Source organism: Argonema antarcticum A004/B2 (genome assembly GCF_023333585.1).
GTDB lineage: Bacteria > Cyanobacteriota > Cyanobacteriia > Cyanobacteriales > Aerosakkonemataceae > Argonema > Argonema antarcticum.
Window position 1 is genome coordinate 1 of the sequence record NZ_JAIQZN010000006.1, and the last position, 57671, is coordinate 57671.

Below are 57671 nucleotides of genomic sequence, written 5' to 3' on the forward strand. Positions count from 1 at the left end.
AAGTGTTAAAGCGTTATATTCAGGAGCAAGAAAAGCCGTGCTAGAAGCACGGGGTTTTAAACCCAAATTTTTGATAAAAAAGGGATCTCGACTTCTCTGCTGACACTACACTTAACGCTTTCGGTGATGACGATCGTAGGTTCCTGGTTGTTGGTACATACCATGTTCGCGCTTCACTATGCACATGGCTATTACCGCGACGATCGGGACACCGCCAGTGAAGGCAAGGCTGGAGGTCTAGATTTTCCCAGCGATAACGATCCAGATTATTGGGATTTTTTATATTTTTCTTTTGTGATTGGTATGACTGGCCAGGTTTCAGATGTTGCTACGACATCGCGATCGATGAGGCGTTTGGCGCTGTTACATGGAGTGTTATCTTTCTTTTTCAATACGGTTATTTTGGCAATGAGCATCAATATTATTGCTGGGTTGATTTGAGCGGTAAAATGTGGGATGAGGAAGGTGCGATCGGGCCTTCGATGTAATAATGTTAAGTAGGTGGGCGTAAATAAACTGAACAGCCAGAAACCCGGTAACTCCTGCGAAACCGGGTTTCTTGGGCGCAGCAGTTTTACGTTTAATTATACCCACCTACTTAGTAAATTCTGCAAAGGAGAATAGATAGCAATGATAACTTCTACAGTTGTACCCCAAATATCAGAAGTTTTTTCACTAGAAGACTGGATGCGAAATCCCCCTGAAGGTACAGAATGGGTGGATGGAAAATTGCTTGAAAAACATCCGATGGAATGGATGGATGAAAAACTGGTGGAGAAAAGTGGTATGACACTCAAGCATAGCCGGATTCAGTCTAGACTAGCTCGTTCCTGGGGAAATTACAAAGACTCCAGCGGACAAGGGGGAGAAGTTTATACAGAGGTTCCCTGTCGCACTAATAAGCAGGGTCGTTATCCTGATGTTGCTTATCTGACCCCAGAATTACTCGCTCAATTTGGCGAATCTGCTGTGCTTCCCCAGAGTTTCCCACTAATCGCTGAGATAGTTTCACCTACAGATTTTGCCGAAGAGGTAATTGCTAAAGCTCAAGAGTATTTACAATCTGGTTGCCAAGAAGTTTGGTTGGTATTTCCTGACAGTCGTTGGATTATTGCGATTACCCAAAATCAGCGACTTGTATTTATTTCTGGTGAGGTAGTTAGCACTCAGGTTGTTCTACAAGGTTTCAGTGTGGCGGTAGATGAGTTATTGGCTTGATGGAAAATGGTGGATAAAATTGGTTAAATATTATCAAAATACGGAAATAAAAACCGCTGATGAACGCAGATACTTATATCTGCGTTCATCAGCGGGAAAAAATTACTCCTCATCCGCATCGTGAGCAAATCGACGGAATAGGTAATCCAAGGCGTAGTTCCGCAAATTATAGTATTCTGGATCTTCCATAATTTGCGATCGATCGCGCGGACGAGGAAACGGAATTTGCATTACTTCCCCAATATTAGCAGCAGGGCCATTGGTCATCATCACCAACTTATCTGCCAAAAACAAAGCTTCATCAATATCGTGAGTGATCATCAAAACAGTACAACGGTGGTCCGTCCAAATTTTCAGCAATTCTTCCTGCAATTCTTCCTTCGTAATTGCATCCAAAGCGCCAAAAGGTTCGTCCAAAACTAACACTTTCGGACGAATTGCCAAAGCGCGGGCGATCGAAACCCGCTGTTTCATCCCGCCGGAAATTTGAGTGGGTTTTTTATCTGCTGCTTCCGTCAATCCTACCATTGCCAAATGTTCGCGAGTAATCGCTCTTTTTTCCGGTTCCGGTTTGTCGGGATAAACCGAATCAATCGCCAAATAAACATTTTCAAATGCGGTTAACCAAGGCAACAAAGCGTAGTTTTGAAATACCACCATTCTATCTGGCCCTGGTTCCCCGATGCGTTGCCCTTCCAGCCGCACTTCTCCGTCAGTAGGCGTGGCAAAACCAGAAACCATGTTCAGCAAAGTGGATTTCCCGCATCCAGAGTGACCGATCACGCAGATAAATTCGCCTTCATTCACCGTCAGGTTGACATCTTTTAATACGGTGTATGGCCCCTGTGCTGTGGGATAAACTTTCGATACGCCCTCGATTGTCAAAAATGCTTCGCGAGATTTCGATCGGGTAGTTTTCTTTTTCGTTTTTTCAGTGTAAGTCATTATAATTCCTGTTGAGAGATTGGTCATTGGTCATTGGTCATTGGTCATTAGTCATTGGTTATTAGTCATTGGTCATTGGTCATTGGTCATTGGTAAGCTAACGCGCATCTAACTTGAATAATCAGCAAGAGAGTGAAATTATTGTGGGGCGGGCTGTCGAGCCTGCCTCCTTTATAAAACTTAGATGAGCGACAGCTTATTATGCGATCGCTCTTTCTCGCTGCTAATTACCCATGACTAATGACTAATTAGGCAGCTTTTATCGTCCTGGAATCGAGGATAATTTCCGCCATCGTGAAATCGCGTTTAATCTTCAAATTGTTGAGATAGGAAATCGGATCTTCGGCATCGAAAGTGCTGCCATCAAAAAGTTGAATATTGCCGCGATTGTATTTCACATCCAGTACGCCCAATTCTCGCGCCGCCGTACTGAAAACACTTACCCGACAACCTCTTTCTAAAATTTCCAACCAATTTCTGGGGAAAGGAACGTCACCCCAACGTGCCATTTGTACGATATGCCAAAGATGTTCCGTGCGACTGGGGCGATTTGCGCCATCGCCAAAGAAAATATGATGGGCATATTCCCGCATCGGTCGATCTAAGTTACAGCTAGCAGATGCGGGATCTCCTAATTGGATATAAGAAATATCGGTACTTAGATATTCCCGACTTTCCAAAATTTGACGTATTTCTAAGGCGTTTTTCGGGTCAGCGCAATATTGTCCCGCTTCTAGCAATGCTTTCACCAAAGCGATGTGCGTGTTGGGATAAGCGTTCGCCCAATCTTCCCGCACGCCGAGAACTTTCCCCGGATGTCCCGGCCAAATTTCCAAGTCGGTGGCGACGGTAAAACCTACTCCTTCCATTGCGGCGCGGTAGTTCCAAGGTTCGCCGACGCAGAAACCGTCGATGCTTCCCGCTTGCAAATCTACGATCATTTGGGCGGGGGGAAGGTTTTGCAAGTTAACATCGCGATCGGGATCTATGCCACCAGCAGCTAACCAGTACCGCAATAGCAGGTTGTGCATGGAAGAGGGATGTACGATACCCATTCTGTGCTGGATGTTGGGAGATTTCAGCAGCATCTTTTTAAAGTCTGCCAAACTATATATCCCTTGGTCGTAAAAGCGTTTGCACAAAGAGATGGCGTTTCCGTTGCGTGTCATGGTGAGGGCTGATACCATTGACAGCGGTCGGTTATCCTTGTCGTGTCCGCCCAAAGTCATCCACAATGGCATCCCGGAGGGCATTTGGGCTGCATCTACGTAGCCGCCCGCGATGCCATCTACGATACCACGCCAACTGGTTTCGCGGACGAGGCTGACTTCATCTAAACCATGTTTTTTGAAGAAACCTTTTTCTTTGGCAATTGCAACTGGGGCGCAAGCGGTGAGGGGAACGAAGCCTATTTCTAGATTAACTTTTTCCAGGCCGTGACGAGCGATCGCAGCCGTCTTCCTAGCCCGAATTTTCTTGATCCGTTTTTGTTGGTTGAGGAAATAAATCATTTCCGATCGCAAACTATAGTAACTCGGATGGCTGACTACTTCCATCCGCTTGCGAGGACGGGGAATATCTACTTCCAGAATTTGACCGATTTTGGATTCTGGGCCATTGGTGAGCATCACGATGCGATCGGATAATAACACCGCTTCATCGACATCGTGCGTTACCATCACTCCCGTAACTTCATGTTCTTGGCAAATTTGCATTAATTTTTCTTGCAAATTGCCCCGTGTCAGCGCATCTAATGCACCAAACGGTTCATCTAATAGTAGCAATTTGGGACGAATTGCTAAAGCGCGTGCAATTGCCACCCGTTGTTTTTGACCCCCAGACAAACGATTTGGTTGTTTATCAGCATGAGGGCGCAAACCAACCATATCGATATGTTCTTCAACTATGCTCTTTTGTTCGCCTTTCGGCAAATAACCCAGCACTTCTTCTACCGCCAAAGCAATATTTTCCCGTACTGTTAACCAAGGCAATAGAGAATAGTTTTGAAACACCACCATTCTTTCTGGGCCAGGGCCATTAACTACTTCTCCTTCTAGCGATACCTCTCCATCCGTAGGCAAATCCAACCCGGCAATCATGTTTAATAGAGTGGATTTACCGCAACCGGAGTGACCGATTAAAGAAATAAACTCGCCTTTTTTAATTTCCAGGTCAATCCCTTTCAAGGCGACGTATTGACCGCCGCCGCTGAGATTAAAGACCTTCTCGATTTGGTCAACTGCAACAAATACGCTCATAGTAATTGGTAGTGGGTATTAGGTACGTAGTTGCGCTTCAGCGCTCTTTTATTCAGGTACGTAGTTGCGCTTCAGCGCTCTTAATTAGGTACAGCGCTTTAGCGCTAAAGCGCAACTACATACAAATTTCCTACTTCTTATCGTTCGGCACAATTCTTTCTTGCAAATATCCCATTGCTTTATCGAGAATCAAACCAACTGCACCGATATAAAACAGAGCCAAAATGATATCGCTGATGTAGTTATTTTGATAGGCATCCCAGATAAAGAAGCCAATGCCAACGATACCGGACATGATGATTTCCGCCGCAATAATTGCTAACCAAGCAAGACCGATCGCAATTCTCAATCCAGTGAAAATGTAAGGTAATGCAGAAGGCAACAAAATCTTGAAGAAAAACTTTTGATTCGACAGACGTAACACCCGGCGAACGTTAATGTAATCCTGTGGAATTTGCTGCACTCCCACTGCCGTATTAATCAAAATCGGCCAAATTGCCGTAATAAAAATCACGAACAATGCAGCGGGTTGGTTTTGTTGCAAAGCAGCCAAAGAAATCGGCACCCAAGCTAGCGGCGGAATCATTCGCAAGAATTGGAAAATGGGGTCTAAAGCTTTATTTAGCATGGCACTCGTGCCCACCAAAATGCCCAAGGCAATTCCGACAATTGCTGCTAGCGAATATCCGATAAATACCCGCTGCAAACTAGCCATCGTCTGCCAAAACAAACCTTTATTTGTACCGCCAAGATCGAAGAATGGATACATCAAATAAATGCGCGTCCGTTGTTCTGTCACCATTGAAGTCGGCCCTGGTATCTTGACAAGTCCGATACTAGAAGCTAGCTGCCAAACTACTAGAAAAATTACGACTGCTATCAGGGGCGGTAGGATATTTTGCGATTGTTTTTTCCACCAAGCACCAATTGCCGATTGCGAATTAGTGCTATTTCTTTTGCTAATATTTGCCGTCATTTTACCAATCTCCTTTTTATCGTGTAAGCTGTAATTAACAGTTCCCTAACTGTTATTAGTTTTAAGTCTTATGTCCTTACCAAATTCCATAGACATAAGACTTTTTACTAATGGCTAAACTTTCTTAATCTCCAGACTCTTTAAGTAAGCTTCTGGATTGGCGGGATCGAATTGTTTGCCATCAAAGAATTTTTCGATCCCTCTCGACGTGCTGCTGGGAATATCGGCAGCAGCAATACCTGCTTCTTTGGCAGCTTCCCGCCATAAATCTTCCCGGTTGACTTTATCGACAATTGCCTTAGCATTTGCCATCGTATCTGGTGGCAAAAAACCCCAGCGAACGCTTTCGGTAATGAACCACAAATCATGACTCTTGTAGGGATAGGAAACGTTGCCTAAGCTGTCTTTCCAATACAAAGTTCCCTGATTTTTGTCGTTAATATCTGGTTTAGAGTCTCCCATTTTGTAGAAACCTTTGTAAGGTTCTGCCAAAACATTTGGCGGCACGTTAAAGTAATTGGCGGTGGCCAGAATTTTGGTTAATTCTGGATGATTTTCGGTTTTATCGCACCACTCTTGTGCTGCCATCAATCCTTTTAATAAAGCTTTAGTTGCTTTGGGATGTTTGTCTACCCAGTCCCCTCTCATGGCAAAATATTCTTCTGGGTGGTCTTTCCAAATTTGGGCAGTTAATGCAGCCATAAAGCCGATATTATCTGCCACAATTCGATAAGGCCAAGGGTCGCCGGTACTGAAGGCATCCATCGACCCGGTTCTCATGTTGGCGACAGTTTGAGCAGCTGGTACGGCAATCAAGTTGACATCTTTATCTGGGTCGATTCCGGCAGCAGCAAACCAATAGCGAATCCAGAAATCTTGGTTAGCTTTGGGGAAAGTGTATGCGGCTTTGAAAGGCGTACCTGTTGATTTCAAACTGAGAATGTAATCTCTGGCTGATTTTAAATCTAAGCCGATATTTTTGCCTTGGTGCTTGTTGGAAACGGCGATACCGTTACCTTGGGTATTCAATTGCGCCAGCACGTACATGGGGATTTTTTGATTTCCCTTGGTAATGATGCCTTCCGATATCAAATGAGGCATAGGCATCTGCCACTGACCGCCATCAATACCACCACCTGCTGCACCAATTTCTACGTTATCCCGTGCGGAACCCCAGTTAGCTTGCTTGGAAACGTCTACATCAGTCATGCCGTATTTGGCAAAGAAGCCTTTTTCTTTGGCAATAATTAGCGGTGCTGCTTCCACAATGGGGATATATCCCAGTTTCGCCTTAGTGGTTTCTGGGGCATCCCCTGCACTTACATTCACTGCCGGAATGGCAGTAGGACTGGATTGGGTTTGCGTACCACCGGTGAGTTCGGGTGGGTTTCCCAAACATCCTTTTAGCAACACCGATCCTGCCGCAGATGCGCCAGCGGTGATCAAAAATTTGCGTCTAGAAACTCTGACTGAAAATTCAGACATAAAACCTCCTTACAGCTATTCCTATTCGCTGTTTATTATGCAAGTTAACTAGAGAACCGACATCCAAAATGGTGGTTCGCAGTGGTATTAATTTGTGAAAGCCAAATTGCCGTAAGCCTTTAAGCGTCAATACCAACCGGATGACGTGAGTTCGCCTGCGACAGAAACTTTCATCCTTGTGAAAACTTCTAGATTGGTTAGGGCGTTAGGGTGTCTCTAACCCACATAACCTGTCTGGAAATTTGCTTTAAACTAAGCTTACAGTCTTTAACTGGTTTTTGGATGCTTTAGTTTCATCAAATTTAAAATAAATTCTAAATCTTGTCTATAAGTAAATATTCTATTTTTATGATTTTTCAACGAACTCGACTAAGCTATAAGTTCTGATTTATCAATACTATTTGGTTAACTCTATAGAATGTTTATCAGGGCAGATAAAGTTATCTCTATAATAGTTATTATAATGACTCTATGAATCGGGAAAAAGAAAATATTTTTCAAAGCAGCTTGACAAAATAACCGAGGCAGGACATAGCAGGTGGGCTGAAGTGGTGAGCCTGCGATCGGGCCAATCTCGGCCTATAACTGTATATATTGAGTTGGCTGACAGATTTCTGGTGAGGATATTTGTTCGCTATTATTCAAATACGCTTTGACAGCACTAGCTAAAACCTTTGCTAAAAGTGGAGAAACCGCATTACCAATTTGATTGAATTGACTATTTTCAGAACCATAAAATTCAAACCAATCTGGGAAACTCTGAAGCCTAGCACCTTCACGAACTGTTAATCTTCTCCTACGTCCATCGGGTAAGCGTATCCGCAGCATATCGCCAGTTGCACCGCATAAATTACGACAGGTAACAGTTCTAGAAGGCGCATCTAAATGTAAATCTCTAGGTCTGATACATTTAGATGCCATTTCATATTTTTTCACATACTCATCCATGCTATGAGTAAGAAATTTTGAGTCGGATGCTGTAGAAAATGCAAGTTCTCCTAGCGCTTCTCCGGCAGTATAAGAGGAATTGAGATGGGTTTTTGGAGGCCACGTCCACCCGCCTTTATGTGCAACGCAAAAAAGGCGTTCTCTTTTCTGCGGAACACCATAATTGGCAGCATTTAAGACTTGCCATTCTACAATATAGCCGAGTGACTGCAAAGCTATAACAATCTCTTCAAGATACGGCTTGTTGCGGAAAAGCATTCCCCGCACATTTTCAAATAAAGCAAGTTTTGGATGATAGCGCTTCACAGCAGAAATAAAAATTGGAAAGCCGTCGCGACTATCTTTTAGTCCTAGTTGATGTCCACCTACACTAAAAGGTTGACATGGAGGGCCACCAATGATTGCTATTGCGCCGTCAACTAAATCAGATAAGGGTGTTAGATTTACTTGGTAACAGGAACTATGCAGATTGTAGCGATAAGTAGCGCAGGCATCTTCTAAGATTTCGTAGCCAACTGTTCTAAAACCGGCGGATTCAAAACCAAGTGCAAGTCCCCCGCAACCAGCAAATAGATCGATTACTAAAGGTTCAGTGGGTTGTTTTGCAGTAAGTTTAAGTTCTTGTTCAAGAAATTCAAGGTAGGGGAGTTTGTTTTTCATCTACCGGAAGTTCAAATTTAGGATAGTGCATGATTGTTACAGAGATGATTGGGACAAGTTTAGAAGCTAATTGAGTTAAGCCAAACTTCGATTTAAGTGATGATGGTAAGTCTTGCCAAGAAACTGCTACGAAACCAAAGCGATGATAAAATTGTACTAACTTTTTACCTAGACATTCTAAATAAAGCGGTTGGGTTGCTTGTTGAATTAAATATTTGACTAAATAGCTACCCAAACCTTTACCTCGCCAAGCAGGCGCAACTACTAAACTACCGAGTTCTTGCGCTTCAGGAAAAGAACGCAATTGTCCGCAAGCTACTAAAGTTTTATCACTTTCAATTACCCAAAATTGTTGCCAGCGTAATTGGGTAGGATCGAGTTTGGCACTCAATACTAATTTCCGAATTGCCCAGATATCGCTGGAACTAGCTGGACGGAGAATACATTCTGGTGGCAGGGAATTAGAAAAGTCTGTCATTGAATCGCATTAATAGTCTATCCGAAAAATCAGGTTTCGATATTTTTAACCACAGACTTCGACGTGACACTTCGGCAAGCGTTCGACTGAGTTTCGACAAAGCTCAGTCGAACGATGAAGACAGATGAACACAGATAAACACAGATGAATAGATATGTTTGGTTACTCATGAAAGGACTTTTTGGATAAAGTCTAAGGAGATTAGGTATTGAGAAAGGATGAATAATGAAAAAACCTTTTCCCAATCCCCAGTCCCCAGTCCCCATTCGCCAACCCCCATTATCGGGATTTCATGTCTGCGATCGCACCTCTAGCCACTCCGGCGATCGCTTGCTCTGTCGCTTTCGGTAAGTGATAATACTTCCCACCGGATGTTTTCGCCATTTCCTTCGCGAAACCAGTGGAAATAAACTTATTTTCCGTATCGATGACTAGCAGTTGAATCCCCAAGCCTCTAATTCTAGCGGTGATTTCCAACAGTTCAGCTTTGATATCCGGTTTTTCCCCTTCTGCCAAGGGTTCGCCCAAAGAACGCGCTAAGGGAATGTTACCACGACCATCGGTAATGGCTACGATTACTACCTGACCGATATCCCCAGACATCTGTGCGTTAATCCCCACTCGCACCGCCTGAGTTAGACCATGTGCTAGCGGGGAACCACCTCCACAAGGTAGCAGTTCCAGACGCCGACGCGCTAATGCGATCGAACGAGTCGGCGGTAACAGCACGTCGGCGCGTTCCCCACGGAAGGGTATCAACGCCACTTGGTCGCGATTTTCATACGCCTCCGTCAGCAGGCGCATCACCGCACCTTTAGCTGATTGCATCCGATTCAGCGCCATCGAGCCAGAAGCATCCACCACAAAGACTACTAGGGAACCAGCTTTGCGTACCAACCTTTTTGACCGAATATCTCCTTGTTCGACAAATACCCGCTTTGTCTGCCTTGGTAAGGGGGTTTCCGGGGATCTTTCTCGTCGCGCCTTCTGGTAAGGTGCAGCTGCTCGTAAAGTGGCATCAATGGCAATTCGTCGCACGCGGCCTTTTGGTATCATGGGCTTGACGTAGCGACCTCTATCTTCGGAGAAGATTTTGCTGCGAGCGCCTGATTTACCGCGCCGTTGTGCCATTTGGGCAAAGCAAAGTACGGTGGGATCGAGGATAACTCCTTCTGGATCGAAAATAAACTCTTCTGGGATACTGGGTTGTTCTTCCTGCGGTTCTTCGGGGTTTTCTTCTTCTTCCTGTTCGTCCTGTTCTTGTTCGGATCGATCTTCTGGCGGCGGTGGCGGTGGCGGTGGTGGCGGCGGTTGATCTTCTGGTGGCGTCTGCAAAATTGTCGCTCTTGGGACTATTACCAGTTCTACTCCACGGCGCAAATCTTCAGCATTTACATCTGTGCGTCCGTCCAAAGCGGCTGCTGCTTTGGCAACTCGGACGGCAAATAATTCGGCTCTATGTCCCTGTACGCCTGCGCGAATTGATTCTTCTACTAAATATGTTATTTGTTCTTGGGTGATGCGGACTTCTTTGAGCCATTCCCGCGCCAGAATTATTTGAGTTTTGAGGTTATCGATGTCTTCGCTGTACTGTGCGAGAAATTCTTGGGGATTTCTGGAGTATTCTAAAGCTTGTTCTACTGCTTGGACTCGATCGTCTAATCCGAGTATGGCGTCAGCTGAGAGGGTGATGGCAATGCGATCGAGCAAATGTTCCCGCAGCGCACCTTCTTCGGGGTTGTAAGTGGCAAGGAACAGCGCTTGGCAAGGATGCACAACACTAATGCCTTCCCGCTCAATTAGGTTGCGTCCTTCAGATAATACTGTGAGCAGTTGGTTGGCAATTTGGTCATCTAGTAAATTAATCTCATCTACATAAAGAACGCCTCGATGTGCTGCTGCGAGCAATCCTGGTTGAAATACCGATTCGCCGCGTTTGACTGATTGTTCGACATCGACTGAACCCAGTAATCTGTCTTCTGTGATTCCCAAGGGAATTTGGATGAAGGGTGCTGGGATAATTTGTGTTTCTATCTCCCCCTCTCCCCCTCTCCCTCTCCCCCCCTCTTCATCATTGGGTTCTTCGTTCCAGAAAGAACCTTTGATGACTTCAATGGGTGGTAGCAGTACGTGCAAAGCGCGTGCCATAACGGATTTGGCTGTGCCACGACGACCTGCTAGAGCAACTCCCCCCAATCCCGGATCTACCGCCGCCAGCAACAATGCTAGTTTGATTGCTTCCTGACCGACGACGGCGGCTAGGGGAAATGTTCTATTTGCCGATGTGCTAATGGCTGGCATAGTATTCTGCGTTTTTAGTCCAGTTTTTCAGCATAACGCAGACTTTGCCTAACCAGAACGGTTTGTAATTCTCTAATACCCCTAACATAAATCTGTGTCAGAGGCAAATATGTGCTAAAGCCGATTCTTTCCCGGATTTTAAAACGCTGTTTTCTTCATTGTTAAGTTATTTTGTTGTGTTAAACACAAGAACGTTTAATGATACGCGCCCAGAAATCGGCAACATGAATCAACTGGAATTCTTCAAGACCCTATCTGCTACCGAAACGCCTACGTCTTAGGAGAGGTTGATTATTCCAAGATCTCATGCTATAATGGTGCAAATTTGAGTAAGTCAGCCTAATCCAGGGTTTCAAAACCTGGAGCGGAGGAACCACCTTTTGGGGCGCATTTCTGCCTTTTTTTGTGAGGAAATAGGCAGAAAAGGACATCTCTCAGTCCTAGCCCGTCAGCTAACTTCGTAGGCATTGAGAGGAGACTGAAGAGTCAGCATTATTCATAATGTTTTGAACTCGTCAGTGTCCCCGGCTGGTACTGCTCAGCGTTCTTGTACCTGCTTCTGACACTATGTATATTCAATTGAATCTGTCTGCGATCGCAATTGCTGGTCAGACAGCTTGGAGACGCGCTAAACCTGTTGTTCTCCGGGATGTCGTCATACTGCCTGCGATCGGTTTCTTGGGGATTATTGTCCTGTGGTGGATTGTTGCCCTTGCCAATCACGAATTGATGCCTACCCCACCAGAGGCGCTAGTTGCTAATCTGGATTACATACTAAACCCGTTTTACGAACGCGGCCCAGGTAATTTGGGGATTGGTTGGTTATTGCTGGCAAGTCTAAGGCGGGTATTGGTAGGATTTCTTTTGGGTGCTGTCGTAGCAATTCCTTTAGGGTTTTTGATTGGAATGTCCAGACCCGCTATGTTAGCGCTTAATCCCATCATTCAGATTTTTAAACCCGTATCGCCGCTAGCTTGGCTTCCCATCGCCTTAGCCATCTTCAACTTGGCAGAACCATCGGCTATTTTTGTTATCTTCATCACATCTTTGTGGCCGACGATTATTAACACCGCTTTGGGCGTTTCTAGCGTTTCCAAGGATTATATAGATGTGGCAAAGGTGCTGGAAATGCCACGTTGGCGACAAATTACCAAGATTATTTGGCCAGCAAGTTTACCCTACATCTTTACAGGTTTGCGAATCAGTTTAGGGATTGCTTGGCTGGTAATTGTTGCGGTAGAAATGCTGACGGGCGGTATTGGTATCGGCTTTTTTGTCTGGGATGAATGGAGCCGTTTAAACCTGAGTTCGGTGTTTTTAGCAGTGCTGGTGATTGGCTTAACTGGGCTACTGCTTGACTGGGCTGTAGGCAAAGTTCAGGAATTGGTAACTCACCGTCCTAGAACTTCAAATTAGTCAGTGGTCAGTGGTCAATGGTCAGTGGTCAGTGGTCAGTTGTCAATGGTCAGTGGTCAGTGGTCAGTTGTCAGTTGTCAATGGTCAGTTGTCATTGAAAAAAGGCCAAATGACTGATGACAAATAACAATTATCAATCGGTGGAGTTGATGTATGAGTAACACCGACAATAACTATTGGAATCGGCGAGATTTTCTGTTGGGAATGGGCGCGGCGGCGGCTGGAATGGCGCTATCGTCCTGTGGAATTTCAGGCGATCGCTCTGCTAAAGGACTCACCCCAGAAGCCTTAGCAGTCAAACCTGTTGTAAATCCGGAGACATTGGAAAAACGAGATCTCACCGTCGGGTACGTTCCCGTCAATGACTGTGCGCCATTTGCGATCGCCTGGAAAAAAGGTTTCTTCCGCAAATACGGTTTAAACGTCACACTCAACCGCGAAGCTAGTTGGGCCACCTCCCGCGACGGCATCATTTTTGGACGCCTCGACGCCTCACCCGTCGTATCCGGTGCCGTCACCAACGCCAGAGTTGGAGCGGAAGGCGCACGCCACGCACCCCTGTGCGCGGCGATGACAATTCACCGCCACGGTAACGCCATGACCATGAATAGGGCAATGTGGGATTTTGGGTTGCGTCCCTGGCGGGAATACAACGGCGATTTGGAAGCGTTTGGAAGAGATTTCCGAAACTACTTTGACAAGCAACCAGCAGAGGGAAAAGTTTGGGCGGTAGTGCTGAGTTCCGCGATTTACGAATACTTTGTCCGCTACTTATCTGCTGCTGCTGGTGTCGATCCTTTCAAAGAGTTTCGCATTATAATCATTCCTCCGCCGCAGATGGTGACTAATGTGCGAATTGGCGCGACGCAAGCTTACATGGTGGCAGAACCTTGGAACACGCGGGCAATTAAAGGTAACGAGGGAGTTGGTTTTACCTTTGCTCAAGGCAGAGAAATTTGGTCAGGACATCCCGATCGACTTTTGGGTGTAATGGAAACTTTCATCAATAATTATCCCAAAACTTATCGTTCTCTGGTGAAAGCAATGATTGAAGCTTGCCAGTATTGCAGCAAACCCGAAAATCGCCAAGAAGTAGCCGAATTAATTACAGAGCGATCTTTTACAGGGGCAAAACCAAAGCAAGGGCCGATCGATAAGTTTACGCGACCGGCAATTGTCGGCGAATACAACTACGGCGGCTTTGATGATAAAAAGCGCATTCTCAATTCATCTGAAACAACTCTTTTCTTTGATTTACCTCCCAATCTTGGCAGAGTGCCGGGAGACCACTCAACATTTATGTGGCAGTCGGAAAGTATTTGGTTAATGACTCAAGCAGCTCGGTGGGGACAAATTAAAGAAATTCCCAAAAATGCGGAAGAACTGGCTCGTAAGGCTTGGAAAACCTCTCTGTATCGCGAGATTGCCACAGAAATGGGCATTCAATGTCCCCAGGAAGATTACAAAGTTGAACCAGCTGAAGTATTCATAGACAAAAAAGCCTTTGACCCCAGCGATCCAGTCGGTTATCTCAACAGTTTTGCAATCAGGGCAAATGCTCCCAATCGCTTTTTCATGTCTTAAGTAGGTGGGCATAATTAAACGTAAAACTGCCAGGCCCCTTAGAAACCCGGTTTCTCCAAGAAACCGGGTTTCTGGCAGAGGTTTCTGGGAATTAAGTTTATTTACGCCCACCTACTTAATAGTTTTTTTGTCTACTAACTCAAAACCATTCTAGGAGTATACAATGACTAAATACACTTCTGTTTCAACCAATACCGATGAGCCTTCCATCCGTCGCCCTGGATTTCTGGAAATTGACAATATAGTCAAGTCTTACCGTACTGCTGATGGGGGTGAGTTTGTCGTTCTCAATGGTATCGATCTTACTGTCGGTGAAGATGAATATATTTCTGTAATCGGTCACTCCGGCTGCGGTAAATCAACCTTGCTCAAAATTGTGGCAGGGTTGGAAAAACCGACTTCTGGGGGGGTTTGGCTGGATGGAAGAGAAGTTCGCAAACCAGGGAGCGATCGCATGATGGTATTTCAACATTATGGACTGCTACCGTGGCTAACCGTGCGCGAAAATATTCGGCTGGCTGTAGATGAAGTGCTAGAAAATGCTAGCCGTGCCGAAAAGATTAGCATTGTTAACGAACACCTGGCAATGGTAAATTTAAATGCGGCTGCTGATAAGTATCCCGATGAAATTTCTGGCGGTATGAAACAGCGAGTTGGCATTGCTAGAGCCTTGGCAATTCGACCGAAAATGTTGTTGATGGATGAACCGTTTGGGGCGCTCGATGCACTGACTCGCGGTAAATTGCAGCGACAGGTACTTGATATTTGGGAAAGTCACAAGCAAGCTGTGATGATGATTACCCACGATGTGGACGAAGCGATTTATATGTCAGATAGAATAGTGCTGATGACTAATGGCCCTGCCGCTACAATAGGAGAGATTTTGGAGGTGCCTTTTGAGCATCCGCGCGATCGGGCCGCCATGCGGGAATCCAAAGAGTATTATGACCTCCGCAACCACGCCCTGAATTTCCTCGATCGCTATTTTACCCAAGACGAGTAGATTACATCATAATTTCATTTAAAAGGGAGAAGCTTGTGAATATCAAGTCAATCTTAGTGCGTCTGCAAAGCTCAATCAATCGAGATGATTTAATTGAACAAATGTTATTGCTTCCCGGTCAAAAAACACAAGTTTCTGGCACAGATGAATCTTCAAAATCGGTCAATTTATTGGTTGGCTATAACGGCTCTCCCGGCAGTCATGCTGCTTTGGATATCGCTCTGTTGATCGCCCATCAAACTCGTTTAGCTACAAGCAAGCAAGTCACAGTGCAAGTTGTCTACGTTATAGAAGAGAATCAAAGCAGCGATCGCGCAGATGCGTTCGGCAATGACACAATAGATTGGATGCCGTTGGAGGTATGCTTAGCATCCGAATTCAGAACCGCAACGCCTGTTTTAACTGAAACCAAGTTTGATGCACCGGTAATGCGATCGCAAATAGCATTGGTAGAACCTTACCCCATAGAAACAACGTTCTCCCGCAATAATTCCTTCGAGCAAGCAGATAGTATTTTATGGCAAGCGCGTTGTCTATTTGAGCAATGGCGTGATTCCTTCGCGGCTCATCTCCGATTTGGTAGCATTGCTACCGAGCTTAAACAAATTGTCGAATCAGAAGCTGCGGATATACTGTTTCTTGGCTGTAACTCCTTCAATCACCCAATTGTTAAAAAATTAGGTGCTAATTTCCCATGTTCGGTATTGGGAATTTCCGATTGTGTTGATGACTAATCGCACAGATGTACAATCGAATCAATTCACTTAGCAAATATCATCCTTACCTGCAAAGTCACCTTTAAGCTAGTGAATTTGCAGGTGGGATTACCAAGTATCTAAATCAGTGGAGAGGAATGTTGTGGAAAATTGGCAAGCTATCATCAGTATTACAATATTTGTCAGTGTGATTGTCTTAATAATGACTGAGTGGATACATCTAACTATCGCTGCCTTTTTGGGCGCTTTGCTACTGGTGTTTGCCCACGTCATGACTTTAACAGAAGCTATAGAATACATCGGTCAAAGTTATGCAACACTCAGTTTATTTTTCGGAGTCATGGTACTCGTGCGAGCCTTTGAACCTACCAAAATCTTTGATTACTTAGGAACTCAGATAGTTTTGTTGGCGAAGGGAAAAGGAAATCGCCTACTTCTGGCTATTGTGGCTATTACAACTCCCATCTGTGCCGTTTTACCAAATGCCACAACGGTGATGTTGCTAGCACCTTTAATTCCACCGATGGCAGCAGAAGTAGGTGTAGATTTTGTGCCGTTGTTAATTTTAATGGTATTTGTGGCTAATAGTGCAGGCTTGCTAACACTTGTTGGAGATCCGGCAACTTTTATTGTGGGCGATGCAGTCAATATCAGCTTTACAGATTACCTAGTTCGCTTGAGTTTGGGGGGTGCGATCGCTATTTTAACTCTACTAGCAACTCTCCCATTTTTATTCCGCAAAATATGGCATAAAAAATTAGACGATCTAGAACACTTGCCACATCCAAAAATTAATCACCCCCGCGTTTTAGCAGTCGGGGGCTTAATTGTCGCTTTCGTATTAATATTCTTCGTAGTCGGAGAAATGCTGCCGATCCCTATTTCTCCGGCTACAGTTGCTTTGTTGGGGGCGGCTCTAGCATTGCTACTTTCCCACCATAGCAAAATAGATTCAGTTAATAACATATTGAGGGATGTTGACTGGAGTACATTGATATTTTTTATGTCTATTTTTGTGCTAATTGGCGGGTTGCAAAAAACAGGTGTGGTTAATAGTTTGTCAGGATTATTGGCAGTTATCTTAGGCAAAAATATTGCCTTTGCTTCGATAATAGTCCTCTTTTTTGTCGGAATTCTATCTAGTGTCGTTCCCAATATTCCGCTTGTGGTGGCGATGGTGCCATTACTCAAACAGTACCTGGTTAACGTAGGATTGGCAGGCTCGGAAGTGCTATCTCCAAACTTTCAGGGGCAATTTCCACCAGAAGTTTTACCGCTGTTTTATGCCATGATGTTCGGTGCAACTTTGGGAGGAAATGGCACTCTGGTAGGAGCATCTTCTAACATCGTAGCGGCAGGAATTTCTGAACTCCACGGACGCCGAATTTCGTTTAAGACTTTTCTGCACTATGGTATACCAGTGATGACGCTGCAACTGATAATGGCAGCAATATATGTTGTATTTCGCTTTTTAATTTAAAAGCAAATTGCCCGCAGCCTCTCATGCTGGGGCTACACAAACAAAGCCTGACGAGAGCAGGCTGTAGAGCGATCGCGCCCCCCATCCTCCCTATCCAGCGTCAGATATGGATTTCAGACTTAGGAGGGATGCTAAAGAGTTTCAGATCCGGCGATTCTAAGCCATAGGACGTTAGTTTTGCCGAAATATAGAATTTATACGCGCATAATCTTTATCTCGGCTGGCAAATAAGAAGGGATGAGGAAAATACTATGTTTCATATTGCCGGAGAAATGTTGGGATGGTACAGCCTGCCATTCTCTCTAGCCCAGGTTCCTCCAGACGATCGCACCGTTACCACGCCAGCACAGGCAGCAGGGCTCTTTTCGGGGCCACAATTTTTTGTGGTCTTGATTGCTGGGGTAGTGCTGGCTTTTGCCTTCCAACTGCTGTTAACCAACCTTTCCGTAGCTGCCGCTATGAAATACTTCGGACACAGCGGGAATGATGATAATGACGATGATGAGAGCGGTAGCTTCGGTGGCACGATTCGTAAAATTGGCTTGGCAGTCGGGCTTTGGACTCTAGTCACCGTCACTATAGCCTTATTCGGTGCCTGCTTTCTAGCAGTGAATCTCAGCCTCCTAAGCCCTGTAGATATGGGTTTGGGTGCTATTCTGGGTTTGGTGATCTGGGGGGCGTATTTCTCCCTATTGGTTTGGGTAAGTTCCACGACGGTGGGTTCCCTGATCGGTTCGGTAGTAAACACGGCAACTTCCGGCTTTCAAGCAATTTTGGGAACGGCAACCGCCGCTTTGGGCGCTAAAGCTGTTAACAGTCAGGTGGTTGCCACTGCCGAAGCTGCTGCCGCCGCAGTGGGTCGGCAACTCGGTTCGGCGATCGATCCTACGAGTATGCGGGAAACTCTTGAGGATTATTTGGAGAGCCTGCGTCCGCCAGAGTTAGATGTGCAAGGGGTACGCCGGGAATTTGAAAAGCTGCTGAATAACTCCGAACTCAAAGCGATCGCACCCGATAACCTCCGCAACATCAATCGTCAGACATTTTTGGACTTGGTGAGCAGCAACACCAATATCTCCAAACGCGATGTAAATCGGATCGCAGACCAGCTGGAAGACGCCTGGAAGCAAGTCACCAGCAAGGGGCCGCAGGGCGACGTGATGGGCGAATTGCTCAACTATCTCAAGTCTGCACAAGCCAAGGAATTGAAGTCGCCTGAGTTAAATACTAAACTCGACCAGCTGATTGCAGAAATGCGCTCGTCGCGTCAGGTAACTCAAGATCAAACAGAGAAAACTCCCGGTTTGATGGATCAAGCACGGCAGATGGCTATGACCGCAATTACGGGCGTAGTTATGGGAAGAGCCGATCTTTCGGATCTCGATGTTCACAGTATCCTGAATCGGCTGCAACAGTTTAGAGAGCAACTGGCATCTGGAACAGATAAACTCACGGCTCAGGTGTCCGATAAAATACCAGCGTTACCGGGTACTCCCAATACCATTCGGCTGGATGTGGAAAATTATCTGCTGAATACTTATCCCTGGCACTTGAACCGGGAAACGATTAAGCAAGAATTCAAACAGGTAATCTACGACCCCGAAGCAGACCCGGTAACTGTTAGCCGACAGTTGGAGCAACTAAAGCGATCGTATTTCGCAGATTTGCTTCAGTCGCGGGGTCTCCTTACCCAAGATAAAATCAACGAAATTGCCGACCAACTAGAAGAAATTCGGCTGGATGTTTTAAACGCGGTTCAATATAGGGAGAAGGAAGAAAAATCGCAGGATCTTCGCACGCGAGTAGAAAATTACCTGCGCGACACGAGAAAAGAAGACCTGAATCCAGAAAGCATTAAGGGCGATTTCAAAGCTCTGTTGTCAGATGCAGATACTGGATATGAAGAATTGCGCGATCGCATCTCCCAATTTGACCGCAACACCTTGGTGCAACTCCTCAGTCAGCGTCAAGACATCACTGCGGAGGAAGCAGATAGAATAGTTGGCAATCTGGAAGAAAACCGCGATCGTATCCTCACCGAAGCTAAAGGACTCCAAGACCGAGCTAAAGCTGAAGTAGAAGCGCTGTGGTTGAATTTAGAGTCTTACTTGCGTAACACTGGCAAGCAAGAACTCAATCCCGAAGGCATCAAGCGGGATATCAGCACCCTGCTGGATAACCCCACGGCGGGAATGCACCTGATTCGCTCGCGGCTGTCTCGCTTCGATCGCGATACGCTGGTTAAACTGCTCAGTCAGCGCCAAGACCTGAACGAGGAACAAGTCAATCAAGTCATCGATCAAGTCCAAAGCGCTTGGACTAACGTTGTCCATGCACCGCAAGCTGTGGTGGATAAAACTAAGGAACAGTACGATCGAGCTACAACCGCTATTACCGATTACCTGCGTAACACAGGCAAGGAAGAACTGAATCCCGAAGGCATCAAGCGGGATTTGGTTAGACTTTTCGATAACCCCAAAGAAGGCGCATTGGCGATACGCGGTCGGCTGTCTCAAGTCGATCGGGACACCCTGGTGAAACTGCTCAGTCAACGCAAAGACTTGAGTGAGGAGCAAGTTAATCAAGTTATCGATCAGGTGCAAGATACGATTCGCAGCATCGTGAAAGCGCCTCGCCGTTTTGCTCAAAGGACTCAAGCTACTGTGCGGGATTTCCAAACTACTTTGGAAGATTATCTGCGTAACACTGGCAAGGACGCTCTCAATCCAGAAGGCATTAAGCGCGATTTGTCTCTCGTGCTGAATGACCCCCGCACGGGCATGGAGAGTTTGGGCGATCGCCTTTCTCGCATAGACCGCGATACATTAATATCACTGCTATCCCAGCGCTCAGATATTTCTGAAGAAGAAGCCGCTCAGACTGTAGATCGAGTCCTCGCCGTCCGCGACCAGTTCGTCGAGCAAGTGCGGAGCATCCAGCGCGGTATCCAAGATGCTGTAGACGGCATTTTTGCCCAAATCCGCAACTACCTCAACTCGCTCGATCGGCCCGAACTTAACTACGATGGCATCAAGCGCGATGTCCGCCAGTTGTTTGATGACCCGCAAGCTGGGTTTGATTCCCTCCGATATCGCCTCGGTCAATTCAACCGCGACACCCTTGTGGCGATTATCAGTTCCCGCGAAGACATCTCAGAAGCTGACGCCAACCGACTGATCGACCAAATTGAAGTCGCACGCAATACTGTACTGCAACGTGCAGAACGCATCCAGCAGGAAGCGCAACGACGCATGGAAGATGTGAAGCGACAAGCAACCAAACAAGCCGAAGAAACTCGCAAAGCAGCAGAAATAGCAGCTTGGTGGCTCTTTGGTACAGCGCTTACTTCTGCCATAGCTTCAGCACTTGCTGGTGCGATCGCTGTAGCCACGTAAAATTGGGTGTGGTCAAAACCCGTTGGTGATGTAGGGGACAAGGAGGACAAGGGAGACAAGGGAGACAAGGGACACAAGGGAGACAAGGGAGACAAGGAGGACAAGGGAGACAAGGGACACAAGGGAGACAAGGGAGACAAGGGAGACAAGGGGGACAAGGAGGACAAGGGAGACAAGGGAGACAAGGGAGACAAGGGAGACAAGGGAGACAAGGGAGACAAGGGAGACAAAGCCCAGAAGAAAAGCTTTTCGTTTCAACCAACCACTTATGACCACACCCCATAAAATGTAACAGATTTCTCCGCTAACCTCAGATGCAAGCCTCTCTAATCACAAAAACGAGAGGCTTTTTTTTTATGTTCCAGGTACGTTGTTGCGCTAAAGCGCTCGGCTCTTTCGGAGTTGCTATGCTTTTGTTCACCTAAGAACATTTTTATTTCTTTTCTCCTCTCCCACTCTCCCCCTCTCCCACTCCCCCACTCTCCCACTCTCCCACTCTCCCACTCTCCCCCTCTACTCAAATAGCATAGTAAGTACGGAAGAGCCTAGCGCTCTTACCCAGGTACGTTGTTGCGCTTTAGCGCTCTTACAGCGGCAGCCGCGTGAGCTACAATAAAATGATTTTCTTCATAGCGTAGGGGCGGGTTTGGCAAATAATTTGTGGCTAACCCACAAGAATCATCACAAAACCCGCCCTTACAACAAATTTGGCAGATAATTTGTGGCTAACCCACAAGAATCCGGGCAAAACCCACCCCTACAATTTACCAGTACCTACCCACTCGCAAGCCGCTGTATTACAACTGGGATAAGAGCGCGGCATCGCAACAACGTACCCAAGAAAGCGATCGCCCTTTCCCTTATCCACTAAAATAAAAATAAGATTAAAATTAGCTATATGATCCAACAACTACCAACTGAAACCAAACCAGCAGTCATCTACCCCGACAGCGACGGTCAACCAATGTCAGACAACACCGAACAATTTCGATGGATTGTTATTATCAAAGAAAACCTAGAAATCTTATTTGCCAATAACCCAGATGTATTTGTTGCAGGCGATCTGCTTTGGTATCCCATCGAAGAAAATAACAAAATTCGCCAAGCACCTGATGCAATGGTTGTTTTTGGCAGACCAAAAGGAAAACGGGGTTCCTACAGACAATGGCAAGAAGATAACATCACTCCCCAGGTAGTGTTTGAAATTTTATCTCCTGGTAACACAGTTAAAGAGATGTCAAGAAAACTTCTGTTTTATCAACGTCACGGAGTCGAAGAATATTATATTTACGACCCGGAAGAAGTGGAATTGACTGGTTTGATACGTTCTGAAAATCGATTAGAAGAGATTGAGGATATCAATGGTTGGATCAGTCCGCGATTGGGGATAAAATTTGAACTTACATCTGATACTCTAGAAATTTACCGTCCCGATGGACAGCGATTTCTTACCTCTGTTGAACTCGATGGATTGAGGGAACAGGAACGCCAACGCGCTGAGGAAGAACGACAACGCGCTGAGGAAGAACGACAACGCGCTGAGGATGCGATCGCACAACTGGAAGAGGAGAGACAGCGATATCAAGCTTTAATAGCGCTGTTACGAGAAAAGGGGATTGACCCAGAACAATTGTAGGCGATTGATGATAGAAATTCGACAGAAACTGGGTTTCTAGCTCAATCGCCTTATCAAGCAGAATATATTTTTTTACGCGCAGGTGCAATGGGAATTTATTTGCCCTTTTCTTGATAATCTTCTTTCACCAATTCCCAAGCTTCTTTCAATTCCTCTAAAGCTTAAGAAACTCCCAAAGCAGCAGAAACAGCAGCTTGGTGGCTCTTTGGTACAGCGCTTACTTCTGCCATAGCTCGCTGTAGCCACATAAAATGTAACAGATTTCTCCGCTAACCTCAGATGCAAGCCTCTCTAATCACAAAAACGAGAGGCTTTTTTATGTTCCAGGTACGTAGTTGCGCTTTAGCGCTCTTACCCAGGTACGTAGTTGCGCTTTAGCGCTCTTACAGCGACTTGCAGCTGCGTGAGTTACAATAACAGGACTTACGCAAAGCCTCTATCTGTAGGGTGTGTTAGCGATAGCGTAACGCACCATCCACCATATTTAGCGTCCCTGCGTAAGTCCTGAATAAAATGAATTTTCTTCATAGCGCGAAAGGTAGGGGCGGGCTTCGCCCCTACAACAAATTTGGCAGATAATTTATGGCTAACCCACAAGAATGATCGCAAAACCCGCCCCTACAACAAATTTGGCAGATATAGCAACCGCCAGGGCGATTAAGCCAACTCCAACTGTTACATGAAGTCCATAATCCCTTACTTCGTCAAGCTTTTTCCTCTTCCCTCTTCCCTAGTCCCTAGCAAGAAAGCCCCTAGTCCCTAGCTATACAACTGGGATAAGAGCGCTAAAGCGCAACAACGTACCTAATAAGAGTCTCAACTAGATAACTAGCAACTTGCGTTAGTAAGGAAAAGGTAAAAAGAAACCAGATTTCTCTTTCGGTATGATATGTATAACCTAATCCCAGGTAGAATCGTCATCGTGAAAACTCCCACCCAGCATCCCACAATTCCCCCTCTCGTAAATGGCGACAAGCTGACACGCGATGAATTCCATCGCCGCTACAACGCCATACCCAACTTGAAAAAAGCTGAATTAATCGAAGGAATTGTCTATATTGGTGGCACTGTCGGTTTTTGCAGCCACAGTCAACCTCATGGTTATATTATCGGTTGCCTGGGAACTTATGCAGCCATAACGCCGAAATTGGGATTGGGTGTTGAGCCTACTGTGCGGCTAGACTTGGATAACGAACTTCAACCAGATGCAGTTCTTCTCGTCACACCAGAAGCAGGCGGTCAAGCAAGGCTCACTGATGACGATTATATCGAAGGTGCTACAGAATTAATCGTGGAAATTGCTGCCAGCAGTGTCGCAATTGACCTTCATGCTAAAAAACAAGCCTATCGCCGGAATGGTGTTAAAGAATATATTGTTTGGCAGGTTTTGGATCGCAAATTGAGTTGGTTCTATTTAGATGAGGGGGAATATGTGGAGTTATCAGCCGATAGGGATGGAATTTTGCGAAGTCAAGTTTTTCCAGGTTTGTGGTTAGCAGTTGCCGAATTATTGGCAGGAGATATGCAGCAGGTATTGACTGTTTTACAAGCTGGGTTGCAATCTCCCGAATGCGCTGCGTTTGTTAAGAAATTAAGCGGTAGCTGTACGGCATAATTAAAATTATTGGATAACGGACATGACATAAGATGCCGTGCGATAAAAAAATGTTCGTAGTGAAGATGAAATTAAGGAGAGTGGGTCAGTGGGTTAACTTTTGTGATGAGTGTAAAAATCTGATGTCTGACGCACGCTACAACTGCTATTTAAAGATATTTAGTAACTGGTAACTGAAAAATGATTAGTGACAAAGTTCGCCAAAGAATTCAACAGGTTAAGGAAGAACGCCTCACTGTATTAACTTTGATGGGTAATTCATTAACCGAAATTCCGACCGAGGTGTTTGAGTTTGAGTGGTTAGAAAAGTTGAATTTACATTGCAACAAACTAACAAGCGTACCAGAAACTATCACCCATCTCACCAATTTATCAGAACTTGATTTAAGTGACAACAAACTAACAAGCCTACCAGAAAGTATCACCCGCCTCACCAATTTATCCGTACTTAATTTAAGTTTCAGCAAACTAACGAGCGTACCAGAAACTATCACCCGTCTCACCAATTTATCCGTACTTAATTTAAGGTACAACAAACTAACAAGCGTACCAGAAGCTATCATCCGTCTCTCCAATTTATCAGAACTTTCTTTACATGGCAACCAACTAACAAGCCTACCAGAAGTTATCACCCGTCTCACCAATTTATCCAAACTTGATTTAAGTTACAACCAACTAATAAGCGTACCAGAAGCTATCACCCGTCTCTCCAAGTTATCCGTACTTAATTTAAGTAACAACCAACTAACGAGCGTACCAGAAGCGATCGCCCGTCTCACCAATTTATCCCTACTTGATTTAAGTGGCAACCAACTAACGAGCGTACCAGAAGCGATTGCCTGTCTCAGCAATTTATCCCTACTTAATTTACGTAACAACCAACTAACGAGCGTACCAGAAGCTATCACCCATCTCAGCAATTTATCCGTACTTAATTTAAGTGACAACCAACTAACAAGCGTGCCAGAAGCCATCGCCCATCTCACCCGTTTATCCGTACTTAATTTACGTGATAACCAACTAACGAGCGTACCAGAAGCGATCGCCTATCTCACCAATTTATCCAAACTTTTTTTAAGTAACAATCAACTAACGAGCGTACCAGAAGCGATCGCCTGTCTCACCAATTTATCCCTACTTGGTTTAAGTGGCAACCAACTAACGAGCGTACCAGAAGCGATCGCCCGTCTCACCAATTTATCCCTACTTGATTTAAGTGGCAACCAACTAACGAGCGTACCAGAAGCGATTGCCCGTCTCACCAATTTATTCAAACTTTCTTTAGGTAACAACCAACTAACGAGCGTACCAGAAGCGATCGCCCGTCTCACCAATTTATCGGAACTTTATTTAAGTAATAACCAACTGACAAGCGTACCAGAAGCGATCGCCCGTCTTATCAATTTATCCAAACTTTATTTAAGTAATAACCCCCTCGAAGACCCCCCACTTGAAATTGCCGAACAAGGTATTGAAGCTATGCGCGAATACTTCCGTCGCAAGCAGGAGAAGACACCCTCTACGAAGCCAAATTAATCGTAATTGGCGAAGGAGGAGCGGGAAAAACCACCCTCGCCAGAAAAATCCAAAATCCTAATTCTCCCTTACCAAAACCAGATGAATCAACCCAAGGCGTTGACGTGCAACAATGGCATTTTCCCCTCGAAAATGGCTCAGATTTTCGCGTAAATATTTGGGACTTTGGCGGACAGGAAATTTACCACGCCACCCACCAATTTTTCCTCACCAAACGTTCCCTCTATCTCTTAGTAGCCGATAGTCGAAAAGAACACCCCCATCTCGACTATTGGTTAAATGTGGTAGAACTATTTAGCGATAGTAGTCCCCTCATAATTATTAAAAACGAAATTAACGATCGGCCCGTCCAAATTGATGAAACCCAACTGCGGGGAAGGTTTGATAATTTCAAAGCTAGCTTTGCTACTAATCTTGGTACTCAGCGAGGAACAGAGGAAGTAGAAAATATTATCAAATCGATTAAGTATCATATCAGCCAACTTCCCCACATTGGCAATAAATTCCCCAAGACTTGGACAAAAATCCGCGCTATCTTAGAACAGGATAATCGCAATTATATTACACTCGATGAATATTTGCATATCTGCTATAATAATGGGGTTACAGTAAGTCGGGAAAACCCTGGGGATGGACACTTAATCCTCAGCCAATTTTTACACGACTTGGGTATAATTCTCCACTTCCAAGACGACAAAAAATCCTTATTATATAAAACGATAATTCTTCAACCCAACTGGGGAACCGATGCGGTTTATAAAGTCCTCGATAGCAATACTGTCAAGCGAAATTTAGGGCAATTTACGGATCGGGATCTCAGCCAAATTTGGCAAGATTCCGAATACAACAATATGCAGGGTGAATTATTAGAGTTGATGATGAAATTCAAACTCTGCTATCCCCTGAATAACAGAAGAGGTGTTTATATTGCTCCCCAATTATTAGATTCCAATCCACGCCAATACGAATGGAATCCCAGCGATAATTTATTTCTGCGTTATGAATATGACTTTATGCCCAAAGGCATTTTAACCCGCTTCATTGTAGAAATGCACCACTATATTGACGAACCGAAAGTCTGGCGCAGTGGCGTAATTTTAAAACGGGATAATACCTTCGCTGAACTTATCGAAACTTACGACAGGCGCGAAATTAAGATTCGCTTATCTGGAACAAACAAACGCGGATTTTTAGAAGTAATTGCCGATAAATTAGACGAAATTCATCGTAGTTACGAACGATTGAAAGTCAAAAAGATGATTCCCTGTAATTGTTCCGCCTGTAAAGATAGCCAAACTCCTCATTTTTACGATTTTGAGAAATTACGCCAACGCCTAGCGAACAACAAACCAAATATTGAATGTGACAAACCACCCTATAACGAAGTTAACGTTCTGAATTTGATTGATGATACAATTGGGAGAGACAAGTTTATCCAAAAACAGACAGAACGGGAACCAAATATTAATTATCATATCCATAATTCACAAGTTCAAATAAATCAAGGATTAGGTGCGATGGAAGAAAATCAAAACAAACCGATTAAAGTTAAAAGTGCGTGGGCGAATGGCTCATTTTATCTCTTCGTTTTTGTGGTTGTAGTAGCAGGAATCGGCTTTTTAGGAAATCAATTAGCATTCCCCGCTTTCTGTGTTGTGGTGATAGGTGGTATTTTATTCGTTCCCATCATTGGTGCATTACAACTTAAGCAGGATGAACGGGTAAAAGATGAGACTTTTTTAGAGTTAATGAAAATGGCGATCGGGCAATTACCGTTAATTGGTAATGTTTTAGGTAAAGTTTTAAATCCTAGTAGTAAATCTGAGGATGAGTAAGGTATGTAGTTGGGCTTTAGCCCTCTTATTAAACCTGGCTTAAGAGGGCTAAAGCCCAACTACATACCTAAGAAGGTTAAACATCAAACGCACCATGCGATCGCACAACTGGAAGCAGAAAGACAGCGATATCAAGCTTTAATAGCACTGTTGCGAGAAAAAGGGATCGATCCAGAACAATTGTAGGCGATTAAAGTCATAAACCCGACAAAAAGATGGTTTTGCTCACAATACCGGCAGATATTAGTGCTGCACCGATCGCTCTAGCCTCGTCTTTCGTTGCAGCTTTATCGTTTTAGGGTTGCTTTTGTGCGGTTACTTCCTCGCCGAACCTCTGGGAGTGCCAGTTTCCTTAAATTGCTGGTTTGGGTGCTTTGGGACTGCTGGCTTTAGCGGGACGCTGGTTCGATCGCCAAACCAACGCGGTGATTCCCATCGGCAAGATTCTGCGGTCAGCGCCTTGGCAGGTGGTTGTGTTCAGTTTGGGGAATCTGGTTGTCACCGGACTGCGGAATGCGGGTTTAACTGCTATTCTGAGTCACAGTTTAGAGCAATTGTCGCACAGAGGATTCTCCCTAGCTGCTCTAGGCATGGGGTTTCTGGCAACTTTACTATCTGCCGTGATGAACAATCTGCCTACAGTGTTGATTAATGCGATCGCAATTCAAGACGCCGCCGGTATTCACCCTCATATTCAACAAGCAATGGTGTACGCCAATGCGATCGGCTGCGATATTGGGGCCAAGATAACGCCCACTGGTAGCCTCTCTACCCTGTTGTGGCTGCACGTTCTCGATCGTAAGGGTATACGTATCCGCTGGAGCCAGTATCTTCGCATCAGCTTTATTCTTACCCTACCTGTTCTTTTTGTAACACTCCTGAGCTTGGTGCTGTGGTTACCTTGGGTACTTGCCTGAAGAAAAGTCAAAAGTAAAAAAAAGAAAAGAATATCTGTTCTTTTTTTTGCCTCTTGTCTAGTTGTGCGATTTAGATAGCAATCAATGAAAGTCAGTTAGGGCGTTCTTAATTGCTGAAACCCTTCGGCTGAGCTATCACGGCGAAGCCCTTGATTCTAGCCCCTCTTCCCCTAGCTCCTCTTCCCCAATCCCTTCTTTACTTTTGAATGAGTGACTTTTGTACGGGCGGGTGCGATCTCACACATCTCATTACCAACAGAATATTTTACAAAACCCGCCCCTACTGACTTTTCTTGCCCCTAGCCCCTAGCTATATATCACAGAATCTGCCAAGTAGGATCGCGGAAAACACTGACTTAGATCACAATTTGGTAACGAACTACATCACAAGATACTAGAGATTGGCATCACTCAAAGGCTCTTGAAAAAATATCATACTAGGTTTTATAAATCAGTAATTTCTCGGATGTGCTATGGAACTGCTGCATGAATGCGGGTTAATAAACGCTGAAAACTGGATGGAGCAACCAGAAGAAGTGCAGGAGAACCTAAATACGCGCACGATAAATCTGGCACCTACCTACCGAAAATCAGAAAAAACAATTCCTCAGCAAGTGCGAATAGAGGAAGTACAGCGTGAAACTATAATGTCTATTTGTCAGGCGTCTGGCAAGCAAGAAGGTAGCAAACCGAGACGCAGTTTGAATTCTACACTGCAAGAATTAACTTTTTACTCCCAAAGCATTGAGTTTAACAGTCCCGCAGAGGAAGCAGCCAAGCTTTTGAAAGGCAACTCTTTGCTTCCTGGCATCATCATCACCGATCGGGGTAAGTTTGCTGGGATGATTTCGCGACGGCGTTTTTTTGAGCAAATGAGCCGTCCTTTTGGCTGGGATTTATTTTCAAAACGACCTGTTCTGGCGCTGTATCGCTTTGTTATGGCAGAAATTTTAATGTTGCCCAGCGATACTTCCATTGTGGCCGCAGCTAGGCAGTCTTTGCAGCGATCGCCAGATTTGCTCTACGAACCGATCGTCGTGCAAAACGAGCTAGGAGTCTACAAAATGTTGGACATCCATCAGTTACTCTTAGCTCAATCGGAAATTCATGACTCGGTAACAGAGGCACTCCAGCAAGCTGAAGCCAAATATCGCAGTATTTTTGAAAATGCCGTGGATGGCATCTTCCAATCAACTCCCGACGGGCGCTACCTCAACGTTAATATAGCGCTCGCAGATCTCTATGGCTATGACTCGCCGGAGGAACTGATACAGAGTTTCACTGACATCGCACGGCAACTTTATGTTGACCCCAACCGGCGGGCCCAGTTTATTGCTACGATCGAAGAATACGAATCCGTATCCAAATTTGAGTCTCAGATTTATCGCAAAGACGGCAGCATTATCTGGATTTCCGAAAATGCCCGCGCCGTCCGAGACGCCGACGGTACTCTAGTTCATTACGAAGGTACTGCGGAAGATATCACCCAGCGCAAACTCTCAGAAGAAGCTTTGCGGGAATCGGAAACGCGATCGCGAAAACAAGCAGATGAACTCGAACAAGCTTTACACGCACTCCAAAAAACTCAAGCTCAACTAATTCAGACCGAAAAAATGTCCAGTTTGGGGCAGTTGGTTGCTGGCGTTGCCCACGAAATTAACAATCCCGTCACCTGCATTTATAGCAACCTTCCTCACGCCAATCAATATATAGAAGATTTACTGAATCTCCTCAAGCTTTATGCTAAGCACTATCCCGAACCCCATGAGGAAATTGAAGATGAAGCGGAAGCGATGGATCTAGAGTTCCTCAGAGAAGATTTGCCCAAAATCATGTCTGCAATGCACCAAGGATCGGAGCGCATTCGCGAAATTATTTTGTCGCTGCGAAACTTCTCCCGTATGGATGAAAAGCAGATGAAGCCAATTGACATTCATCAGGGAATTGATAGCACTCTGCTAATCTTGCACCATCGCATCAAAGGGACGGCAGGACATCCCGAAATTCAGATAATTAAAGAGTACGGCAAACTGCCTCCAGTCAAGTGCTATTTAGGACAAGTCAACCAAGTATTTATGAATCTGCTTAGCAATGCAATTGATGCTCTGGAAATGGGTACAGGGAAAAATAACCAATTCCCAATTCCTACAATTTGGATTAGTACAGAAGTTGTAGATGATTTCGTAAGAATACATATTGCCGACAACGGGCCTGGGATGACTGAGGAAACCCGCAGAAATATGTTTGAACCCTTCTTTACAACGAAACCAGCTGGCAAAGGCACTGGTCTTGGTTTGTCTATCAGTTGTCAGATTGTCGAAGAAAAACACGGAGGGAAATTAGAATGTACTTCCACGCCGGGGCAAGGTACAGAATTTACGATCGAAATTCCGATTCATGGAGCATAGGGCATCGGGAATCGGGCAAAAGTTAGCCTGTGTTTGTCAAGACAATCTATCTGGAAAAAATAACCCCGTTTGTTACACCGGGGTTGTCTCATCAACATCTCACCCGTCAAAGATTCGATCGGGAACTTAGTCACCAAAACGTTTGCGATCAATCAACCGAAATGCAGAATAGATCTACCATTTAGCCTGATTCCTGCAAGAAATTTTTCTCACCCACTCCCGTGCTACTCTGGATTCGACTCCAGGGCACTCGAATCGGTTCGATCGTTTTTGTGGCTGTGCTTACCGCCTTCACGACCAATTTCAGCCATGTGTTCCCGATCTTTGCTCACCGTTTGACCGCCCTTGCGACCAGCTTCTCTAGCCTCTTCAGGCGTGAACTCGTGGGCGGTTCCCTTTTGGTGTGCCGCTTGTCCTCCCTTACTAGCGATTTCCCGTTGCTTCTCTTTGTCCATAGAAGCAAATCCACGCTTGCTTTTCTCTGCCATGATATTTCTCCTTGTGTGGCCAGCTTTTTTTACTATGCTCCTACAAGCTAAACCTACTAAGTTTGCTTAATCTTCTGTCTGTGGAAAGAAGGCGTTCTAAAAGAGCAGAAGAAGCCTAGAAGCGCCGGATTTTCCAATAATTTCACCTTCTTGGAATTTGTCTGTTTCGCCCTGTCAGTGCTGTAAGGAAAGCACCCGATGGAATTAGATTGGCATATAGCGCCGCAAACCAACCCCAATCCTAACAGAAACCGGGTTTCTTTGAGAAGCGTTGCGTAAGCGCTGAGCCTGGTTTTGTCCTAAGTGTTTTTACGCAAATTTATCCATAACTACGGTTAAATATATTACAATTATCTTGAATGCTCAAAGCAAGGCCGGGACTATGTTTCCATTCAGCACGGCTTCCGTTGCACTCAGAACTTTGCTATAATACTAATGCTCGTCCTCCTAAAAAGCCGTTGCCTGCAAAAACAGTATGTAGATCGACAATATATAAGCTAAAACATCATCAGTGCTATAACTTTTATTAATAAATATTGCTAAATAAAAAAATAAATATTAAAATAAATAAAGTATAAACTAGCTATAAAGATACAACTTTTTTTGAGAGGACTTACGCATTGAGGCAGGGGTGCAGGGGTGTAAGGTTGCAGGAGAGAAGCTTTTCTGCCATCGATCCACCATTGAAATACGTAAATCCTGTTAAAACACTCTTTCGGTTTTTCTCGGATTCTAGAAAAACCTGAAAAAGTGGATTCAAGCAAACCAGGTAGGTAAAAAATGGCCCAGGAAGCTAAAGGAACTCTCATTATCGAAACCCCCGCCGAAAAAATAGAGCAAAGCTCACCTTACAGTGGGATTGAAATTTTTTTCAATCTCTCGGTGGATATGTTGTTTATTTTGGGTTTGGACGGCTATATTAAGCAACTAAACCCAATGTGCGAAAAAACTCTTTCTTTCACAACGCAAGAATTTATTTCCCGACCTTTACTCGAATTTGTTCATCCCCAAGACCGCGAATTCACTTTTGCACAATTAGAGAAACTTGGCAATATAGGAAATCCTATTTCTTTTGATAATCGCTTTCTCTGCAAAAACGGTGCCTACAAATGGCTATTGTGGAACGCCACTCTATCCCAGGAGGAGCAATTAATTTATGTTGTTGCTCGCGACATCACGGCAAGCAAACAGGAAAAGGAAGCTTTGCAAGAAAGCGAAGAGCGCTACCGCTTGTTAGTTGAAAGTGTAAAGGATTATGCCATTTATATGCTAGACCCCGACGGGCACGTAATCAGCTGGAATCCAGGAGCCCAACGGCTGAAACAGTATCGGGCAGACGAAATTATCGGGAAGCATTTCTCTTGCTTTTACCCCAGCGAAGAAGTACAACGGGGTAAGCCAGAAGAAGAACTAAGAGTGGCGGCAACTGAAGGTAGATTTGAAGATGAGGGTTTACGCCTGCGTAAGGACGGGTCGAGATTTTGGGTTAATGCGATCGTCACAGCTTTGCGAGACAAAAACGGACAGCTACGCGGTTTCACGAAGGTGACGCGAGACATCACCGATCGCAAGCTGGCACAAGAAGCATTGCAAAAGGCGCATGACGAGTTAGAAAAACGGGTGCAAGAACGAACCGCTGAGCTAACTGAGTCTAATGCCCTTCTGATAGAGGAAATCGGCGTTCGCAACCGTACCGAGATGGCATTGCGACAATCAAAGTCGCGATTGAAAGACCAAACAAAGCAGCTAGAGGAGGCTTTGCACGAACTTCATAGCACCCAAGCTCAATTAATTCAACGTGAAAAAATGTCTAGCTTGGGGCAATTGGTAGCCGGTATTGCCCACGAAATTAACAATCCTGTCAGTTTCATTTACTGCAATCTCGATCATGCGAGTCGCTATGTGCAAGACTTGCTGCACTTGTTACGGCTTTACCAGCAAAACTATCCGCAAAGTACGCCAGAAATTGAGGAAGCAGTTGAGGCTATAGACTTGGATTTTCTCATAGGAGATATTGCCAAACTGCTGTCTTCGATGAAGCTGGGAGCTAAGCGCATTGAGCAGATTGTTTTATCTTTGCGGAATTTTGCGCGTCACGATGAATCCGAGATGAAGTTTGTCAATATTCACGAAGGTATCGATAGTACCGTGAGTTTGCTGCAAAACCGCTTGAAGACAACAAATGGGTATCCGGGAATTCAGGTGATTCAAGCTTATGGGGATCTGCCGCTGGTTGAATGCTATCCCGGACTGCTTAATCAAGTATTTATGAATCTGCTGACTAATGCAATTGATGTTTTGGAAACCCATCAAGATGCTCGTGCGATCGCTATCAGCACCGAAGTTAGGCATGGGACGGGCATGGGGGATCGAGCTTCCCAATCAACAATTAACAGTGAACGATCGCCAATGAACCAATTTGTTGTCATCCGTATTGCTGACAATGGCCCCGGCATGACCGAAGAAGTCCGCAGTAAGCTATTTGACCCATTTTTTACCACGAAATCGGTTGGTCGGGGGATGGGCCTTGGCTTGTCGATTTCCTACCAAATTGTGGTTGAAAAGCACGGTGGTAAATTGACTTGTATATCCGAACCCGGTAAGGGGGCGGAGTTCTCGATCGAAATTCCGATTTATCAGTGCGATCGCCAGCCAGCCAAGTTGCAGTCGAAGCCAGAACCATCTACTCAGCAAAAATTAGCGCTAAGTTAAATAGGATCGCACAAGATACTATAATATTGGTTTTTGAGGATGCTTTCATGACACGATCGTCAAATGATAACGATTTCTCACAAACCCCGCAACCTAATCGTTCATCAAACGTTTGGATTTGGATTGCGGCTGGTACAGGTTGCGGCTGTTTGGGTCTATTTGTTTTAACGATTATTGCTGCCATTGCCTTGCCGACTTTCCTCAACCAAGCCAATAAAGGTCGGCAAGCGGAAGCCAAACAATATGTCAGTTCTATGCTCAAAGCCCAGCAAGCTTACAGAATCGAAAAACCTACTTTCACTAATTCATTGCCGGAATTAGATTTGGGAATCCAACCAGAAACAATGAATTATATATACAAGATTGTACCTCAGCCGGATAAGAGTAAGAGCGTAATGGTAACGGCTCAATCGAAAATCACTGGTTTGAAGAGTTATACTGGTGCCGTGTTTGCTATTAAAAAGGGTGCAGATGTTACTACTGTTACAGCTATTTGTGAAAGCAATCTCTCCACCAGTAGACCCCCGGCAATGCCAGCACCGCCCAAGGACGAAAAAAGTTTAGTTCAATGTCCTTCAGGTTCCCAAAAATTATGAAAATTACCGAGATAATTACTTGGTTTGAAAATTGGGCTCCTCCAGCTTGGCAAGAAAACTGGGATAATTGTGGCTGGCAAATTGAGCCCGGTGTGTTGGATGAACCAGCGCGGGTGTTAATTTGTTTGACGCCGACTTTGGCGGTGATGCAGGAAGCCATTTTACTGCGGGATAATGGTATTGCAGTTAATTTGATTTTTGCCCATCATCCGCTAATTTTTAGTCCGCTGAAATCGCTACGCACTGGGAATCCTATTGCCGAAATGGTTAAACTCGCCTATACCCACAAAATCGGTGTCTACACTGCCCATACTAATTTTGACCAGGTTAATGATGGTACGGCTGATGTGTTAGCTCAACTGTTGCAATTAAAGCAAGTTACGCCGCTAACGCCAACGCAAGATGGATTGGGATATGGGCGGGTTGGATATTTGGAACCATCTCTTACTTTGCAGGAGTTACTAACTAAAATACAAACTCAGTTGTCTCCTCCCGATTTGATTTTTTCCCCGACAGAAGATTTAGAAAAAACTATTGACAAAGTAGCGGTTTTGGGCGGTTCGGGAGCTAGTTTTATTTCGGCTGTCGTGAAGACGGGGGCGCAAGCTTATCTAACTTCTGATTGTAAGTTTCACCAATTTCAAGAAGCACGCGATCGCAATCTTATTCTGATCGATGCTGGACATTATGCCACAGAAAGACCGGCGTGCGATCGGCTCGTGGAAAAGTTCAAAAATTTAGGCGTAGAATGGGTGAAATTAAGCGACAAAGATGAAGATTTCCGACGATTTTACGGTGTATAAAACAGCCATGTTCGCACGCGATCGATTACAATCTCGTCCACGCAAATCCATCCCCATTCTGGCTTTAGCTGAGGACGCTTGTGAGGTGTAATAATTACCATTGTATTGGCAATCAAACTCAATTGATAAACCAAAAAAGGTAGCCGCGACTCTTCCACCAAATGCAAAGCAAAGCTGCAAACTATTAAACTATAATACCTATTGCCAATAATTCCCGATGCAATCTCTTCAAATGTATATCTTTCCGCTAATTGACCAGTGCGTTTTAAATAAGCATTGTATGTATATGGATCGATACCATCAATATCGGTAGCGCCCAACTTTTTCAGTGTTAAAGTAACTTCGCCACTACCGCAAGCCAAGTCTAACACCTTGTGCAAATCTAGCTGCCATTTTTTAACAACCACTTCAATAATTTGCTGGATTATTAACTCGTGAGGATTTTTATACTCATTGCCAAATTTATTATAAAAACCTTCGACACTGTATCGTTCGTAACCCTTTCTGATCGATTTGCTATCAGGTTGATAATTTGCTTCACCTAAACTTTGCTTGCCCATAGTTTAAATCAATGTTACAAGAGAAAATAGAAGAGTCTTTCGGAATTATTATGCTAATGTTCACGATCAACATCTTGTAGTAGCACAGCATCATTAAAATCTTGGTACGAGCCACATATTAGACATCTCCAAAAATTCAAGGTGCGTTAGCTGAAACCCTTGTAGAGACGTTTCATGAAACGTCTCTACATTCTTTTTTGGAGAGATCTATTGATGATGCTGTGCTACTACTACAGCATATTTGAACCGAAAGAACCACTTGTACAGATGATTTAGACTTGCTATAGCTAGGGACTAGGGGCTTTCTTGCTAGGGACTAGGGAAAGAAGTGTTTATAATCAAGGGTTTCAGGAATTCAGAATGCCTTAAGCGCCTTGGCGGTTGCTATATATAAAATTTTATATAAAGTTTATATTATTTTGGATAAAAATTAGAGAAAATTGAGTCTGTAATATCTAGCCCACTGAACCTAGTGGCGATCGAAGTTGGAGCAAACTGCGAAAGTCTCCTTTATTACATCTCAAACCCTCGGTAATTCCCAAGTTTGTATTGCCGTACTTGATGGGTTGGTTGATTTAAAACATCCATGTTTCCAAGACGCTGACCTGACTCAACTACCGACGCTGGTGACTGGAACAGTGAAACCGGATGGTGGGATGTCTCTTCACGGCACTCATGTTACTAGCGTCATCTTTGGGCAACCGGGTAGCCCAGTTATGGGGATTGCTCCTCAATGCAAAGGGCTGCTCGTTCCTGTGTTTCACGACGATCGCCTAAACCTATCCCAACTCGATTTAGCTCGTGCGATCGAGCAAGCGGTGAATGCAGGAGCGCACATCATCAATATTAGCGGTGGGCAACTCACCGATGAAGGCGAAGCAGAAGGGTGGCTCAAACGCTCGGTTCAGCTTTGTCAGGACAATAATGTGCTAATTGTGGCGGCAGCAGGCAATGATGGCTGTGCTTGTTTACACGTTCCAGCAGCTTTACCCACTGTGTTAGCGGTTGGGGCGATGGACGACAAAGGTCAGCCACTCGCTTTTAGCAACTGGGGCGAAACTTACCAGCAGCAAGGTATACTCGCACCTGGTAAAGACATTTTAGGCGCACAGCCAGGAGGCGGAACAACCCGGTTAAGCGGTACCAGTTTTGCTGCGCCTGTCATCACGGGAGTGGCAGCACTCTTATTAAGTTTGCAGATTCAGCGGGGAGAAACGCCCGATCCCCAAAAAGTGAAGGAGGCAATCTTAAAAAGTGCGTTGCCCTGTACAACTGCTGATGGCTCTGCTCAACAACAGTGTTTAGCTGGCAAGCTCAATATTCCTGGTGCTATTGAATACTTATTTGGAGGAACTGTGTCAGACTCTTCGGAAACGGTTGCGGCTTCTGGTTGCGGCTGCGGTGGGACAGAACAAAGCGAGGTGAAATCATCCGATCATCGCTCTCTTGGTGAGGCGGAGGATTTCATGAATGCTCAACCCCTAATCCCAAGTGTTGCATCTGTGCAACCTGCTGAAGTTGTTGCCACTGCACCTATTAATCAATCTCAGGTGGTTACAAGTTCAGTTGCTCCCTCAACTCCCGCCTCTTCGATAGCTACGCCATCCACTCACTCTATAACTTCTCAAATACCCGCTATGACTCAATCTGCATCAAACTTTGTCACCGCCAGTCAAGCTCCCAGCGAACTCGCTGACAGTCAGCTTGTCTATGCTTTGGGCACATTAGGCTACGATTTTGGGACGGAGGCAAGGCGAGATACCTTCAAACAACTGATGCCTGCTTATAGTATTGGTGGGGTGACCGTGCCAGCAAACCCTTATGATGCTCGGCAGATGGTAGATTACCTGGCGGCTGCTCCTTCGGAATCGCGATCGCTAATTTGGACATTGAACATTGAATTAACTCCAATTTATGCGATCGAGCCACAGGGGGCTTTTGCACGAGAGACCTACGCAGTTTTGCAAGAGCTGCTGGCGGGGCAAATTCAGGCAGAAAGCAGCGAAGAATTTGTCGAGCGGGTAAGTATTCCGGGACTATTGACCGGGCGTACTGTGAAGCTATTCTCTGGGCAAGTAGTGCCGTTGCTGGCACCGCAAAACCCACGCGGAATGTATGGCTGGAAGATTAATACACTGGTAGCTGCTGCGATTGAAACGGTGCAAACCACTGTCGGAGATGCCCAAGAAGACGCAATTCGGCGGACGTTGGGCAGTTTCCTCAACCGGATTTACTACGATTTACGAAATCTCGGCACTACGTCTCAAGATCGGGCGCTCAACTTTGCGGCGACGAATGCGTTCCAGGCGGCTTCTACGTTTGCTGAAGCGGTAGCAACGGGGATGGAACTGGACAGCATCACGGTGGAGAAAAGCCCCTTCTGTCGGTTGGATAGCGATTGTTGGGATGTGAAGCTCAAGTTCTTTGACCCAGAAAACAGCCGCCGTGCCAAGAAGGTGTTCCGGTTCACGATTGATGTCAGCGACTTGATTCCGGTGACGCTGGGCGATGTGAGAACTTGGTCTACGCCGTATTAGGTAGTGCTGCGCGAACAGTCTTCTTTCCAATAGAAGCGGTCAGACCCACCGACTGAGCTATGCCTCGACAACGGGATCAAACACAAACTACAAAAATGGAGAAAAACTCTCATGGATCACAAAAACTTGATGCCCCAAGTGGCACAACCCGTCAACCGCATCAGCAGTGGACAATTGCCTGCCGAACTCGCTGAACTGTCGGAAGAAGCCCTGTCCCAACTGGGTGAAGATGCCTCCAGTAGTTCATCAGTACTAGCCTCAGAACGATAGAGTGGGGATTGGGGATGTTCTTATGACGGAGACGACGCGGAGTAAGTTCCTGGGCTACCCCAGACTTCTTTTCCCCTCAAATCTGCCTCCTTTCCTGTCTAGGAGCCTGGTTAGCCCGGATGAATTGAGTCGCAATTGCCCTCACATCGGGGGTTTGGGATACCTGGCACCTGGCAGGAGGAGGAGATGAGGGAGCAGGGAGAGATGAAGGTGGGCTTGAATTCACTGACTTGTTGGTTCGATTCTTTTCACTCCTTCCATCTTTCCCGCTTCTTGTATTTCCCTTGAAGTCTAAGCCTTGTTTTAGGCAATAGAGAAACACCTCCCGGCATTCCCACCGTTGCAGCTTAAATTCTCGGTTGTTACATCGAGTTGTGATGTGGTAAGCATACCCAGCCTGAAAGTGACGACGTTTTCTCGGCATAAGATTAAGAATATTCACGAGACGTTTTGGATCGTCCCAGCCATAACACACCCCAATTCACTTAAAGGAACCAAACCATGAAACTTCCCAAACAATCTCCTCCGGTCAAACGTCCCGATTTAATCCAACCCCATGAAGCCGTCGATGTGGTTCACGGCACTGTAGAACAATTGGTTAATATTCGGATGAAATTACTGCATGGGGCGAACTTCAACGATCCAGCAGCCTTTGAGTACCGCAGCTACAATCAACTCAAAACTTCTGGGGGCTGCGGTTGCTTTCGCGGTTTCGCTGGTTCTGCGTTTTTCTAGTTCAGTTCCCTGAATTTTCATGTTCACCAGATGAGGGAGATGTATAGCAGCTATGGCTAAATCAAAAAAACGTCAAGAAGCTACGCCTGAATACTTGTTGGAGTTTGATGGCAGCACAACTTGTATAAAAATTTCCGATCGTAGCAGCCTGGACGTGCTGAATAATTTTACGCTCGAAGCTTGGGTGAAACCGAAGCGGTTGAGTGGGGTACAACGAATTGTCTCCAAACCCTCCGCCTATGGGTTTGGCTTAAATGGTGACCAAATTCGTTTCACCATTTACGGTAAGCAAGATTACGACATGACTCAAGCTCCTCTGTCTGTCGATACTTGGGTTCATTTAGCGGTCGTGGTTGATACCGATAATCAAGCATATTTTTATGTGAATGGGGTGATGGTGCAAGCGGTGCCTGGAACTCAGCCCGCGAACAAAAGTAGCGCCTCCTGTATGATAGGCAACCAGGGAATTGGCAAAGGCGAGTATTTTGCAGGTCAAATAGCTGATGTGCGAATCTGGAATGTGGCGCGACAGGAACAGATCCAGGCAAATCGCTTGCGCCGTTTGGAAGGTACTGAACCAGGTTTGGTAGGTTACTGGTTGTTGAATGAGGGTTCGGGTACGATCGCCCATGACAAAACCAGTTTTGCCAATCACGGTACAATTACTGGCGGTGCGACTTGGGTGCAATCAGACCTGCCGATCGCGGCAGAAGAATCTGGAGAACTGAGCCAACCTGCAACCGCCTCACCAAATGTCGCACCTAGCCCTTCGCCAGTATCGGATAAACAGTTTATACCAGTCGAAGAATCTCTAGGACTGAGCGAACCGGCAACCGCCCCGCCAAATGTCGCACCCAGCCCACCAGAAACCTCTGTAGCATCTAGCACTCCCCCTACATCAAGCCCTGAGAGCGCTCAACCTATCCCTCCTGTTGCCTTGCAGGGTCGGCAGATGGTGTTGGTGCTGGATGAAAAACACCAGGGTATTTCTGCGGGTAGAGGGGCGCTAAACCTCCAAGGGCGGTTCACAATTGAAGCCTGGGTGTATCCGGCTACTGCGGCTGGCAAGCAAGTGATTTTTGCTGAAGCCGAAACGCTGTTTTATTTGGAAGGCGGCAAACTCAAGTTTCAGACACCACTGGCTAAAGAGGCGATCGCATCCGGCAACGCAATCCAGCCACAAAGCTGGTATCACCTTGCCGTCGTCAGGGCGGGAAGTCGTCCTGGTGCTACCAAGCTCTATATTAACGGCGTACACAACGACAATCAAATTGCAATTAAGGCAGTTGTGTCCTCTGGCAATACCTATCTGGGCGGACATCCCGACGTGCCAGAATCCTGCTTTCAGGGCAAGCTGCTGGAAGTGAGGGTGTGGCGATACGCGCGATCGCTTTCAGAAATTGAGGCAAATTGGCTGTATCCCCTCACAGGTCGGGAACTCGGTTTAATGCGCTGCTGGTCTCTTGATGAGAAATTGGGGACAACCCTTAACGATAAGACAAGCAATCGGGCAGTGGGAACATTCAGCGGTGATGCTGTTTGGGAGGAAGTGGAAATCCCGCTGAAGCTGAAGCTAGACCCACAGGAAGTGCTAGTGCGATCGACTGGATTGGAAGATTACGGCTACTGGTTTAGGGAGATGGCGAAACAACAAAAAACAGAGGCAGAGCCCCCATTTCGTCGCGGTCGAATTTGGGTGTAAGGCTTTGGGAAAGTAGGGGGAGAAGAATCGTCAACAACCCCACCCACTCTTGGGATGGGGCTTAGGACTGGAGTTAAGCTGCTACGCATTTAATTTGTATGTTTAGCGGGAGTGGGAGAGTGGGGGAGTGGGGGAGTGGGAGAGGAATTGAAGGTTTGATTGCCGGATTAGAAATATCCGAATTAGATGCGTGTTAGCTTATAGCAACCTTCTTGGCAGTTAGGACATTCTGAATTCCTGAAGCGTTGGCGGATTCTAAATCCTTCTTCCCCTAGTCCCTAGCAAGAAAGCTCCTAGTCCCTAGCGCAGCGCGGCAGAAATAATCCACCAGTTCAGAAGTAGTTAAATGACTTACGCTCAAAGGATTTTTGACTTTTGACTTTTGACTTTTGACTTCCGCTCTTCGGCACTAGCTATATATGTTGGCCATGACCCGATTCGTCTACGATCAATTTGCTAAACAATACTTGCAAGAACTTCTCTCACCTTTAGGGCTTGTAAAAACGAGTCGGGATATTACTGCTGAAGTCCGAGAAATTGATGTCTTATTTGTGCCTCAAAATCACAACGAGAACGCAATTAAAACATTAGGACTTTTGGGAAAAATAGCAGCAAATTCTGCTATAATTGAACCGTTTAGGAATCCTGTTAATACGGATGATATTTGCAGTTGCATCGGCAAACTTTTCGATTTTCATGCTGAGTGCAACCGACTCGCTAACCGAGAAGAAAAACCACTTCTCCCAGCCGATCGGACTCGGCTTTGGATTTTATCGCCAACTCTTTCTAAACCCATTTTGGACAGTTTTGGTGCTAACTTAGAACTGGAAAGCTTTGGGGAGGGGGTTTATTGTCTACCGCCAGCCTTCCGAACCGCAATCGTTGTCATCCATCAACTTCGTCGAACCCCTGAAACTCTCTGGCTGCGACTGTTGGGAAAAGGAAGCGTTCAAAAAAGCGCGATCGCAGAACTCAAATCCCTACCAGACACAATGCTATTTAAAGATAGCATTCTCGAACTTTTGTCGAGTTTGTTCGCTATTTTAGATGCTCGTCAAGACTTAGATTCAGAAGACCGGGAGTTAATTATGGAACTATCACCATTATACCTAGAACGAATTCAAGATGCGACCAAGCAAGGAATTGAGCAAGGAATTGAGCGAGGAATTGAGCGAGGAATTGAGCGAGGAATTGAGCGAGGAATTGAGCGAGAAGCTGTTTCCTTCATTATGCGATTGCTGAATCGTCGATTTGGGTCGATCGCTCCCGATGTTGAGGAACGAGTCCGCGGTTTACCCGTTGATCGCATTGAAGATTTGGGAGAAGCGCTGCTTGATTTCCAGAACGCAGCAGATTTAACAAACTGGATTGAGAATGCTAATTAAACAAACTCTTCAAGTAGCCTAGTCTACTTTCCGACCCAAAGCGATCGCACCTCTCAATACACAGGCAAGCGATCGCCTTTCACCCTAGCCTTCTCCAGCCACTCTTGATAAGATCGATTCAGTTATCCAGGCTCGATTGCTATGCAACTGACCATTAACCTGCCGGAACCTGCTTTTAAACGTTTGTCTCGCCTTGCGGAGTTGACGAACCAACCCCTGTCAGAGTTGGTGGTTCAGAGTATTGCTGGAAACTTGCCACCTGCGATCGAAACCGCCCCTATTGAAAGTCAGGCTGAATTATTGACCCTGCAAACGCTGAGTATTGAAGCTTTACGGCAAATTGCCCAAGGTCAGATCCCGTCTATCCAGCAAAAACTTCATGTCACACTTCTAGAAGGTAATCAGGAAGGATTGCTGACGGAAGAACAACAGCGAGAATTGCGGGAACTTTCATTGGCAGCAGATCAATTGATGCTCAAGAAAGCTCATGCCTGTGCCATTTTGCGCTGGCGAGGGCAGCCGATCCGTGATTTGAACCAGCTATCTGCCGATTAAGACATGGCTTCAGTTCCTCAGTCAATTCGTCAGCAAGTGATTTCAGAGGCAAACCAATGTTGCGAATATTGTCAAACTCAACAACGTTTAATCGGAATGCCGCTTGTGATTGACCATATTATTCCGCGTTCAATGGGTGGGAGCAGCGATCGCGCTAACTTAGCCGCTTCTTGCTATCGCTGCAATGAGTTTAAGAGTGCCAAAACGGATGCAGTTGATCCCCTGACTGGAGAGCGAGTTTCTCTATTTAATCCCCGTCAAAACCATTGGGCTGAACACTTTGCTTGGGCACAAGAAGGAACACTTATTGCTGGCTTAACCGCAACAGGGAGGGCTTCGGTTGATGCTCTCAAACTTAATAACGAGTATGTTGTGGAATCTCGCAGAATTTGGGTTGCTGAAAATTGGCATCCTCCCAGTTTTTGATGAAGCGATCGCCCTAAATGTATCATAAAGGCGATCGCCTAAATACAGTCTTCTTTCATACAGAAGCGGTCAGACCCACCGACTGAGCAAACCTCGACAACGGGACAAACACAAATTACAAAAGGACAAAAACTCTCATGGATAAACAAAACTTGATGCCAATAGCGGCACAACCCGTCAACCGGATCACCACTGGACAATTGCCTGCTGAGTTGGCGGAACTGTCGGAAGAAGCCCTGTCCCAACTGGGTGAGGATGCCTCAAGTAGTGCCTCTATAGCGGCCAGTTCCGCCGCTTGGCTGGGCCCGGCGTTTTGTTCTTATGACGGAGACGACGCGGAGTAAGTTCCTGCTTTCCCCCGGAATCAATTTCCTCTCAAAACTGCCTTTCTTCCTGTCTAGGAGCCTGGTTAGCTCGGATGAATTGAGTCGCAACGGCTGATACCATCTGGCTTTCCTACCTGGCACCGGGGAGGAGAAGAGGAAGAGGGAGATGAAGGTGGGGTGGGATTGGGTGGACTGACTTCAACTTTGTTGGTTCGATGCCGTTCCCTCCTTCCATCTTCTCTCCTACCTCCTTTGAGGTTTTCCTGGGATAGGATAAAGCGATCGCACTTCTCATTACACAAATAAGCGATCGCACTTCTTAATACACAGATCGCTCTTCCCACTAAACAGATCGCTCTTTTAAATAATCTAATTGAAACATCGGTCAGACCCACCGACTGAGCAATGGCTCGACAACGGGACAAACACACAAAAGACAAAAACGGAGAAAAACTCTCATGGATCACAAAAACTTGATGCCCCAAGTGGCACAACCCGTCAACCGCATCACAACCGGACAATTGCCTGCTGAACTGGCTGAACTGACTGAGGAAGCCTTGCAACTGGATGGCGACTCTGCTAACTCTGCTGCTGTGTCCGCTTGAATTTGGCGTAGATTTTTTGTTCTTATGACGGAGACGACGCGGAGTAAGTTCCTGCACTACCCCGGAATCAATTTCCTCTCAAATCTGCCTTGACTCCCTTCCAGGAGCCTGGTTCGCCCGGATGAATTGAGTCGCAATTGCCGATACCATCTGGCTTTCGGATACCTGGCACCTGGCGGCAGCCCCAGAGGAGGAAGCAAGAGGAGGAAGCAGGGGAAGATGAAGGTTGAGTTGAGTTGACTGACTTGTTGGTTCGATTCTTTTCACTCCTTCGCTCGTCCCTGCTTCTTGTGGTTCTCTTGAGGTCTAAGCCAGCTAGGAATTTATTTCCCCAATGAGATTTTCTGGCTGGCTTACTTTTCGGGTTGTATCGCTGGCAGAATCCTCGGTATTTCCGGGCGCATTCTTCCAAGCTGTTGCCCAATTGCAAAAAAGCCGGATGCCATTGAGTTAAACCATCATTTGTTAGCTGGTCATGGAAAGAGCAGATGCCCAAAAAAGTCAGAGAATTGAAACAAACGTTGCAGAAAGCAGGATTTGTACTTCTGCCTAAACGTGGAAAGGGCAGTCATTCTTACTGGGTTCATCCCCTCCTGTCAAAACCTATCGTAATCTCTGGCAAAGATGGTAAAGATGCTAAACTGTATCAAGAAAAAGATGTTATGGAAGCACTAGCAGAACTGGAGCAATTACAGCAAGGAGAAGAATGATGAAATATAGCATTTTGATTCAGTGGTCTGAAGTTGACCAAGCATATATTGCCAGTTTGCCGGAGTGGGGTCAATACGCTCGTACTCACGGTGAAACCTATGAATCAGCCTTAGAGAATGCCAGAGAAGTTCTAGAAGATTTGGTTTATGGCTACGAGCAGACAGGAAAATCGCTACCAGATCCACAAACTCTTCAAGTAGCCTAGTCTATTTTCTCGCACAAAGCGATCGCACCTCTGACTACACAAATAAGCGATCGCACTTCTCATTACACAGATCGCTCTTCCCACTAAACAGATCGCTCTTTTAAATAATCGCACTTCTCAATACACAGATCGCACTTCTTCCAACTTCCATATATGTCGATTTAATTGATTGAATTGTTAAGATTGAATTTACCGCTTGATTTGAAAGAGTAGGGATGATATAAAATAATTGAAACATCGGTTAGACCCACCGACTGAGCAATGGCTCGATAACGGGACAAACACACCAACTCAAAAATGGAGAAAAACTCTCATGGATCACCAAAACTTGATGCCAATAGCGGCACAACCCGTCAACCGCATTACCACTGGACAACTGCCAAGCGAACTGGCTGAACTGTCGGAAGAAGCACTGTCCCAACTGGGTGAGGATGCCTCTAATAGTGCATCTGTACTAGCGTCCTTGGGGAGTGGGATGTGTGGGTGTGGGATGTGTTCTTATGACGGAGACGACGCGGAGTAAGTTCCTGGGCTACCCCGGAATCAATTTCCCCTTAAAGCTGCCTTTCTTCCCGTCTAGGAGCCTGATTCGCCCGGATGAATTGAGTCGCAATTGCCGTCACATCGGGGGTTTGGGATACCTGGCACCTGCCCCTGCCAGTCGGAGGAGATGAGGGAGCGGGTGGAGATGAAGGTGGGCTTGAATTGACTGACTTGTTGGTTCGATTCTTTTCAGTCTTTCCATCTTTCCCGCTTCTTGTGGTTCTCTTGAGGTCTAAGCCAGCTAGGAGTTTATTTCCCCAATTACATTTTCTAGCTGGCTTACTTTTCGGGTTGTACCGCTTGCAAAATCCTCGGTATTTCCGGGCGCAGTCCTCCAAGTTGTTGCCAAGGGTTAAGAATGCTGGATGCCACTGGGTTAAGCCATCATTTGTTAGCTGGTCATAGCTGCCATAGTTGCTGAACTCATAGAAGAAGCCCGAACGAATTTTCGCAGCTTTGGGGTTCCCGTGAATGTAGCGTAAGGTATTGAGCGCCCGCTCTCGATCCCCAGCCGGAAAGCCATCACAAAAATATCGCCTCTCCCAAAAGTGTCCCGTGCGATTCAGCATCCGGTTAAAGCACATTGCGGTATACCAGTTGAGAAAGTGCATGATTTTGGGCAAATCATCGGTTTGAGTTGGTTCAATCAAATAATGAATGTGGTTTGACATAATGCAAAGCCCATATAGCTTAAACTTGTATTTGTCAAGAGCCTGCTTGATGGCATAGAGAAACACTTCTCGGCATTCCCACCGTTGCAGTTTAAATTCTCGGTTGTTACATCGAGTTGTGATATGGTAACTATATCCAGCCTGAAAATCGCGCTTTTTTCTGGGCATAAGTCTTCAATATAATCTAGGTTTTCAACAGAGTTAAACATCAAAAATCAAGCGATGAAAATTCCCCAAATCAAACCTCATTTTCGCGTCGAAATCGTCGAACCAAAAAATGTCTATTTACTCAGCGAATATGCCACCTACGCGCTGACGGGTGGCCTCTATTGCCAAATTCTTCCTCTGCTCAATGGTGAGCATACGCGAGAAGAAATTATCCAAAAACTTGATGGGCAAGTTCTCCCCGAACACCTAGATTATGTCCTCGATCGCCTCTACGAAAAAGGCTACCTCACTGATGCCGCCCACAGTCTCACCCGCGAAGCTGCCGCATTTTGGAGCCTGCTTGGTGTAGACCCGCAAGCAGTGAGCGATCGCCTATCAGATACTAAAGTGTTCGTGACTGCGATCGGAGGTATCGATCCACAACCTTTAGTTGAATCTTTAGAGGCGATCGGGTTAGCAGTAAAAGAGTGGCAAAAAGACGCGCCCAAACCAGACGGAACTTCCCTACTGGTAGTGCTAACAGATGACTATCTCCAGCCAGAATTGAGTCAAATTAATCAAACTGCACTACAAAATCAGCAACCTTGGCTATTAATTAAACCGATGGGCGGTATGCTCTGGTTTGGTTCCATTTTTCATCCCGGAGAAACGGGTTGCTGGCAATGTCTCGCCCAGCGGCTTAACGGCAATCGAGAAGTAGAAACATCCGTTTTGCGGCAGAAGAAAGCACAGGAAAAAGGATGTTTACCCACAGCTTTTGCGGGATTACCTTCGACAGTGCAAACTGCGATCGCATTAACCACCACCGAAATTGCTAAATGGTTGGTGAAACAGATAATTCCCGAATCAAAAATTCAGACATTAGCCGGAAAAATCATCACTCTCGATCAGACGAATTTCACCCTAAAAACCCACACAGTTTCTCAACGTCCCCAATGTCCCGCTTGTGGCAATCCCGATTTAATTAGTCAACAAGTTAATCAAGCGATCGCCCTCACCAGTCGCAAAAAGCTATTTACTCAAGATGGCGGACATCGCGCTTTTACACCAGAGCAAATTCTGCAACGCTACGAGCATTTGATTAGCCCGATTACCGGAGTCGTCAGCGCCCTAGTACGGGTTTCTGACCCCAACAATCCCTTCGTGCATACCTACAGCGCCACCCATGCTTTCGGTACTTCTACCAGCCTCAGTAAGCTGCGAAAATCATTAGGACATAAAAGCGGCGGTAAAGGGAAAAGCGATCGCCAATCTCAAGCCAGCGGATTTTGTGAAGCGGTCGAACGCTATTCTGGCATCTATCAAGGCGATGAACCGAAAATCAATGCTAAGATTGCCGATTTGGACAATTCAGCCATTCATCCGCAAGAGTGTTTGCTATTTAGTGAGACTCAATATCAAAACCGGGAGGAATTGAATAAAAAGGCGATCGTCGATCACGATTGGATTCCCAAACCCTTTGACGCACAGCAGGCTATTGATTGGACACCCGTATGGTCATTAACTGAGCAACGGCACAAATACCTCCCCACCGCCTTTTGTTACTACGATTACAAACTCCCCAAAGAGCATCGCTTCTGTTCTGCTGATTCCAACGGTAACGCTGCCGGAGGAACCCTAGAAGATGCCATTTTACAGGGATTTTTGGAACTGGTAGAGCGGGATAGCGTCGCCATCTGGTGGTACAACCGCCTCTCTCGTCCCAGTGTAGACTTCGCCAGTTTCAACGAACCTTACTTATTAGATTTGCAGAATTGGTATCGCAGCCAGCAACGCGAACTGTGGGTACTCGATTTAACCACAGACCTGAATATTCCCGCTTTTGCCGCCGTTTCTCGCTATATTGGCGGCGGTGATGAACGCATCATCACCGGATACGGAGCGCATTTCGACCCGAAAATTGCGATTTTGCGAGCTGTCACCGAAGTTAATCAAATTGGATTTGCTGTAGACCAACAGGATTATTCAAAAGCTTCAGACTCCGCCTTGTATTATTGGTTTACCCAGGCAACCTTAGCCAATCAGCCTTATCTCGCACCTAGCACTCAGCAACCAGCGAAACTGTACGCAGATTACCCGCAGCAGTGGAGTGATGATATCGAGCAAGATGTCTTAACCTGCGTGGAAGTCGCCAGAAGTGCAGGACTAGAAATGCTGGTGCTGAACCAAACCCGCCCCGATATTGGTTTACCAGTGGTCAAAGCGATCGTACCTGGTTTGCGCCACTTCTGGTCAAGATTTGGGGCGGGACGGCTGTATGATGTGCCTATAAAACTAGGATGGCTTCCTATGCCCTTGACTGAAGACCAAATGAACCCGATGCCAATGGTATTTTAATAAAATGTCCGATTTATTCACCCTTTCTTTCCGCCCCGATATCGCCCTCACTGTTGAAGGCGAGCGACTGATACTGCAATCGGCTCAACATCGCCTGACGTTACACCCTAAACCGGGATTGCGATCAGCATTAGAACACCTGAAGCATTCAGCTTACACGCTTGCACAACTTACAACGTTAGTAGTGGAAATCGATGGAGTTGAAGATGGCTTAGAATTTGAGTCTGAATTACAAAAGCTAATTAGCCTTGGCTGGATTTGTCATTCTGTTTTACCGTTGGCAACTGCGATCGCGATCGCAGAAAATTATCAATTTGTTGTTCCTGTTTTTGGTTGGCAACAGCCTTGGTTGGTGAGCGAAGCCGAACCGTTGATGCTGTCTCGGTTTGCCTTTCTGCGACAAGAAAAACAACAGTTTGTTTTAGAATCTCCCTTATCCAAAGCCAAAATTATTCTGCTAGATTGGCGGGCGACAGCCTTAATTGGCAAACTGGCTCAAGTTGATGCCTCATTCACATTAGAAACTTTAGCCGATGGGCTGATTGATGTAGAGATAGCAAGAGCGTTTATACAGTTGCTCATAGCAACCAAAATGATCCAGCTAGAACCCGAAAGTAAAGCCTTAGCCGAATGGCAATTTCATAACCTGCTGTTTCACCGCCAAACTCGTTTACAGCGATTAGACGAGCCACCTAAAACGGAAATTCCTCAATTTGAGGATAGCGAGCGATCGGCAGTTTTGAAACCGCCCATGAGCCAGCAGGTAATTTCCTTAGACAAACCTAACCTAGAAGCCTTAGCCAAAACCGATATTTCACTCACCCAGGCGATCGAATCCAGACAATCAATTCGGGAATACGGCGACCAACCCATTACATTATCTCAGTTAGGAGAATTTCTGTATCGCTGTGCGCGAGTCAAAGAGGTTTACACCCCTGAAGATGATCTGATGAACATTGGAGAATGCACAAAACGTCCTTATCCCTGCGGCGGTGCATTATATGAACTGGAAATTTATGCAGTAATTAATCGCTGTCAGGGATTGGATGCAGGATTATACCACTATCAACCCCTCGCCCACAGATTACACCAGCTTACCGAACAAAATCCCGATGTGGAAGCTTTACTCTATGATGCCTGGAAATCAACTGGACAACAGGATATCCCCCAAGTTCTTTTAATTGTGACTGCCAGATTTGGGCGGCTATTTTGGAAATATCATGGCATCGGTTACGGTTTAATTTTGAAACATATTGGTGTTTTGTATCAAACATTTTATCTCGTTGCAACTGCCATGAAATTAGCCCCCACTGCGATCGGCGGCGGTAACTCCGAACTGTTCGGCAAAGCTGCCAACCTTAACGAACATGAAGAGTCGTCAGTTGGAGAATTTATGTTAGGTTCTCTGAAACAATAAAAAGTCTTGTTCATCTTCAATAATTTATTAAATCTCTAAACTTCTATGCCTGACTTAATTACCATTCCTGGCTTTGCTGAACTCCAAGCTCTTACACTCGGCGACTCCCGCATTAAAATTGCCGTTTTGGACGGCCCTGCCGATTTCGATCGCGCTTGCTTTCGCGGTGCAAAATTAAGTAGAGTTAAACCTTTTTGGCAGCAAGATTTAGAGCCAATCGATCCTTTTTATATCCAACAGGAAGTCAAAATTAGATCATTAGGCGATAAAAAGAAAGCTCTCAAGAAAGCTAAGAAAGCCCAGGAAAACAGCAAAGCAGAGACACCAAAGCCATCACTATCCAATGATAATAGTGAGTTAATCGCGGCATCAGTTGCTCAGATTACACCATCAGATTCAGGAAAATTACTGGGTGTCACGACAACCATTTTTAATGCCTCGCTGGAATATACAGATGCACCATCGCGATCGCAATATCGCCAGTTAAGTAACTCGAAGTTATTGGTAAGAGAATCCGAACCGCAGCAAAAACCACTGAAACTAGAAATACCCTCAAATATTGACTATGACTCCGCAATTGAAGCATTAGAGGCAGAGATTCAAGCCTTAGAAGACACCATTCCTAAACCAGTGAAAGAACGTCTAGGAGGTATCTTTCATGCGACTGGTATTTTTGGCACAATGTTTGGGCAACCCGGTTCTCCCGTTGAAGGCGTGGCCCCCTACTGCACCGCCATTAATATTCCCCTATTTGAAACCGCAAGTAGCGATGAATCACTATCTCCCCTGAATATGGCTCATGCCTTTAACCTGGCATTGAAATTGGGAGTAAATATTATTCATTGTGCTGCCTGTCATCCTAATCAAAGTGGTTTTGCTCACGAAATGATTCAGAAAGCAGTGAAGCAATGTCAGGACAATAACATTCTAATTGTGGCTCCCAGTGGCAACAACAAAGGCGAATGGTTTTGCGCTCCAGCGATTTTGCCGAATGTTTTGGCAGTGGGAATGATGAAAGACGATGGACAACCTGCCAACTATAGTAACTGGGGTGGACAATATCAGCAACAGGGCATTTTGGCACCGGGCGAAAACATCCCAGCGGCACTACCGGGCACCGATGAACCTACTCGGCAAGAAGGCACCAGTTTGTCGGCTCCACTGATGACTGGTCTTTCTGCTTTGATGATGAGTCTACAATTGCAACGGGGGGAACAACCAAATGCCGAAGCTGTGCGGATGGCTTTTCTTAATAGTGCGATTCCCTGCGATCCTCAAGAAGTTACAGAACCGGAACGCTGTTTAGTTGGTAAATTGAATATTCCTGGTGCTTATCAATTGTTGACTGGGAAGACTTTATCCAGCATTCAACCATCTGCTGCTGAAGGAATAGGGAATAGTGAAGTAAGTCTACAATCCATAGTTCCAACTAATAGCAATTCTGTACTAGAGAGTTCTGAACCTGCGGTAATAACAGTTTATCAGCCTATTAGTGAGGTTCAGAGTTTTCCTGCTACTGAACTTGTCACGGCTTCAACAACATTTGTAGAGATTGCCTCTGATTCAGGGGCAGGCACGGGGGCCAGCCCATCTGCGATCGCCTCCTCTGATGGAAGAACAAACCCCTCTAACATAACCCCTAGCGCTGTCTCCAAAAAAGTTTACGCCCTCGGTACCATTGGCTACGATTTCGGCTCTGAAGCCCGCCGCGACACCTTTAAACAATTGATGCCTGCGATTAACGTTAATGGCGTATTAGTTCCCGCCAATCCCTACGATGCTAGTCAGATGGTTAATCATCTGGAGTTAAACCCTGCGGAGGGTAAATCTCTAATCTGGACGTTGAATCAGGAACTCACCCCCATTTACGCGCTAGAACCGCAAAAGGCATTTGCTAACGAAATCTATGCTGTCTTTCAAATGCTGCTGGCTGGACAAATTCAGTCTGCATCTAGCGACGATCGCATTGAGCGAGTCAGCATTCCCGGTACTCTGACCGATCGCACAGTCGAACTCTTTTCTGGTCAAATTGTCCCTGTCCTCGCCCTACCAAATATACGAGGAATGTATGGTTGGCAAGTCAACGCCCTCGTCGATGCAGTAGTGAACACCATCAGTCCCGAAGCTACCGAACCGGATATTGTGAGTATGCGACGTTCTCTCAAGAGTTTTCTGCATCGTATTTATTATGACTTGAAAAACTTGGGACAATTGGATCGCGATCGCGCTCTTAACTTCGCCGCCACTAACGCCTTTCAAGCTGCTACTACTTTCTCTGAAGCGCTGGCGAGTGGAATGGGACTAGATAGCATTGAAGTTGAGAAAAGTCCCTTCTGTCGCCTAAATAGCAACTGCTGGGATATAAAGCTGAAGTTTTTCGATTCGGAAGATAGCAAACGATCCAAAAAGGTGTATCGATTCACGATCGATGTTGCCAACATTATGCCAGTTACATTAGGCACAGTGCGATCGTGGTCTGTCCCACGTTAGTGAGTGGAATTATTTTTTAATTGTGGCTGACAAATCCATTTCCACAGAGGATGACTCGCACCCTGTTGGCGAATTCGGTTTACTTGTTTTTCCAGACGGCTCTGTTCTTCTTGTGGCATTCCTATTAAAATATTACGACTTTGCCAGACCAGAACAGAAGCAGTCATACCGATACATAAAGCGAGTCCCAGTGCTGGTAGCCGATTATAAACAAGACCGTACTTAACAGCTACCCAAGTAAAATTTTGCTGCAATAAAGAAATTTCCGAACGCAATCCCCACAGACTTAAGGAACCAACAATCAGCCAAAGCAGTACAACAAACAACCACCTACCCCAGACTGTGAGATTGTATAATTTTTGTACTTCCTGTTGGAACTTTGGGTCAAGTTGGCTAGCTGCTATTTCAGTAGGTTGGTCGGAATTTTCTTCCAGTTTATCCATAAGGACTGTATTCGCAAAGAATTGGCAGTTGAAACCTTCTATCTTTCTAACATTCAAACGCTTCTAATATCGTCAGGACTACCAGAGTCATCAATCTCCTGTGGGCCTTGTGCGGGAACGGGAATAGCGCGACCTGTGCGTTCCCTCCACCAAGCTAACAAAGTACTAGCGATGAAAATACTGGAATAAGCACCTGTGGTAAAGCCAATAATTAGGGCTAGGGCAAAGTATTTCAGGGTTTCTCCGCCAAATACGAAGATAGAAAGCAATGTCAGCAATACAGTGAATGTGGTGTTGATCGATCGCGTTAAAGTTTGATTGACCGCATCATCAACAATATCGGCGATTAAACGATTGCCATCTTTACTGATAATTTCCCGAATGCGATCGTAGATCACCACAGTATCGTTAACCGAGAAGCCGATAATCGTCAGAAGGGCAACAATGAACAAGCTATCGACTTCCAGTCCCATCACCAAGCCCAAGATAGCGAAAATACCAATGGTAAGCCAAATATCGTGGAACAAAGCCACGATCGCAAAAACGGCGTAGTCTAACTGAAACCTAAAACTGAGGTAGACCACAATACCGGCAAAGGAAATCAGCAAAGCCAATAAGCCAGAATTGAGCAGTTGCTTCCCGATCGTAGGGCCAACCGTATCAATTTGAATCTTCTTGGGATCGAAAGTGCCGATTTTTTGACTGATGGCAGTTTGCAACTGAGTGCGTTCCTGCGGTTTGAGGTCTTTTGTACGAATAGAAAGACCTTGCTTACCGACTAATTGGACACTGGTATTAGCTAAACCTTGAGCGTCTATGACTTCGCTGACTGCGGTAAGGTCGATCGGTCGATCGCAATTATTGGGTACTGTACAATCCAATTCAAATTGCAGCCGCGTGCCACCGACAAAATCCAGACCGGGACGCAGGGGGACGCCAATTTGCGACCAAGAAATCAGCATCGCAACGAGACCGCCGATCAGGATAGCGGCAGAACTCATCCACCAAAGCGATCGCTGCTTGTTTACTTGTAATTTCATGACTTTACCTCAACTTTTTTGGGGGCAAATAACTCCGGTTTGCGTAGTTCGGGAATAGCGATCGCAACCATCAACAGCGTCCGGCTACAAGTAATCGCCGTAAACATACTCACCGCCACACCGAGTGCCAGCGTCAAAGCAAACCCCTTTACCAAACCAGTACCCAACCAAAACAAAGCTGCACAAGCAATCCACGTCGTCACGTTACTATCCAAAATACTCGAAAAAGCGCGGTAAAATCCCGACTCAACTGAACGATATAAACTCTTACCCGCACGCAATTCTTCCCGCGTCCGCTCAAAAATCAGCACATTGGCATCAACCGCCATGCCGATACTGAGGATAAAACCCGCAATTCCAGGCAGCGTCAAAGTAACGTTGAGCAAAACGAAGCAGGCTAGCGTCAGCAAGCTGTAAATGATCAAAGCCACATCTGCAATTAAACCGGGTAGTCGATAGTAAACCACCATAAATATTAAGACGAAAGTCAAACCACCCGCACCTGCGTAGATACTGCGTTGGATGCTGTCTCGCCCCAAAGTGGCACCCACCGTGCGGTTTTCTACTATTTCCACTGGAACAGGCAGGGCCCCACCTTTGAGCTGAATCCCCAAGTCCTGCGCTTCTTGTACCGTAAAGTTACCGCTAATCTCAGCACTTCCGCCCGAGATACCAGTTTGAGCATACTGAACATCAACGGTAGCAGCGCTGATCGGTTCGTTATCTAGAAAAATGCCCAGGGTGCGTCCAGTACCGGCAATGTTTTTAGTCAGATTCGCGAACATCTCGCCCCCTACACCATCAAAGCGCAGCGCTACTGCCCAATTATTGCCACCTTGATCGGTCGTAGCGAAGGCATCTTTGAGGTTTTTGCCTGTCAGTGGGGGGTTTGTGCGTTGGTACAAACCTTGGATCGCTTCGTTGCTGCGGTTTATTTTCGCCTGAACTTGTTCGAGGGCAGCTTTATCCCCAGCTTTTTTAAACTTATCCCGATCGGCCAACAATTGCCGTCTTACCTGTTGTTCGGCAAACAGCTGCGCTTCCGTACCGGGCTTTTGTTCGCGAAAATCCAGCTGAGCTGTTCCACCCAGCACTCTTTCCGCCTGTTCCGGGTCACTCACCCCCGGTAACTGCACCACGATCTGATCCTGCCCCACAGTTTGCACCAAAGATTCGGAAACTCCCAGACCGTTAATGCGATTATCGATTACTCTCCTAACCGCTTCCAAAACTTCAGGGGTAATTACCTTGACTTCCGCTGACGGTTTCACCTGAATCGTCAGTTGTGCCCCACCTTGGAGATCCAATCCCAACCGGATTGGCACCAAAGCAATTACTGTGATGGCAGCAATTACCAGGACTAAGATCAAAGCCAATAAGGAACGCTGTTTTTGCATACTGCAACCCGCCGTAAAAAGGCAAAAGGCACTCATTCAAAAGTCAAAAGAGGAAAAATTAATTTCTTTCTTTTGGCCTTTATTTGTGACAAATGCTATGATAATCCTTTTTGAGCGGGTTTATCAGATAGAGCTACACCCGTAGGGCAACCATCTTTTGCACGGCTTCCACGATTTGCTCCGGTTGCACGATCGTCAAGCTTTCCAGTTTACCGTTGTAAGGCGTGGGGATATCCTGGGAAGATAGGCGCAGTACGGGTGCATCGAGTTCGTCAAACAGGCGATCGTTAATCGAAGCAACTAATTCCGCTCCAATCCCGCCAGTTTTCATACACTCTTCCACAATTATCACCCGGTGGGTTTTCCGAATGGAAGCACCGATCGTATCGAAGTCTAAGGGTTTGAGGGAAATCAGGTCGATCGCTTCTGGATCGAAACCTTGTTTTTCCAATCCCTTAACTGCCTGCATGACGTGATGGCGCATCCGCGAATAAGTCAAGATTGTCACATCTTTACCTTGGCGCACCACTTCTGCTTTATCCAGCGGTAGCAGATATTCTTTCTCTGGCAAGTTTTCTTTTAAGTTATAGAGCAAGACGTGCTCAAAGAATAAAACTGGGTTATCGTCGCGGATGGCAGATTTGAGCAGTCCTTTGGCATTGTACGGTGTGGAACAAGCGACAATTTTCAGACCTGGAACTGCTTGGAAGTAAGCTTCCAGTCGCTGGGAGTGTTCTGCACCCAGCTGTCTGCCGACGCCGCCGGGGCCTCTAATCACCATCGGAATTTTGAAGTTACCGCCGGAAGTATAGCGCAGCATCCCGGCGTTGTTGGAGATTTGGTTGAACGCGAGCAGCAAAAAGCCCATGTTCATCCCTTCGATGATAGGCCGCAATCCCGTCATTGCGGCTCCTACTGCCATGCCGGTAAAGCTATTTTCTGCGATCGGCGTGTCAAGTACGCGCAAATCTCCATATTTTTTGCACAAGTCTTTGGTCACTTTGTAGGAACCGCCATAGTGACCTACGTCTTCACCAAGGACAAATACGGACTCGTCGCGTGCCATTTCTTCATCAATGGCTTCCCGCAGTGCGTTGAAAAATAATGTTTCTGCCATCGGTCGCTGATTAGGAGTTTGTCAAACCCTCATATTACCTTTTTGGGGCTGGAAATTGTGCCATTCCGAACACTATTCCGTTTCGAGACAGGCAAGATGCCTATCCCACAAGACTTTTTACAGCCCCAGGCATATCGCTATCCTAAAGATAAGAGCTGATTTCTCTTACACGGTAATATCTTATGGTCTTACAAACATCCCTATCCGCTTCTGCACAGCAACAGGCGGGTAAAGCTACCATACCACCCCTAGAGAATGGCGACAGACTAACGCGGCATGAGTTCGAGAGGCGTTATGAAGCAATGCCGGATATTAAAAAAGCTGAATTAATTGAAGGAGTGGTCTATATGGCATCACCAGTGCGTGCTACAAGTCACGGTGAACCCCACGGTCATATTATAGGCTGGCTATTTGTCTACTCTGCCGCAACACCTGGGGTGATGTTATGTGACAATGCCACAGTTCGTCTTGATTTGGACAACGAACCGCAACCAGATGCACTACTGCGATTAGATCCAAGTGTAGGCGGTCAATCTAGGATCGGCGATGATGATTATATTGAAGGCGCACCTGAATTAATTGTAGAAGTAGCAGCTAGTACCGCTTCTTACGATTTGTATGA

50 protein-coding genes and 1 riboswitch (1 of these 51 running past the window's edge) are annotated in these 57671 nt (G+C 45.8%); of the genes, 35 read left to right on the top strand and 15 right to left on the bottom strand.

Annotated elements, in window-relative coordinates:
* Positions 1-84: 84 nt before the first annotated feature.
* The gene (locus LAY57_RS03820) at positions 85-441 is read left to right on the top strand and encodes a DUF1345 domain-containing protein (protein WP_420839059.1); all 357 of its coding nucleotides are present in this window, start codon (positions 85-87) and stop codon (positions 439-441) included.
* A 189-nt stretch (positions 442-630) separates the two neighbouring features.
* Positions 631-1218: a Uma2 family endonuclease gene (locus tag LAY57_RS03825; RefSeq protein ID WP_249064976.1), complete on the top strand. Its 588-nt coding sequence runs from the start codon at positions 631-633 to the stop codon at positions 1216-1218.
* Between the two features lie 102 nt (positions 1219-1320).
* Here the strand turns inward: LAY57_RS03825 and LAY57_RS03830 are convergent, their stop codons facing one another.
* The 7 genes from LAY57_RS03830 to bchD form a co-directional block, all read right to left on the bottom strand.
* On the bottom strand, positions 1321-2163 hold the full coding sequence (locus LAY57_RS03830; RefSeq protein WP_249064977.1) for a nitrate ABC transporter ATP-binding protein: 843 nt from the start codon (positions 2161-2163) through the stop codon (positions 1321-1323).
* Positions 2164-2411: 248 nt separating this feature from the next.
* On the bottom strand, positions 2412-4421 hold the full coding sequence (locus tag LAY57_RS03835; protein ID WP_249064978.1) for an ABC transporter ATP-binding/substrate-binding protein: 2010 nt from the start codon (positions 4419-4421) through the stop codon (positions 2412-2414).
* 130 nt (positions 4422-4551) lie between these two features.
* Positions 4552-5397, bottom strand: a complete 846-nt coding sequence (ntrB, locus tag LAY57_RS03840) for a nitrate ABC transporter permease (RefSeq protein ID WP_249064979.1) — start codon at positions 5395-5397, stop codon at positions 4552-4554.
* A 114-nt stretch (positions 5398-5511) separates the two neighbouring features.
* A complete protein-coding gene (locus LAY57_RS03845; RefSeq protein WP_249064980.1) occupies positions 5512-6882 on the bottom strand; it encodes a CmpA/NrtA family ABC transporter substrate-binding protein in 1371 nt (456 codons plus the stop codon).
* A gap of 579 nt (positions 6883-7461) precedes the next feature.
* Complete coding sequence (locus tag LAY57_RS03850) at positions 7462-8490, bottom strand: DNA cytosine methyltransferase (RefSeq protein WP_249064981.1); 1029 nt, start codon at positions 8488-8490, stop codon at positions 7462-7464.
* Positions 8465-8968, bottom strand: coding sequence for a GNAT family N-acetyltransferase (locus LAY57_RS03855; protein WP_249064982.1), 504 nt, complete (start codon positions 8966-8968; stop codon positions 8465-8467). Before LAY57_RS03855 ends, LAY57_RS03850 begins: the two co-directional genes overlap by 26 nt.
* Positions 8969-9247: 279 nt before the next feature.
* Positions 9248-11269, bottom strand: a complete 2022-nt coding sequence (gene bchD / locus LAY57_RS03860) for a magnesium chelatase ATPase subunit D (RefSeq protein ID WP_249064983.1) — start codon at positions 11267-11269, stop codon at positions 9248-9250.
* A gap of 326 nt (positions 11270-11595) precedes the next feature.
* Positions 11596-11751, top strand: a riboswitch (cyclic di-AMP (ydaO/yuaA leader).
* Positions 11752-11836: 85 nt separating this feature from the next.
* Here bchD and ntrB (LAY57_RS03865) point away from each other — a divergent pair.
* From ntrB (LAY57_RS03865) to LAY57_RS03930, 14 genes are all read left to right on the top strand, one after another.
* Positions 11837-12685: a nitrate ABC transporter permease gene (ntrB, locus tag LAY57_RS03865; protein WP_249064984.1), complete on the top strand. Its 849-nt coding sequence runs from the start codon at positions 11837-11839 to the stop codon at positions 12683-12685.
* A 153-nt stretch (positions 12686-12838) separates the two neighbouring features.
* Positions 12839-14269: an ABC transporter substrate-binding protein gene (locus LAY57_RS03870; RefSeq protein WP_249064985.1), complete on the top strand. Its 1431-nt coding sequence runs from the start codon at positions 12839-12841 to the stop codon at positions 14267-14269.
* A 163-nt stretch (positions 14270-14432) separates the two neighbouring features.
* Positions 14433-15272 carry an ABC transporter ATP-binding protein gene (locus LAY57_RS03875; protein ID WP_249064986.1) on the top strand — a complete coding sequence of 280 codons (840 nt, stop codon included), beginning with the start codon at positions 14433-14435 and terminating at the stop codon, positions 15270-15272.
* A 35-nt stretch (positions 15273-15307) separates the two neighbouring features.
* The gene (locus LAY57_RS03880) at positions 15308-16006 is read left to right on the top strand and encodes a universal stress protein (protein ID WP_249064987.1); all 699 of its coding nucleotides are present in this window, start codon (positions 15308-15310) and stop codon (positions 16004-16006) included.
* Positions 16007-16130: 124 nt separating this feature from the next.
* Positions 16131-17468 (top strand): ArsB/NhaD family transporter, encoded by a 1338-nt coding sequence (locus LAY57_RS03885; protein ID WP_249064988.1) that lies wholly within the window; start codon positions 16131-16133, stop codon positions 17466-17468.
* A 251-nt stretch (positions 17469-17719) separates the two neighbouring features.
* Positions 17720-20863: an MFS transporter gene (locus LAY57_RS03890; protein WP_249064989.1), complete on the top strand. Its 3144-nt coding sequence runs from the start codon at positions 17720-17722 to the stop codon at positions 20861-20863.
* Positions 20864-20869: 6 nt separating this feature from the next.
* Positions 20870-21148, top strand: coding sequence for a hypothetical protein (locus LAY57_RS03895; protein ID WP_249064990.1), 279 nt, complete (start codon positions 20870-20872; stop codon positions 21146-21148).
* A gap of 613 nt (positions 21149-21761) precedes the next feature.
* Entirely contained in the window at positions 21762-22499 is a 738-nt protein-coding gene (locus tag LAY57_RS03900; protein WP_249064991.1) for a Uma2 family endonuclease, read from the top strand.
* Between the two features lie 889 nt (positions 22500-23388).
* Positions 23389-24114 carry a Uma2 family endonuclease gene (locus tag LAY57_RS03905; protein ID WP_249064992.1) on the top strand — a complete coding sequence of 242 codons (726 nt, stop codon included), beginning with the start codon at positions 23389-23391 and terminating at the stop codon, positions 24112-24114.
* A 180-nt stretch (positions 24115-24294) separates the two neighbouring features.
* Positions 24295-25650: a leucine-rich repeat domain-containing protein gene (locus LAY57_RS03910; protein ID WP_249064993.1), complete on the top strand. Its 1356-nt coding sequence runs from the start codon at positions 24295-24297 to the stop codon at positions 25648-25650.
* A 47-nt stretch (positions 25651-25697) separates the two neighbouring features.
* Positions 25698-27485, top strand: coding sequence for a COR domain-containing protein (locus LAY57_RS03915; RefSeq protein WP_249065100.1), 1788 nt, complete (start codon positions 25698-25700; stop codon positions 27483-27485).
* A gap of 9 nt (positions 27486-27494) precedes the next feature.
* Positions 27495-27671 (top strand): hypothetical protein, encoded by a 177-nt coding sequence (locus tag LAY57_RS03920; protein ID WP_249064994.1) that lies wholly within the window; start codon positions 27495-27497, stop codon positions 27669-27671.
* A 179-nt stretch (positions 27672-27850) separates the two neighbouring features.
* Positions 27851-28402, top strand: coding sequence for an ArsB/NhaD family transporter (locus LAY57_RS03925; RefSeq protein WP_249064995.1), 552 nt, complete (start codon positions 27851-27853; stop codon positions 28400-28402).
* 473 nt (positions 28403-28875) lie between these two features.
* Complete coding sequence (locus LAY57_RS03930) at positions 28876-30810, top strand: ATP-binding protein (protein ID WP_249064996.1); 1935 nt, start codon at positions 28876-28878, stop codon at positions 30808-30810.
* Positions 30811-31034: 224 nt separating this feature from the next.
* On the opposite strand, the gene LAY57_RS03935 is transcribed toward LAY57_RS03930, so the two are convergent.
* Positions 31035-31298, bottom strand: a complete 264-nt coding sequence (locus tag LAY57_RS03935; RefSeq protein ID WP_249064997.1) for a con-10 family general stress protein — start codon at positions 31296-31298, stop codon at positions 31035-31037.
* Between the two features lie 780 nt (positions 31299-32078).
* Between LAY57_RS03935 and LAY57_RS03940 the strand changes: the two genes are divergently transcribed.
* From LAY57_RS03940 to LAY57_RS03950, 3 genes are read left to right on the top strand one after another with little or no spacing between them, the layout of a single operon-like run.
* A complete protein-coding gene (locus tag LAY57_RS03940; protein ID WP_249064998.1) occupies positions 32079-34010 on the top strand; it encodes a PAS domain-containing sensor histidine kinase in 1932 nt (643 codons plus the stop codon).
* 47 nt (positions 34011-34057) lie between these two features.
* Positions 34058-34606, top strand: coding sequence for a type IV pilin-like G/H family protein (locus tag LAY57_RS03945; RefSeq protein ID WP_249064999.1), 549 nt, complete (start codon positions 34058-34060; stop codon positions 34604-34606).
* Positions 34603-35409, top strand: coding sequence for a Nif3-like dinuclear metal center hexameric protein (locus tag LAY57_RS03950; protein WP_249065000.1), 807 nt, complete (start codon positions 34603-34605; stop codon positions 35407-35409). The genes LAY57_RS03945 and LAY57_RS03950 overlap by 4 nt, the downstream gene beginning before the upstream one ends.
* Here LAY57_RS03950 and LAY57_RS03955 read toward each other — a convergent pair.
* Positions 35397-35969 (bottom strand): class I SAM-dependent methyltransferase, encoded by a 573-nt coding sequence (locus LAY57_RS03955; protein WP_249065001.1) that lies wholly within the window; start codon positions 35967-35969, stop codon positions 35397-35399. The two genes, LAY57_RS03950 and LAY57_RS03955, sit on opposite strands and share 13 nt — an antisense overlap.
* A 485-nt stretch (positions 35970-36454) precedes the next feature.
* On the opposite strand from LAY57_RS03955, the gene LAY57_RS03960 reads away from it, so the two are divergent.
* From LAY57_RS03960 to LAY57_RS03995, 8 genes are all read left to right on the top strand, one after another.
* Entirely contained in the window at positions 36455-38506 is a 2052-nt protein-coding gene (locus LAY57_RS03960; protein WP_249065002.1) for a S8 family peptidase, read from the top strand.
* 111 nt (positions 38507-38617) lie between these two features.
* Positions 38618-38776, top strand: coding sequence for a DUF5837 family cyanobactin class RiPP (locus LAY57_RS03965; protein WP_249065003.1), 159 nt, complete (start codon positions 38618-38620; stop codon positions 38774-38776).
* Between the two features lie 501 nt (positions 38777-39277).
* A complete protein-coding gene (locus tag LAY57_RS03970) occupies positions 39278-39511 on the top strand; it encodes a cyanobactin biosynthesis system PatB/AcyB/McaB family protein (RefSeq protein WP_249065004.1) in 234 nt (77 codons plus the stop codon).
* 52 nt (positions 39512-39563) lie between these two features.
* Entirely contained in the window at positions 39564-41213 is a 1650-nt protein-coding gene (locus tag LAY57_RS03975; protein ID WP_249065005.1) for a LamG-like jellyroll fold domain-containing protein, read from the top strand.
* A gap of 428 nt (positions 41214-41641) precedes the next feature.
* The gene (locus LAY57_RS03980; protein WP_249065006.1) at positions 41642-42598 is read left to right on the top strand and encodes a DUF4351 domain-containing protein; all 957 of its coding nucleotides are present in this window, start codon (positions 41642-41644) and stop codon (positions 42596-42598) included.
* A gap of 141 nt (positions 42599-42739) precedes the next feature.
* Positions 42740-43153: a hypothetical protein gene (locus LAY57_RS03985; protein ID WP_249065007.1), complete on the top strand. Its 414-nt coding sequence runs from the start codon at positions 42740-42742 to the stop codon at positions 43151-43153.
* Positions 43154-43156: 3 nt separating this feature from the next.
* Entirely contained in the window at positions 43157-43579 is a 423-nt protein-coding gene (locus tag LAY57_RS03990) for an HNH endonuclease (protein ID WP_249065008.1), read from the top strand.
* 137 nt (positions 43580-43716) lie between these two features.
* Entirely contained in the window at positions 43717-43923 is a 207-nt protein-coding gene (locus tag LAY57_RS03995; RefSeq protein WP_249065009.1) for a DUF5837 family cyanobactin class RiPP, read from the top strand.
* Between the two features lie 65 nt (positions 43924-43988).
* Here the strand turns inward: LAY57_RS03995 and LAY57_RS04000 are convergent, their stop codons facing one another.
* Positions 43989-44249 (bottom strand): hypothetical protein, encoded by a 261-nt coding sequence (locus LAY57_RS04000; RefSeq protein WP_249065010.1) that lies wholly within the window; start codon positions 44247-44249, stop codon positions 43989-43991.
* Between the two features lie 114 nt (positions 44250-44363).
* Between LAY57_RS04000 and LAY57_RS04005 the strand changes: the two genes are divergently transcribed.
* The 4 genes from LAY57_RS04005 (at position 44364) to LAY57_RS04020 (ending at position 45949) form a co-directional block, all read left to right on the top strand.
* Positions 44364-44510 (top strand): DUF5837 family cyanobactin class RiPP, encoded by a 147-nt coding sequence (locus tag LAY57_RS04005; protein WP_249065011.1) that lies wholly within the window; start codon positions 44364-44366, stop codon positions 44508-44510.
* Between the two features lie 488 nt (positions 44511-44998).
* Positions 44999-45220: a type II toxin-antitoxin system HicA family toxin gene (locus LAY57_RS04010; protein WP_249065012.1), complete on the top strand. Its 222-nt coding sequence runs from the start codon at positions 44999-45001 to the stop codon at positions 45218-45220.
* Entirely contained in the window at positions 45217-45426 is a 210-nt protein-coding gene (locus tag LAY57_RS04015; RefSeq protein WP_338022349.1) for a type II toxin-antitoxin system HicB family antitoxin, read from the top strand. The genes LAY57_RS04010 and LAY57_RS04015 overlap by 4 nt, the downstream gene beginning before the upstream one ends.
* 313 nt (positions 45427-45739) lie before the next feature.
* Positions 45740-45949: a DUF5837 family cyanobactin class RiPP gene (locus LAY57_RS04020; protein ID WP_249065013.1), complete on the top strand. Its 210-nt coding sequence runs from the start codon at positions 45740-45742 to the stop codon at positions 45947-45949.
* 31 nt (positions 45950-45980) lie between these two features.
* Here the strand turns inward: LAY57_RS04020 and LAY57_RS04025 are convergent, their stop codons facing one another.
* Positions 45981-46808 (bottom strand): transposase, encoded by an 828-nt coding sequence (locus LAY57_RS04025; RefSeq protein ID WP_249065014.1) that lies wholly within the window; start codon positions 46806-46808, stop codon positions 45981-45983.
* 54 nt (positions 46809-46862) lie between these two features.
* Here LAY57_RS04025 and LAY57_RS04030 point away from each other — a divergent pair, with 54 nt between their 5' ends.
* From LAY57_RS04030 to LAY57_RS04040, 3 genes are read left to right on the top strand one after another with little or no spacing between them, the layout of a single operon-like run.
* Positions 46863-49145, top strand: a complete 2283-nt coding sequence (locus tag LAY57_RS04030; protein ID WP_249065015.1) for a TOMM precursor leader peptide-binding protein — start codon at positions 46863-46865, stop codon at positions 49143-49145.
* A 4-nt stretch (positions 49146-49149) separates the two neighbouring features.
* Positions 49150-50562, top strand: coding sequence for a SagB family peptide dehydrogenase (locus tag LAY57_RS04035; protein WP_249065016.1), 1413 nt, complete (start codon positions 49150-49152; stop codon positions 50560-50562).
* A gap of 45 nt (positions 50563-50607) precedes the next feature.
* A complete protein-coding gene (locus LAY57_RS04040; RefSeq protein WP_249065017.1) occupies positions 50608-53052 on the top strand; it encodes a S8 family peptidase in 2445 nt (814 codons plus the stop codon).
* On the opposite strand, the gene LAY57_RS04045 is transcribed toward LAY57_RS04040, so the two are convergent.
* The 4 genes from LAY57_RS04045 to LAY57_RS04060 form a co-directional block, all read right to left on the bottom strand.
* A complete protein-coding gene (locus LAY57_RS04045) occupies positions 53049-53495 on the bottom strand; it encodes a hypothetical protein (RefSeq protein WP_249065018.1) in 447 nt (148 codons plus the stop codon). The two genes, LAY57_RS04040 and LAY57_RS04045, sit on opposite strands and share 4 nt — an antisense overlap.
* A 53-nt stretch (positions 53496-53548) precedes the next feature.
* Positions 53549-54535: a protein translocase subunit SecF gene (secF, locus tag LAY57_RS04050; RefSeq protein WP_249065019.1), complete on the bottom strand. Its 987-nt coding sequence runs from the start codon at positions 54533-54535 to the stop codon at positions 53549-53551.
* Positions 54532-55932: a protein translocase subunit SecD gene (gene secD / locus LAY57_RS04055; RefSeq protein WP_249065020.1), complete on the bottom strand. Its 1401-nt coding sequence runs from the start codon at positions 55930-55932 to the stop codon at positions 54532-54534. The genes secF and secD overlap by 4 nt, the downstream gene beginning before the upstream one ends.
* A 133-nt stretch (positions 55933-56065) precedes the next feature.
* On the bottom strand, positions 56066-57049 hold the full coding sequence (locus LAY57_RS04060) for an alpha-ketoacid dehydrogenase subunit beta (RefSeq protein WP_249065021.1): 984 nt from the start codon (positions 57047-57049) through the stop codon (positions 56066-56068).
* Positions 57050-57231: 182 nt separating this feature from the next.
* On the opposite strand from LAY57_RS04060, the gene LAY57_RS04065 reads away from it, so the two are divergent.
* Positions 57232-57671: the 5' portion of a Uma2 family endonuclease gene (locus LAY57_RS04065; RefSeq protein WP_249065022.1), read on the top strand. 274 nt of this gene lie beyond the right edge of the window; 440 of the gene's 714 nt are visible here — the first part of the coding sequence; the start codon lies at positions 57232-57234; its stop codon lies off the right edge, out of view.

Bases quoted from the DNA above. Each gene is read 5' to 3' on its own strand.
- LAY57_RS03900 (WP_249064991.1), top strand. From the start codon at position 21,762: ATGATCCAACAACTACCAACTGAAACCAAACCAGCAGTCATCTACCCC.
- LAY57_RS03965 (WP_249065003.1), top strand. From the start codon at position 38,618: ATGGATCACAAAAACTTGATGCCCCAAGTGGCACAACCCGTCAACCGC.
- LAY57_RS03990 (WP_249065008.1), top strand. From the start codon at position 43,157: ATGGCTTCAGTTCCTCAGTCAATTCGTCAGCAAGTGATTTCAGAGGCA.
- LAY57_RS03945 (WP_249064999.1), top strand. From the start codon at position 34,058: ATGACACGATCGTCAAATGATAACGATTTCTCACAAACCCCGCAACCT.
- LAY57_RS03985 (WP_249065007.1), top strand. From the start codon at position 42,740: ATGCAACTGACCATTAACCTGCCGGAACCTGCTTTTAAACGTTTGTCT.
- LAY57_RS03995 (WP_249065009.1), top strand. From the start codon at position 43,717: ATGGATAAACAAAACTTGATGCCAATAGCGGCACAACCCGTCAACCGG.
- LAY57_RS03870 (WP_249064985.1), top strand. From the start codon at position 12,839: ATGAGTAACACCGACAATAACTATTGGAATCGGCGAGATTTTCTGTTG.
- LAY57_RS04015 (WP_338022349.1), top strand. From the start codon at position 45,217: ATGATGAAATATAGCATTTTGATTCAGTGGTCTGAAGTTGACCAAGCA.
- LAY57_RS03955 (WP_249065001.1), bottom strand. From the start codon at position 35,969: ATGGGCAAGCAAAGTTTAGGTGAAGCAAATTATCAACCTGATAGCAAA.
- LAY57_RS04010 (WP_249065012.1), top strand. From the start codon at position 44,999: ATGCCCAAAAAAGTCAGAGAATTGAAACAAACGTTGCAGAAAGCAGGA.
- LAY57_RS04020 (WP_249065013.1), top strand. From the start codon at position 45,740: ATGGATCACCAAAACTTGATGCCAATAGCGGCACAACCCGTCAACCGC.
- LAY57_RS04030 (WP_249065015.1), top strand. From the start codon at position 46,863: ATGAAAATTCCCCAAATCAAACCTCATTTTCGCGTCGAAATCGTCGAA.
- LAY57_RS03855 (WP_249064982.1), bottom strand. From the start codon at position 8,968: ATGACAGACTTTTCTAATTCCCTGCCACCAGAATGTATTCTCCGTCCA.
- LAY57_RS03905 (WP_249064992.1), top strand. From the start codon at position 23,389: ATGTATAACCTAATCCCAGGTAGAATCGTCATCGTGAAAACTCCCACC.
- LAY57_RS03890 (WP_249064989.1), top strand. From the start codon at position 17,720: ATGTTTCATATTGCCGGAGAAATGTTGGGATGGTACAGCCTGCCATTC.
- LAY57_RS03830 (WP_249064977.1), bottom strand. From the start codon at position 2,163: ATGACTTACACTGAAAAAACGAAAAAGAAAACTACCCGATCGAAATCT.
- LAY57_RS03835 (WP_249064978.1), bottom strand. From the start codon at position 4,421: ATGAGCGTATTTGTTGCAGTTGACCAAATCGAGAAGGTCTTTAATCTC.
- LAY57_RS03975 (WP_249065005.1), top strand. From the start codon at position 39,564: ATGGCTAAATCAAAAAAACGTCAAGAAGCTACGCCTGAATACTTGTTG.
- LAY57_RS04045 (WP_249065018.1), bottom strand. From the start codon at position 53,495: ATGGATAAACTGGAAGAAAATTCCGACCAACCTACTGAAATAGCAGCT.
- LAY57_RS04060 (WP_249065021.1), bottom strand. From the start codon at position 57,049: ATGGCAGAAACATTATTTTTCAACGCACTGCGGGAAGCCATTGATGAA.
- ntrB (WP_249064979.1), bottom strand. From the start codon at position 5,397: ATGACGGCAAATATTAGCAAAAGAAATAGCACTAATTCGCAATCGGCA.
- LAY57_RS03940 (WP_249064998.1), top strand. From the start codon at position 32,079: ATGGCCCAGGAAGCTAAAGGAACTCTCATTATCGAAACCCCCGCCGAA.
- LAY57_RS04025 (WP_249065014.1), bottom strand. From the start codon at position 46,808: ATGCCCAGAAAAAAGCGCGATTTTCAGGCTGGATATAGTTACCATATC.
- LAY57_RS03935 (WP_249064997.1), bottom strand. From the start codon at position 31,298: ATGGCAGAGAAAAGCAAGCGTGGATTTGCTTCTATGGACAAAGAGAAG.
- LAY57_RS03930 (WP_249064996.1), top strand. From the start codon at position 28,876: ATGGAACTGCTGCATGAATGCGGGTTAATAAACGCTGAAAACTGGATG.
- LAY57_RS03845 (WP_249064980.1), bottom strand. From the start codon at position 6,882: ATGTCTGAATTTTCAGTCAGAGTTTCTAGACGCAAATTTTTGATCACC.
- LAY57_RS03950 (WP_249065000.1), top strand. From the start codon at position 34,603: ATGAAAATTACCGAGATAATTACTTGGTTTGAAAATTGGGCTCCTCCA.
- LAY57_RS03970 (WP_249065004.1), top strand. From the start codon at position 39,278: ATGAAACTTCCCAAACAATCTCCTCCGGTCAAACGTCCCGATTTAATC.
- LAY57_RS04035 (WP_249065016.1), top strand. From the start codon at position 49,150: ATGTCCGATTTATTCACCCTTTCTTTCCGCCCCGATATCGCCCTCACT.
- LAY57_RS03875 (WP_249064986.1), top strand. From the start codon at position 14,433: ATGACTAAATACACTTCTGTTTCAACCAATACCGATGAGCCTTCCATC.
- ntrB (WP_249064984.1), top strand. From the start codon at position 11,837: ATGTATATTCAATTGAATCTGTCTGCGATCGCAATTGCTGGTCAGACA.
- secF (WP_249065019.1), bottom strand. From the start codon at position 54,535: ATGAAATTACAAGTAAACAAGCAGCGATCGCTTTGGTGGATGAGTTCT.
- LAY57_RS04005 (WP_249065011.1), top strand. From the start codon at position 44,364: ATGGATCACAAAAACTTGATGCCCCAAGTGGCACAACCCGTCAACCGC.
- LAY57_RS03980 (WP_249065006.1), top strand. From the start codon at position 41,642: ATGACCCGATTCGTCTACGATCAATTTGCTAAACAATACTTGCAAGAA.
- LAY57_RS04040 (WP_249065017.1), top strand. From the start codon at position 50,608: ATGCCTGACTTAATTACCATTCCTGGCTTTGCTGAACTCCAAGCTCTT.
- secD (WP_249065020.1), bottom strand. From the start codon at position 55,932: ATGCAAAAACAGCGTTCCTTATTGGCTTTGATCTTAGTCCTGGTAATT.
- bchD (WP_249064983.1), bottom strand. From the start codon at position 11,269: ATGCCAGCCATTAGCACATCGGCAAATAGAACATTTCCCCTAGCCGCC.
- LAY57_RS03910 (WP_249064993.1), top strand. From the start codon at position 24,295: ATGATTAGTGACAAAGTTCGCCAAAGAATTCAACAGGTTAAGGAAGAA.
- LAY57_RS03850 (WP_249064981.1), bottom strand. From the start codon at position 8,490: ATGAAAAACAAACTCCCCTACCTTGAATTTCTTGAACAAGAACTTAAA.
- LAY57_RS03825 (WP_249064976.1), top strand. From the start codon at position 631: ATGATAACTTCTACAGTTGTACCCCAAATATCAGAAGTTTTTTCACTA.